Here is a 55,928-nt window from a genome sequence, read left to right as displayed (position 1 = left end):
CTCATCGACCGCGAGGCCGACGACTTCGCGGTGTTCGAGTCGGGCGCGTGCCTGATCTACCTGGCCGAGAAGACCGGGCAGCTCATGCCCACCGACGCGAAGGGCCGCTCGCGCGTGCTGCAGTGGCTGATGTTCCAGATGGGCGGCATCGGCCCGATGATGGGCCAGGCCAACGTGTTCTTCCGCTACTTCCCCGAGAAGATCCCGGCCGCCATCGACCGCTACCAGGGCGAGTGCAGGCGCCTCTTTCGCGTGCTCGACGGGCACCTGCAGCACCACGAATACCTGGCGGGTGACTACTCCATCGCCGACATCGCCAACTGGGCCTGGGTGCGAACGCACCGGTGGTCGGGCGTGGAGATCGACGACCTGCCGCACCTCAAGCGCTGGCGCGATGCGATCCGCCAGCGCCCGGCGGTGCAGCGCGGCATCGAACAGCCGCCGTCGAAGGTGGACCTGACGCGAGACGGCGACGAGGCCGCGAAACGGTTTTCCGAGGAAGCCCGCACCATGGTGGAAACCGGTCGGGGTGCGGCATGAAGCTGTACGTGGCGCCGCGAGCACCCAACCCTCGCCGCGTGCAGATGTTCCTCGCCGAGAAGGGCATTCAGCACATCGAACAGGTCAACGTCGACCTCAACGCCAACGAGCACAAGGCCGCCGAATTCCGCCACAAGAGCGCGCTGGCGCGCGTGCCGGTGCTCGAACTCGACGACGGCCGCATGCTGAGCGAAACCCGCGCCATCTGCACCTGGCTGGAAGGCCATGTCTCCACGCCCAACCTGATGGGTGTGGACGCCGACGAGCGCGCCTTCATCGAAATGGCCGATCGCCGCGTGGAGTGGTACTTCATGCTGCCGTTGGCCAACGCGATCCGCCACACGCACCCGGGCCTCGCACCGCTGGAACAGCCGCAGATCGCGGCGTACGGCGAGTCGCAACTGCCCAAGGCGCTGGAGACCGCCGCCTGGCTCGATGCCGAACTGCAGCGCCATGAATGGGTGGCGGGCGACCGTTTCACCATCGCCGACATCACCGCTTTCTGCACCGTGGAGTTCGCACGCCTGCTGCGCGTCAAACCATCCGATTCGGGACTGCATGCGCTGCAGGCCTGGCGCGATCGCGTGGCCACCCGGGCGAGCGCTCAGATCTGACCCCCGAGGCCTCAGTGCCAGGGTGTGGAAGTCTGCTCCAGCGCCTCTTCCATCGCCGGCAGAGCCTGCAGCCCGGTGTCCAGCCGCTGTTGCAGACCCTCCTGCAGACGGGCCACGATGGCCGGTGCCAGTGTGGCTGGCGCCTGCGCCAGCAGGCCTTGCGCGGTACTCAGGTCGTTGAGGCCACCGAGCAGCGCCTGCGCATCCGCCAGGGCCGCCGCACTGCGGGCGAGCCGCTTGGGCGGGAGAAGGCTGCCCAGGAATTCCTGCGAATAGCGCAGCTTCTTGAGCGCGATGCGCAGTTCGTGCCGACCTTCGGGCCCCAGTCGGCGCGCCTTGCGGGCCTCGCGCCGCAAACCCGCATGGCCCTGGCGCAAGGTGTCGTGCGCCCAACGCGCCAGCCCCACGTCGGGCCAGGGTGTGCCTGGCGGCGGATCGGCCGGTGGCAGGCTCAGCACCGCGCGGGTGAAGGCCAGCAGGCGCAGCGCGTGCGCGCTGTCGCCAAGCGCCGTGGCGGCACGCTCGCCGGCCGCATGGCGTTCGCTTTTCACCCACCCCAGCAGGGCATCCATCTGGTGGGTGGATGCGGGATCGGGCGACAGTTCCGCCAGCAGGCCGGGCAGCCATTCGGTGGCAAACACGTCCCAGTTGCGCGCGTCGCCCAGCTCGTTGGCCAGTTGCTTCCACTCGCTGGCCCAGTGGCGGGCGAAGCGCCGGGGCAGGTGCGGCTGGAACAGGCGCAAGCCGGTGCGCAGGCGACGCAGCGCCACACGCGCCTGGTGCACGAACTCGGGATCCGGCGGTGAACCGTCTGCGCCCGGCTGGCACACCCCGTCTTCATTGGCCTGCAGGTGCGAGAGGCAACCGAGCGCGGCGGCACGAAAGGCCTGCACCGGGTGCATGCGGGGGTCGAGTTGCAGCGGCGCGGCCTTCTGCGGCTGCGCCCGCTCGCCCATGAAGAGCGCGTAGCCGCGTTCGGCCTTGCTGCGGTTGGCCGGCAGCAACCGCAGGCCTTCGGCTGCCTGCCCCTTGCGCCCCAGAGCCAGCGTATGGGCCAGGTCCAGCAGCGCATCGACCGGGCCGGCCAGCAGTTCCAGCTCCAGCTCCAGAATGGGCTGGCGCCGGCTGCCGGTGGCGATGAAACCCTGGTCCAGCGCCAGCTCGACCTGCCCCGACCCGTGCGCGATCAGCCAGGTGCGGCGCGTGAAGTCGGTGCGGAACACGGGCACCAGTTGCCACGCCACGCGAATGAGTTGTTGGGCCAGTGCTTCGTCGTCGACCAGCGCGGCGAAATCGAACGCGCCTGGCCGCGTGGTGGCCTCCCATTCGCCACGCCTTGAGAGTCCGCCCACCGAAGTGCCTGCGGTCTTCACGGTGAGCAACGTGCGCCGACCCACGCGGCGCTCGCGCACCGCCATGCGCTGCGCGCGCAAGTTCAGCGTGGAGGTGTCGAAGTAGGTGTTGAGCAGACGCTCGCGCCGGGGCGGTTGCGCCATGAGCAGCGGATGGGCCAGCAGACGCGGCAGGTCCTGCGGGTGCAGTTCGAGCTTGAGTTCGGTTTCCAGGGACATGGACGGACGGGGTCGATCGGACGAAGCGAAGCGGGGAGTCTGCCAGCATGCCCCGGATCGCACCACCTTGGCGCCATGACAACACGCCATTACAGGCTGTAACCGGAGTTTTCAGCGCGGCGTTCGACAATCCATCGCCAGGCCAACGAGCCCGGTTTACCCCACGAGAACCTCACATGAATTCCTTCATACCCACCCGAATGCACGTGCTTGTCCTTGGTCTGACCCTGGCGCTCGGCTCCACTGCGGTGCTGGCCGAAAAACCCGATGGGGCCGGCAAACCCGGAAAGGGCGAGAAGCACCAGAAGGAGCATCGAAAAGACCACCGCGAAGCGGGCCGCGACCGCGATCGCGGCTCATCCACCCACGTGGCGATCAATGTCCAGATCGGTGGCTACTTCGGCGAACCCCAGCGGGTGGCGGCACGCGAGTATTACGCGCCGCGCTTCAAGGCTGGAAAGTGCCCACCGGGACTGGCCAAGAAAAACAACGGCTGCCTGCCACCCGGTCAGGCGAAGAAGTGGCATCTGGGCCACCCCCTGCCGCACGACGTGGTGTATTACCCGGTGCCGCATGGCATTTCGGTGCAGCTGGGTGTGCCACCTTCGGGCCACAAGTACGTGCGCGTGGCCGCCGACATCCTGCTGATCGCCATCGGCACGGGCCTGGTGGTCGACGCGATCGAAGACCTCGGCCGTTTGTGACAGCCCGCATGCGCGCCATCCTGCTGGGCGGCCTGCTGCCCCTGGCTGCCATGGCCCAGCAGTCACCACCGCCCGAGCCGGTGGCGCTGGAGGCCAGCCGCGACTACCTTCTCGGCGTTGCGCTGGTGTCGTCCGCGCCGCAACTGGGCAGCGACACCAGCCAGCGCACGCGCGCCAGCCCCATCTGGGCATTCCAGCTCGGCCGTTTCCGGTTTGCCAGTTCCGGCGCCAGCGCGCTGCTCACGCAGGGTCGCCAGACCGTGGACACGGGCGTGAGCACGGTGGTGGCCGGCAGCGATCGCTGGTCGCTCAGCACCTCGCTGCGCATCGACGAAGGCCGTTCCTGGGACGATGACGCCCGCTTCAGGGGCCTGCCCGATGTGCGCGGCACGCTGCGCGGACGCGTCACCGCCAACGTCGCACTCGGCAAACGCTGGACCGCCTCGGTGCGCGGCTCGCAGGACCTGCTGGGGCGCGATGGCGGCCTGCGCATCGACAGCGGTCTGGGCTACCGCTACCCCATCTCTTCTCAAACGCACTGGGACCTGTCACTGGGCGCCGGCTGGGCCAACGGCACGTACGCCAGGACCCACTACGGCATCGCGCCCGACTCCGCTGTAGCCACCGGCCTGCCCGCCTACCGCCTGGGCTCGGGATGGGACGGTGTCTCCGCCGGATGGCGCCTGACCTCGGCCCTGAACCGCAACTGGGTCATGTACGGCGGTGTGGGCGCTTCGCAGTTGCAGGGCGCTGCCGCACGCAGTCCACTGGTGGGGCGCAGGACGGTCTACAGCGCGACGGTGGGATTGGCGTACCGGAACAACTGACCACCACGGGTCAATTGGGGGTGGTGCGCTCCAGCAAGCGCCGCAGGTAGTGCCCCGTGTGGCTGTCGGCGTTGGCCGCCACGTCTTCCGGCGTGCCTTGCGCCACCACCGTGCCACCACCCGCACCGCCTTCAGGCCCCATGTCGATGACCCAGTCGGCGGTCTTGATGACGTCGAGGTTGTGCTCGATCACCACGATGGTGTTGCCGGCATCGCGCAACTGGTGCAGCACCTTGAGCAGCAGTTCGATGTCCGCGAAGTGCAGGCCGGTGGTGGGCTCGTCGAGGATGTAGAGCGTGCGGCCGGTGTCGCGCTTGGAGAGCTCGAGCGCGAGCTTCACGCGCTGCGCCTCGCCACCCGACAGCGTGGTGGCGCTCTGACCCAGCTGGATGTAGGACAGGCCCACGTCCAGCAGGGTTTGCAGCTTGCGGTGCAGCGTGGGCACGGCGTTGAAGAAGGCGTGCGCCTGCTCCACGGTCATGTCCAGGATCTGCGCGATGTTGCGGCCCTTGTATTGCACGTCCAGCGTCTCGCGGTTGTAGCGCTGGCCGTGGCAGACCTCGCATGGCACGTAGACATCGGGCAGGAAGTGCATCTCCACTTTCACCACGCCGTCGCCCTGGCAGGCCTCGCAGCGACCACCGGCCACGTTGAAGCTGAAGCGGCCCGGGCCGTAGCCGCGCTCGCGTGCGGTGGGCACCTCGGCCATGAGGTCGCGGATGCCGGTGAACAGTCCGGTGTAGGTGGCCGGGTTGCTGCGCGGTGTGCGGCCAATGGGCGACTGGTCGACGTTGATGACCTTGTCGAAATGTTCGATGCCTTCGATGGCTTCGTGCGCGGCAGGCTCTTCGTGCGAGCGGTACAGCGTGCGGGACACGGCCGCGTACAGCGTGTCGTTGACCAGGGTGGATTTGCCCGAACCCGACACACCGGTGACGCAGGTGAGCAGGCCCACCGGAAAGGCCGCGCTCACGCCCTTGAGGTTGTGGCCGGTGGCATTGACGACGCGGATTTCCTGCAGCTCGCCCAGCGTGGCCTGGTGCGCGGCTTCGCGCGCGGCGCGGCGTTCCGCCGCCGGGCTGGGCGCGAAGCGGGGTTTCGAGGAGGCTGCGGCGCTGGTCTTGCGAACCACCGGCAGCCAGGGCGTGCGCCGTTCGGGCACGGGGATGAGACGCGCACCGCTGAGGTACTGGCCGGTGAGCGAGTCGGGCGCGGCCATCACGTCGGCACAACTGCCCTGCGCCATCACGCGGCCACCGTGCACGCCGGCGCCCGGACCCATGTCGATCACGTGGTCGGCGGTGCGGATCATGTCCTCGTCGTGCTCGACCACCAGCACGGTGTTGCCCAGGTCGCGCAGGTGCTGCAGGGTGCCGATCAGGCGGTCGTTGTCGCGCTGGTGCAGGCCGATGCTGGGTTCGTCGAGCACGTACATCACACCGGTGAGTCCGCTGCCGATCTGGCTGGCCAGGCGGATGCGCTGGGCTTCGCCGCCCGAGAGCGTGTCGGCGCTGCGGTCCAGGCTGAGGTAGTTCAGCCCGACGTCGTTCAAGAACTTCAGGCGCTGGCGGATCTCGTTGATCACGCGCGCGGCAATGTCGGCCTTGGCTCCTTTCAGTTCCAGTTGCAGGAAATACGCCAGCGCCTCGCCGAGCGTGACGTGGCTGATCTTGTAGATGGGCTGCTTCTGCTCGCCTTCGCCCACGAACACGTGGCGCGCTTCGCGGCGCAGGCGCGAGCCGCCGCAGTCCGGGCAGGGCTGCACGGCGCGGTAGCGCGCCAGCTCTTCGCGCACCGCCACGCTGTCGGTCTCGCGGTAGCGGCGTTCGAAGTTGCGGATGATGCCTTCGAAAGGGTGCTTCTTGGTGATGCGTTTGCCTGCGCGCTCGCCCGATTCCAGCGCATAAGTGAACTTCACCTCCTCTTCGCCCGACCCGTAGAGCAGCACGTGCCGCACCGCGTCGGGCAGCGACTCCCAGGGCGCGTCGGTGTCGAACCTGTAGTGAGCCGCCAGGCTCTCGATCATGGCGAAGTAGTAACCGTTGCGTCGGTCCCATCCCTTGATGGCACCGCTGGCAAGGCTCAGGGTTGGGAAGCCCACCACGCGCGCCGGGTCGAAAAACTCGGTGTGGCCCAGACCATCGCAGGTGGGGCAGGCGCCCATGGGCGAGTTGAAGGAAAACAGGCGCGGCTCCAGCTCGCCCACGGTGTAGTGGCACAGCGGACAGGCAAATCGCGCGGAGAACACATGTTCGTGCGGGGCGGCCGTGTGGTCTTCCTCGCCGTTCATTTCCATGGCAATGGCCTTGCCGTCCGCCAGCCGCAGCGCGGCCTCGAAGCTTTCGGCCAGCCTTTGGCGCAGCGGATTGACGCCCTCATCCTCGCCGTCGGCGCGCACCTTGATGCGGTCGATCACCACGTCGATGTTGTGCTTCTCGGTCTTCTTCAAGGCCGGCAGCGCATCGAACTCGAGCACCGCGCCATCCACGCGGAAGCGCACGTAGCCCTGGGACTGCATGTCGGCGAACAGCTCGGCGAATTCGCCCTTCTTCTCGCGCGCCACGGGCGCCAGGATCATCAGGCGCGTGCCCTCGGGCAGGGCCAGCACGGTGTCGACCATCTGCGCCACGCTTTGCGAGGTGAGCGGCAGGTCGTGGTCGGGGCAATGCGGCGTGCCCGCGCGCGCGAACAGCAGGCGCAGGTAGTCGTGGATCTCGGTGACCGTGCCCACGGTGGAGCGCGGGTTGTGGCTGGTGGCCTTCTGCTCGATGGCGATGGCCGGTGAGAGGCCTTCGATCAGGTCCACATCGGGCTTGTCCATCAGCTGCAGGAACTGCCGCGCGTAGGCCGACAGGCTCTCCACGTAACGGCGCTGGCCCTCTGCGTACAGCGTGTCGAACGCCAGGCTGGACTTGCCCGAACCCGAGAGCCCGGTGATCACCACCAGCGAATGCTTGGGGATGTCGAGATCGATGTTCTTCAGGTTGTGCGTGCGCGCGCCGCGCACCGAGAGAAAGGCGCTGGCGTGGCGCAGCGCCGGGGCCAGATCGGTGAGGTTCAGGGCCGGGGGCAGGTTCTGGTTCAAGGCGCGCTCGGGGGGTGTTCAGGGCAACCCGACATGATAAGCCGCCGGGCAATAAATCCACCGTGCTTTGTTACGCCGTTTTTACAGAGCCGTTGCTTCAATTGGGGCTCACCCGCCCGCCCTGCCCCGACTGCCCCTTTCACCGCGTGAACAAACGCCCACCTCCGCCCATCGACATCGAAGTCCACCTGGACGTCGCAGTGACGGACACCACCTCGCTGTTCCGCTTCGTCGACAGCCTGGTCACCAACGGCCAGCGCATCGGCAAAGGCTGGGTGGAACAAAGCCTGTCGCGGCGCCAGTCCCGTGCCAGCACCGCGTTGGGACGCGGCGTTGCCCTGCCCCATGCCTCGGTGCGCAACCTGCGCCGCCCCAAACTGCTGTACACCCGGCTTCAGGAGCCCATTGCCATGGACGCCCCAGACGGCGAACCGGTGCTCGAAGCCATGACGCTGCTGGTACGCTATCCCGCATCGTCGATCGACCACGTTCTGCTCGATCGCCTTCGGGACCCTCACATGAACACACGGATACTGGAACTGTTTCGGCAGGGACGCAGCGCGGAAGTGGTGGCCCACCTGCTGACGCAGCCATGAAGCCCGGCATCCTGCTGGTCTGCGTGATGGCGGACGGGCAGGCGCTGGAACTCATTCGCCACGCCTGCGTCCTCAAGTCCGCCACGTCGCGGCCGTGGCGCGTGCTGCACCTGGATACCCTGGCGGCACGGTACGCCAGCCGGGCGGTGCTGGCGGATCTGGAACAGGCTTTGAAGCTCGCACAGGACGAAGGCGCCGAGACGGTGCTCGCCAGCCTGAGCTTCAACGGTGCAGCCCACCTGGTGCGCCAGATCGTGCAGCAAGCGCAGGCGGGCTCCTTGTCGGACGTGCTGATCGGCAGCCGCGCCACCGGCAACCTCTACTGGCCAGGCTTTGGCGAGCGCCTGAGCGATTTCGCCGAGGTGCTGGGCGAGAGCCTGCCCGGCACGCAGATCCACATGCTGGTCAGCAGCCAGCCGCGCGGACGGCGACCCAGCATGCCGACGGACGGTCACAGCGAACGGCTGACTGCGGCGTACTGGCGCGTGCCCCTGCTGGTGCTGGCCCTGTGCACCGCCTTGTGCGCCGCCATCGCCAGCCTGCTGCACCCCATCAACCTGATCCTGATCTACCTGGTGGGCGTGCTGTACGTGGCGCTTCACCGCGACCTGCTGGCCTCGGTGGTCACCATGGTGGGGGCGATCCTGATTTTCGACTGGATATTTGTCGCACCGCGCTGGTCGTTCAAACCCACCGATCCACAGTACTTCTTCACCTTCGCGATCGCGGTGTGCGTGGGCCTGGCGGTGAGCCGCCTGGCCTTGCAGGCGCGCGAGGCCGCGGTGCGCGCCACCGCGCTGGCCGATCGGGCCCAGTCGCTGAGCCTGATGGCGCAGAACCTGACCAGGGCGCACACGCCCCAGGACATCGCTCGCACCCTGCAGCAATCCGTGGAGCGCGGCGTGGGAGCACGGGCCGAACTGATCCTGGGCGACACGGCACCTCCCGCCTCCCTGGCCCAGGCGGGTGCCGCGCACCGGTTCGAGCTGGGCACCGCCGGCGGCACGCTGGGTGTGCTCACGGTGCGCGACCTGCCGCCCGCTCGGCAAACCGCCGAGGACCTGCACCTGCTGCAGGCGCTGGCCAACCAGGCCGCGCTGGCGCTGGAAAAAGCCCAGGCCGATGAGCGCAGCCGTCAGGCCGCCGTCGAGGCCGAGGCCGAGCGGGTGCGCAACACCCTGCTCGCGGGCATCTCGCACGACTTTCGCACGCCACTGACCACCATCATCGGCGTGGCCACCACCCTGCAGAGCCAGGCACATCAGATCACGCCCGCGCAGCAGGACGCCTTGCTGCAGAACCTGCTCGATCAGGCACAGCGGCTGCAATGGCTCACCAGCGACCTGCTCGATCTGGCACGGCTTCAGGAAGGCGCGATCCAGCCGGTGTGCGAATGGTGTCCGTTGGGCGAGCTGGTGCGCGATGCACTGGCCCTGACCGAGAGCGCGGTGGGCCATGTGCAGGTGGACTTGCGCTTCGACGAGGACGACACGGTGTGGTGCGATTCGAGGTTGCTCACCCAGGCGCTGTCCAACCTGTTGCTCAATGCCGCCCAGCACTCGCCCGAAAACGGCACCCTCACCGTCTCGGCGCAACTGGGCGAATCCGGCTGGATGCTCTCGGTGCGCGATCAGGGGCCTGGCATCACGCCGGGCCGGGAGACCGAGGTGTTTCGCAAGTTCCACCGCGAACAGGCCAGCCAGACCACCTCGGGCACGGGCCTGGGGCTCGCGATCTGCGAGGCGGTGACCAGCCTGCATGGGGGCAGCGTGACCGCGCGCAACGACAGCGGCGCGGTGTTCGAGATGCGCTTCCCCTGGCCTGCCGGCGTTGCTCATCCACAGGACCTGAGCGAATGAGCCCGTCGCCCGCCCTGCAGGTGCTGGTCGTCGACGACGAGCCCGCCATCCGGAATCTGCTGCGCACCACGCTGAGCGCCGAGGGTTACCACGTGATCGAGGCGGGCAGCGCGCGCGAAGGAGCCACCCTGGCAGGCAACCGCCGCATCGACCTCTTCCTGATCGACCTGGGCCTGCCCGACGGCGACGGCGTAACGCTGATCCGCGAGATCCGGGGCTGGACCCAGCGCCCCATCCTGGTGTTGTCCGCGCGCACGCAGGAGATGCAGAAGGTGCAGGCACTCGACGCGGGCGCCGACGACTTCGTGAGCAAGCCCTTTGGCGTGGCGGAGCTCCATGCCCGGATCCGCGTGGCGCTGCGGCATGCCGGACTGCCGGCCCTGGAAGGTTCGGTCCTGATGCTGGGCAACGTGTCGATCGACCTGCTGGCGCGCAACGTCACCCGTGACGGCCAGCCGGTCAAGCTCACCGCCACGCAATGGCGGCTGCTGGAGGTGCTGGCGCGCCACGCGGGGCGCGTGGTCACGGGCCATCAATTGCTCCGCGAGGTGTGGGGACCCGGTCATGGCGAACAGGGGCATTACCTGCGCATCTACGTGCGGCAGTTGCGCCAGAAGCTGGAAGCCGACCCCACAAACCCCCGTTTCCTGCAGACGGAACTCGGTGTGGGCTACCGGCTGCTGCCCTCCGGCGAAGGCGTCTGACGGATCGCTGACGCGACGCCTGCGACCTCCGGCGTTTTTACGCGGCATTTACGCCCCGCCCCGTAGCCTCCCCGGTCACGACCGACCGAGGAGACCCGACATGAAGCGACTGCTGGCCCTGGCCAGGGGGATCGACGCCATCACCGACTGTTTCGCCGTGCTGGCGAAATGGGCCATCCTGGCGGCCTGCGCCATCAGCACCACCAACGCGGTGATCCGCTACTCGTTCGACATCAGCTCCAACGCGTTCCTGGAAGTCCAGTGGTACCTGTTTGCGGCCTGCGTCATGTTCGGTGCGGCCCAGGTGCTGCGCGTCAACGAACACGTGCGTGTCGACATCTTCTATGGCATGTACCCCACGCGCGCCAAGGTGCTGGTGGATCTCGCTGGCCTGGTGCTGTTCCTGCTGCCCATGACGCTGTTCATCGCTTACTCGTCGCTGCCAGTGTTCGTGCGCATGTTCGTCAGCCAGGAGATGTCGAGCAACTCGGGCGGGCTGATCCGCTGGCCGGCGATGCTCACCATCCCGCTGGGTCTGTCGCTGGTGGCACTGCAGGGTGTCTCCGAGATCATCAAGCGCGCGGGCTGGCTGATGCATGTGCATGAGATGGACACGCACTACGAAAGGCCGCTGCAATGAGCATGGAGAACTTCGCTCCGCTCATGTTTGCGGGGCTGATCGTGGTGATGCTGATCGGGTTTCCGGTCGCCTTCTCGTTGGGCACCCTGGGTCTGGCTTGCGGTTTCTACGCCATCCACATGGGCTGGTTTCCGGCCACCTTCATGGGCAACCTGCCGCTCAACCTGTTCGGCATCCTGTCCAACGACCTGCTGCTGGCCATTCCCTTCTTCACGCTGATGGGCGCCATCCTGGAAAAGTGCGGCCTGGCCGAGGACCTGCTGGAATCCATGAGCCAGCTCTTTGGCCCGACGCGCGGTGGCCTGGGCTATTCGGTCATCGTGGTCGGCTTCATCCTGGGGGCCATCACCGGCACGGTGGCCGGACAGGTGATCGCCATGGCCATGATCGCGCTGCCCATCATGATGCGGCACGGCTACGACATGCGCTACGCCACCGGGGTGCTCGCGGCCTCGGGCACCATCACGCAACTGGTGCCACCCTCGCTGGTGCTGGTGGTTATGGCCGACCAGCTCGGCCGCTCGGTCGGTGACATGTACAAGGGCGCCTGGGGCCCTTCGGTGCTGCAGATCCTGATCTTCCTGACCTACACCTTCGTGCTCACGCGCCTGCGCCCGAACGCGCTGCCCGGCATCCCGCTGGAGGCGCGCACCGCCAGCGGCTGGGCGCTGTGGAAGCAATGCCTGCGCGGCATCATCCCCTCGGCCCTGCTGATTTTTGCGGTGCTTGGCAGCATGGGCGGCCTGCCCGGCATCACCACCGCGATCTGCACGCCCACCGAAGCTGGCGCCATGGGCGCGGCCGGTGCCTTCCTGCTTGCCGCGATCCACCGGCGCCTCACCTGGCCGCTGGTGCGCGACGCCATGGCCGGCACCATGCGGATCACCGCCATGGTGGTGTTCATCCTGATTGGCTCGCGCGTGTTCTCCATGGTGTTCCAGGGCGTTGACGGTGGCATCTGGATCGAGCACCTGCTCAGCGGCCTGCCAGGGGGCCAGACGGGCTTCCTGCTGGTGGTCAATGCCTTCATCTTCGTGCTTGCCTTCTTCCTCGACTTTTTCGAGATCGCCTTCATCATCCTGCCGTTGCTGGGGCCCGTGGCCGACAAGATGGGGATCGACCTGATCTGGTTCGGCGTGCTGCTGTGCGTGAACATGCAGACCAGCTTCATGCACCCTCCCTTCGGCTTCGCGCTGTTCTACCTGCGTGGCGTCTCCGACTCCCTCTTCAAGAACGGCGTGCTGCCGCGCAAGGTGGAATCGCGCGACATCTACCTGGGCGCCATCCCCTTCGTGATCCTGCAACTCCTGCTGGTGCTGGTGGTGATCTTCGTGCCGCAGACCGTGACGGTCTTTCTCGACGAGAAGGTGGTGGTGGATCTGGACAAGGTGGAGATGCCGGCTGTGGACAACACGCTGGAGACGGAGGAAGAGGAAGCCTCGGACACCGAAAACCTGCTCAAGGACATGGCGCCGCCAGCCGAGTCCGAACCAGCACCAGCTGCCGAGGCCACGAAATGATCCCGATGGACGGCACCGCCTTCGTCGAAGGCACTTCCTACCCGCGGGCCATCAAGGCGCTGGCCACACTGACACTGGGCGGCCTGCTCGGCACCGCCTGGATGGCCCGGGATGCCTTGCTCGCCACGCCCTGGCCGGCGGATCTGCGGCTGCTGGCAGGCCTGGCTGTGGCCACGGTGCTCTGGCAGTACATGACGATTCTCTTGAGCACCACCCGAATGAGCACCGATGCCATCTCGCAGGGCTGGCTGTGGCGCACCAGCGTGCCGCTGGCCGACGTGGCCCAGGTGCGCCTGCTGCGCGTGAAGGCCTTCGACGCCTGGTTCACGCCGCGTCTGGAAGTCCGTGCCCGGGGGCGCGGCAAGTTCACCTTCCAGGCCGCATCGCCGACCGTGCTGGCCGCCATGGACCTGCTCGTCCACGGGGAACCCATGACCCGGTAGTCCTGTCGGGTGGCGGTGGGCCCAGGCCTTTCGCTGACAATACCGGTCTTTCCCGCACCCGCCAGCCGCCTTGTCGCTTCCCCTGTCCTCCCTCTCCTCTCACCCGGCCACCGAAGCGAACACCGCCGTTCGCATGACGCCCACCGAGCGCCGCGCCAGCGGGGCTCTGGCCTCCATCTACGCGCTGCGCATGCTGGGCCTGTTCCTGGTGTTGCCGGTGTTCGCCCTGCAAGCCCGCCACTATCCCGGCGGTGACGACCCCGCCCTGGTGGGCCTGGCCATGGGCATTTATGGCCTTACGCAGGCCCTGCTGCAGGTGCCACTGGGCATGGCGTCGGACCGGTTGGGCCGCAAGCCGGTGATCCTGGCAGGGCTCACCGTGTTCGCCCTGGGCAGCCTGCTGGCGGCCTGGGCGCCCACGCTGCCCTGGCTCGTGGCCGGCCGCGCACTGCAGGGCGCGGGCGCCATCTCGGCGGCGGTCACCGCCTTGCTGGCCGATCTCACGCGCGACCAGGTGCGCACCAAATCGATGGCGCTGGTGGGCATCAGCATCGCGCTCATGTTCGCGCTCTCGCTGGTGATGGCGCCGCTGCTCGTGCCCCACATCGGACTGGCGGGCCTGTTCGCCCTCACCGCCGTGCTCGCGTTCATCGGCATGGCGGTGGTGGCCTGGGTGGTGCCCCCCGAGCCCGCGCTGCCGCGAACCGGTGGCCGCGGTGGCCTGCGCGAGGTGCTGGCGAACGCCGAGCTGCTGCGCGTGGACCTGGGTGTGTTCTTGCTGCACGCGGTGCAGATCGCGATGTGGATGGCCGTGCCCGCGCTGTTGATGGAAACCGGCGTGCCCACGGCAGAGCACTGGAAGATCTACCTGCCCGCGGTGCTGGCTTCGCTGCTCATCATGGGCGGCCTGCTGTTCCGCCTGGAGCGCATGGGCCATTTCAAGGCCGTTTACATGGGCTCCATCGCCCTCATTGCTCTGGTGCAACTGGGTTTCCTTCTCAGCCTGCAGGCGCCTTCGCTGTGGCCGGCGGCGCTGCTGCTGTGCCTGTATTTCGTCGGCTTCAATACGCAGGAGGCCAGCCAGCCCAGCCTGGTCTCGCGCCTGGCCGAACCGCGCCAGCGTGGCGCAGCGCTGGGCGTCTACAACACGCTCATGTCGCTCGGCATCTTTGCCGGCGGCAGCCTGGGCGGCGTGGTGGTCAAAGCCTGGGGCAGCGCCGGCATCTTCACGGTCAGCGCGGTGCTCATGCTGGTCTGGCTTGTCGTCGCGTGGCCGATGAAGCCCCCCGTCTCTTCAACGCAGCGTTGACGGGTCGGTCGCGGGCGGCAGGCCGGTGGCGTCCAGCGGCCGGGGTTCGCGCAGTGAACGCATCATGAGCAAGGACATGGTGCTGTAGAGGGGGCGGCTGATCATGCGAGAAACCACGCTGGCCACCAGCGCGCAGGCCATGAGGCTGAGCACCATGTTGTGGCCATCGGTCATCTCCATCACGATGATCATGGCGGTGATGGGCGTCTGCGTGACGGCGGCCAGGAAACCACACATGCCCAGCGCGATCAGCGCCACACCGTGCGGCGAAGAAAGCAGCCAGGCCACATCGGCCCCCAGGCCTGCGCCGATCGACAGGCTGGGCCCGAAGATGCCCCCCGGCACGCCGCTCCAGGCCGAGAGCCAGGAAGCCACAAATTTCAGGCCGGTGAACAGAAAAGGCTGGTGGCCGCCCTCGGCGTTCGCCGCCTGATCCAGCAACTCGCGCGTGTGCTCGTGGCCCACACCCACCGTGGCCCCGTTGCTGACCACCACGATCAGCGCCACCAGGAAGCCGCAGAACGCCGCGAAGGTCACGGGCCGCTTGCGGCGGTAGGCACAGAATCGGTCGGGCAGGCCGGTGAAAGACGCGAGCATGAGCCGCGAGAGCAAGCCACCCAGCAGGCCGCAACCGATCGCCACGACAGCGCCCGGCAACAGCAGGCTCCACCACGACAGGGCGTCGGCGCGCACGCGACCGAAATACGACAGGTTCCCGAAGGCCGACACAGCCACCAGACCGGCAATGACGATGGCCGCGAGCATCAGCCCGCTGCTGCGATCCAGCAGCCGGCGCGACAACTCCTCGATGGCGAACACAATGCCGCCCAAGGGTGTGTTGAACGCCGCCGCGATGCCCGCTGCGCCGCCGGCGACCAGCAGCTCACGGTCGCTGATGCCCGAGGAGGGGGAAAGCCAGCGCCGCGCATGCAGCATGATGCCGGCGGCCACCTGCACCGAGGGCCCCTGACGCCCGATGGAAAGACCCGCCAGCAAGCCCCCCGATACCGCCACGATCTTGGCAAGGCTCAGGCGCAGCGAGACGAAACGCGCGCGCTCCTTCAACGGCGTGGCAGGGTCCAGCGCGGTGAGCACCTGCGGCACGCCCGAGCCCGCCGCACCCGGCGCCCAACGGCGCACGGCCCACACCACCAACGCCGTGAGCGCGGGCGTCCACAAGAGGGGAGCCCACCACCAGCCACCACGCAACTGGCCATACAGCCCGACCGCCGCGTCCGCGAGCAAGGTGAACAACACCACCGCGAGACCGGTGAGCACCGCATACCCGATGACCACCACGCGGTCGAGCCACTGGCGCATGTCGCCCATCTCGGCGCGCAGGCTCTGCAGGAAGTCGGGTTCACCTTTCATCGCCAGTCAGTGTAAGGCTCGGCCGCACGGCGTCCCGGGCGCGAGACGGCAGTTGCGGCACAATGGCAAGTCGATTTGCGGCCGCGCCCACAAGGGCTGCCGCCCCCACCTCAGGACACACCATGGCATCTGTCAACAAAGTCATCCTCGTCGGCAACTGCGGCCGCGACCCCGAAATCCGCTACCTGCCCTCGGGCGGTGCCGTGGCGAACATCAGCATCGCCACCACCAGCCGCCGCAAGGACCGCAACTCCGGCGAGTTCATCGAAGAAACCCAGTGGCACCGCGTCACCTTCTTCGAACGCCTGGCCGAAATCGTGGGCGAGTATGTGAAAAAAGGCACCCCCATCTACGTCGAAGGCCGCCTGACCTACCGCAAGTACACCGACAAGGACGGCATCGAGAAAACCGCCACGGACATCATCGCCAGCGAAATGCAGTTGCTGGGTAGCCGTCAGGGCATGGGCGGCCCCAGTGGCGAAGAAGGCGGCGGCGGTGGCAGTGGCAGCTACTCGCGCCCCGCGGCGGCCCCGCGCGCGGCCGCGCCCACCGCGCCCCGTCAGGCCCCGGCAGCCGCACCGGCCCGCCAGTCCAGCGGCTTCGACGACATGGACGACGACATTCCATTCTGATCACCCGCCGTTCCCGCCAAAGCCCGTTGCCCTCCAGGCCGCGGGCTTTTTTCATTGTTGAGCGTAAGACAGGGGAAGCGCGGTGGTGAGTTTGAGCTCCTCCATGGCAAAGCTGGAGCTCACGTCGTGCAGGCTGGTGCCGGCGGTCAGGCGCTTGTAGACGCGGTCGTAGGCGGCGATGTCCGGCACCACCACGCGCAGCAGGTAATCCACGTCACCACTCATCCGGTAGAACTCGACCACCTCGGGAATCGCCTGCACGGTGGCGCGGAACTGCTCGAACCAGGCCTGGGTGTGGGTGCTCGTGCGCACCGAGACGAACACCGTGACGCCCACGTTGACCTTCTGCGGGTCCACCAGCGCCACCTGCCGTGTGATGACGCCCGCCGCCTTGAGCCGCTGGATGCGCCGCCAGCACGGTGTGGCAGAGAGTCCGACCTGCTCGGCAATCTGGGCCACCTGCTGCTCGGCATCGCGCTGCAGGATGTCCAGGATCCGGATGTCGATGGAATCCATTTTCATGAATTCGATATTAATTGGAATTGGATTCCAATTTCACTCCCATTCATCGAAAAGAAAGCACATGCATTGCACCCCACCGCCCGCAGAATTCCCGGCTACGCCTACGCCTTAACGATGGACATCTACCTCGACGCCAATGCCACCACCCCGGTCCTGCCTCAGGCCAGCGCCGCCGCACTGGCGGTAATGGAGGAGACCTTCGGCAACCCCAGCAGCATCCATGGCACGGGTCTGCGCGCCCGTGCGCTGCTGGACCGCGTGCGGGCCAGCGCGCGCCGCGTGCTGGCGGCGCCTACCGGACAGCTGCTGTTCACCAGCGGTGCGACCGAAGGCATCCAGACTGCGGTGCTGTCTGCCTTGGTCGAGCTGCGCTCGCGCCGCGACGCGGGCGGCAACGCGCCCACCCTGCTGCTGTACGGCGCCACGGAACACAAAGCGGTGCCGGCCGCCCTGAAGCACTGGAACCAGCTGCTTGGCCTGGGCTTTGAGATGCAGCCCATCCCGGTTGGACCCGACGGGCGCCACGACCTGGCTTGGCTCGCAGAAAACGCGCCACGCGCTGGCCTCGTTTGCACGATGGCGGCCAACAACGAGACCGGTGTGATCAGCGACCTCGACGGCATCGCGGCCGCCCTGTCCGGCAGCCCTGCGCTGTGGATGGTGGACAGCGTGCAGGCGCTGGGCAAGCTGCCCTTGAAGTTGATCGAACGGCGCATTGACTACGCACCGTTCTCCGGCCACAAGCTCTTCGCCCCCAAGGGCGTGGGCCTGCTCTACGTGCGCGAAGGCGCGCCCTTCACGCCCATGCTCACGGGCGGCGGCCAGGAAGGCGAACTGCGTGCCGGCACCGAGAACATGGCAGGCATTGCCGCGCTCGGCGCCGTGCTGGATGCGCTGGAAGACGGCCAGACCTTTCATGACGGCGCCACGCTGCATCGGCATCGCGCACAACTGGCCAGCGCGTTGCAGGAAAGCTTTCCGGCCCTGGTCTTCAACGCCCCTCCCGACTTGAGCCTGCCCACCACCTTGAATTTTTCGGTGCGGGGCATCGCCTCCCGGCAGCTGATGGACGCGTTCGATGCCGCCGGCCTTCACGTGAGCGGTGGTTCTGCCTGCGGTGCGGCCCAGGCACTGCCCAGCTTTGTGCTGGAGGCCATGGGCCTGCCGGCGTGGCAGGCCGCTGCGGCCATCCGCCTGTCGTTTGGCGCGACCCACGATAGCGCGCTCATCGACGAAGCCTGTGCCCGCATCCGCGCCTGCGGTGCCTCACTGCCCGCCAACGCGGGGCTGAACGCGGCCCGGTTGCTTGCGCTGATGCAGGCCCGGCCGACACCGCGACTGGTGGATGTGCGCGAACCCCACGAGCGGGGCGCGACTGGCGTTTCGCCCCTGGGTGTGGGGTGGGTGTGCGAGTCGGCACCGCTGTCCGGCTTGCCCCACCACCTGGCCCGCTGGCTTGAACTCCCTGCCGAAGTGCCGGTGGTCTTCTTTTGCCGCAGTGGTCAACGCAGCGCCCAGGCTGCGCGCGCGTTGCGCAACCTGGGCCGTGCGCAAGCCTGGAGCCTGGAAGGTGGACTGGAGATGTGGTCCGCTCCCGAAACGTCCACCCAGGCCTGACACCGCTCCTCAGGCCAGCAGGGCGCCCACCCGCTGGTGCAGCAGCTCGGGCGACACCGATGCCGGCGCTACCGGCTCACCCACGTTGAGACCCACGCGGTTGAAAAAGCCCCGACGGAACGGTCGCACCATGGCCACGCGCTCGCCGTCGCGCTCTTCCACGCGGCTGAAGAACGAACCCCAGAGGTTGGTGAGGCCCATGGGAATGACAGGCGGGTGCAGGCCTTCGCGCTCGGCGAGTTCCAGGATCTTCATCACGCCGCCCTTGAAGGGCTGCAACTGGCCGTCGCGCGTGATGCCGCCTTCGGGGAAGATGGCCAGCAGCTCGCCGTGGCGCAGCGCGGCGGTGGCGGCCTCGAACGCGGCCTCGTAGGCGGCTGGGTCGTCCTTCTGTGGTGCGATCGGTATCGCCTTGGCCAGGCGGAACAGCCAGCCCAGCACCGGCACCCTGAAGATGCGGTGGTCCATGAGGAAATGGATCGGGCGCGGGCTCGCGGCCATGAGCAGCACGGCGTCGACAAAGCTCACGTGGTTGCACACGATCACGGCCGCGCCTTCGGTGGGAATGTGCACGTCGCCCTCGACGCGGAAGCGGTACACGAGGCGCGAGGCGATCCAGGCCACGAAGCGCAGCAGGTATTCCGGCACCAGCATGAAGATGTAGAAGGCCACCACGGCGTTGGCCAGGCCCACCAGCAGGAACATCTGCGGAATGGTGAAGCCGGCCTTGAGCAGCGCACCGGCAATGACCGCGCTGGCGATCATGAACAGCGCGTTGAGGATGTTGTTGGCCGCGATGATGCGCGCGCGGTGCGTGGGCTGGCTGCGCATCTGGATCAGCGCGTACATGGGCACGCTGTACAGGCCGGCAAACAGGCTGAGCAGGGTCAGGTCGGCCAGCACGCGCCAGTGGGCCGGCACCGCCAGGAACTGCGCCACCCCCTGGCTGGCCACGGGCGGCAGGCCGCGCGAGGCGAAATACAGGTCGATCGAGAAGACGCTCATGCCGATGGCACCCAGCGGCACCAGGCCGATCTCCACGTGCCGGCGCGAGAGCACCTCGCACAGCAGCGAACCGGTGCCGATGCCGATGGAGAACACGATCAGCAGCAGCGAAGCGACCTGCTCGTTGCCGTGCAGCACTTCCTTGGCGAAGCTGGGGAACTGGCTCAGGAACACCGCGCCGAAAAACCACATCCAGCTGATGCCCAGCACCGATCGGAACACCACGGTGTTGCCATGCGCGAGCTTGAGGTTGCGCCAGGTTTCGGTGAACGGGTTCCAGTTGATCTTCAGACCGGGGTCGGTGGCCGGCGTGGCGGGCACGTACTGCGCCGTCAGGCGGCCCAGCAGGGCGAGTGCCACGCAGCTGAAGCCGACGTGGTGCGCGCCGATCTCGGGCACGGCGATGATGAGGCCTCCAGCGAGGTTGCCCAGCAGGATGGCGACGAAGGTGCCCATCTCCACCATGCCGTTGCCACCGGTGAGTTCGCGCTCGCCGAGGTGGTGCGGCAGGTAGGCGAACTTCACCGGACCGAACAGCGTGGAATGCAGGCCCATCAGGAAGGTGCAGGCCAGCAGCAGCGGGATGTTGGCCGAGAAGAACGACCAGGCCGCCAGCGCCATGATGAGGATCTCCAGCCGCTTGACGAAGACGATGAGCGTCTTCTTGTCGTACTTGTCGGCCAGTTGCCCGCTGGTGGCGGAGAACAGCAGGAAGGGCAGGATGAACAGCGCGCCGATCACGAGGCCGGCCAGCGACGGCGGCAACCACGCCACCTGCAACTGGTAGGTCACCATCACGGTGAAGGCGAACTTGAACAGGTTGTCGTTCGCCGCGCCCAGGAACTGGGTCCAGAAGAACGGTGCGAAGCGGCGCTGCCCGAGCAGGGCGAACTGGCCACCTTCGTGGGCGGATGCGGGTGCAGACATGGAAATCTCCTCCTGTCGGGCTGGGGTTGGGTTGTGATGGGTCTCAGCGCCGTGCCGCTGGATTCTGCCGCAGCGGCAGGCGTTTCAAGACAGAGAGCACCGGCCAGGCGGCCAGCGCAGCCACCACGTGCTTGAGGCTGTGGCCCGAGATCCATTCGCCCGTGGCGTGAAACACGGCGGCATCCCCCATCTCCAGCGCCTTGGCCAGCGCGTAGAGTGCGATGAGCGCGCCCAGGTGCACGCCGATCGCGCCCGCCACCTGGCGCTGGCATGCGGCCCAGACGATGAGCGCGACACCACCGAACTGCACCACCGCCCAGGGCAACACGTTATCGTGCGTGAGCGGCAGCGCGGCAGAGAGCAGCGCCGCCACCAGCGTGAGGCCCAGCACAGCAGCAACGGGCCTCGGTCCGACGCGCTCGGCGACCGCCAGCGACACGGCCCCGGCAAACGCCACCGCCATGCCCATGCGGTCCAGCACCAGGCTCTGCGCGCTGGGCCAGGCGTGGTACCACGCCGAGCCCAGGCTGGAGAGCAGAAAGCCCGCGAAGAGCACCCGCAACGCCCACCCGGTTTCCAGCGGAACGCGGCGCGAAGACAAGGCCCACAGACCCATAGCGCCCGCCACCGCCAGCGGCAGGTTGCTCAGCACATCCATGGCATTGGGAAGACCCCAGAGGGTACGGGCATCGGCGAAGGGATGCCCATGGGCATGCAGGTGGGCGTGACCATGCGGGTTGAGCGCGAGCCCCACTGCCGCCTGCAGCTGGGGGCCAAGCGTCAGGGCCAGCAGCCATAGGGTGAGCAAGAGCAGTCCCATGGCGTTGAGCCGATCGTGGGATGGGAAGCGAGAGTTCATGTGAAGAACCGGAGTTGAGGTGGCCGCAGTGTCTGGCGCTCCGCCGTCTGAAGAGCATCGATTTCCTATACAGTCGATTCCCTTTTCAGATTCAGTACCGATTAACAATACCGAACAGCATCGAGACCGCCATGAGCACCACCACCGATCTCGTCCTCGCCGTGAAGAAGGAACTCAAGTCTGCGCAGATGACCTATGCCGATCTGGCGCAAGCCATGGGCATGGCCGAATCGAGCGTGAAGCGCATGCTGGCCAAGGGCGACATGTCGCTCTCCAGGGTGGACGCCATCTGCCGCGCGCTCAAGCTGGATTTCGCCGATCTCGCGCGGCGCGTGGCCGATGCACAGCCGCTGCTGCGCGAGATGACGCAGGAACAGGAACGCGCGGTGGTAGCCGACAAGAAACTGCTGCTGGTGGCCATATGCGTGCTCAGCCAGTGGACCCTGGAGCAGATCACCACCGCTTACCGCATGACCGAAGCGGAGTGTGTGAGGTGCCTGGCGCAGCTCGACCGCATCGGCATCATCGAGTTGCGCCCGCTCAACCGTTACCGGCTCAAGCTGGCCAAGACCTTCCGCTGGCGGCCACATGGCCCGGTGATGAACTACTTCCGCGACCACGCCGTGCTCGACTATTTTTCCGGTGGCTTCGACGGCAGCGGTGAAGGCCTGATGCTGGTGCATGGCTCGGTCAGCCGCACGCTGGCGCCCATGTTTCTGGAGCGGTTGCAGCGCGTGGCGCAGGATTTCGCCCAGCAGCACCAGACCGATCAGAAACTGGCCGCGAAAGACCGCGAGGGCTACACGCTGGTGCTGGCCATGCGCAGTTGGGAGTTCGAGGCCTTCGGCCAGCTCAGGAGGTGAGGGGTTCACCCGGCATCCCGGCAGCGCCAACACTGGCATGATGACGGGCTTTCGTCCCAGGCTTCCATGAACGACCCCACCACCCGACCGGCTCCTGCGCCTGCCTCAGCGGCCCGCCGCCCCGATCGCCGTCGGCGCGCGAGCGCCGGACAACCCCCATCACAAGCTCGGCCACCTGCCCAGCGTCAGCACCCGGTGCTTGACCAGCTCGCGCAGCTCTACCCTGCACTGTTCGGCGAACAACTCAAACCGCTCAAGCGCGGCATCTTCCAGGATCTGCTCGACGCCCAGCCCGGCGTGCTGGAGGCCGAAAGCCTGAAAGCCGCGCTGGCGCTGCACACGCGTTCCAGCCGTTACCTGACGGTGGTGGCCTCGGGCCAGCCGCGCCACGACCTCGACGGCCAGCCCGTGGAAGCGCTCACGCCCGAGCAGGTTCACCACGCGCTGGTGGAGGTGTTCCGCCGCCGCCAGAGCCGCACGCCCGAAGACCTGGTGCCCAAGCTTCGCCAGCGCATCGCTCAGGCGTTCGAGGCCTCGGGCCTGGGCGAAGAGGCGTATGCGACGGCCACGCAAAGCCGCGACGAGGTGGTCAACGAGATCACGCGGCTGGCGCTGGCCGACGCCAGCGCTCGCCTGGCGCGCGACGCGGCCCTGCTGCGCGCCTTCGAGGCCAGCGGCCAGACCCTCGAGGCATTCGCCGACATGTACGGCATGCCGGGTCAGGAAGCGCAGCGCACCCTGGAGCGCGCGCGCGGCAGGCTTTCACCCCGGACCTGAGCCGCATGACTTCTGCACCCGCCGAAGCCGAATCGCCTTACGCGTGGTGGCGGCTGGCGGTGTCGCTCGCGCTCATGACGCTGGGCGGCGCGGGCATGTATTCGTTCACCGTGGTGCTGCCCCGCATCCAGGCCGACTTCGGCATCGACCGGGGTGCTGCTTCTTTTCCCTACACGCTGACCATGATCGGTTTCGGTGTGGGCGGCATTCTCATGGGCAGACTGTCGGACCGCTTCGGTGTGATGGTGCCGGTGCTGGGCGGCTCGGTGGGGCTGGGGTTGGGGTTCATCGCCGCGAGCGCGTCCAACAGCCTGTGGCAGTTCACTCTGATTCATGGCCTGTTGATCGGCCTGCTGGGAACCTCGGCCACCTTCGCGCCGCTGGTGGCCGACACCTCGCGCTGGTTCACGCGCCGACGCGGCATCGCGCTGGCCATCTGCATGAGCGGCAACTACGTCGCGGGTGCCCTCTGGCCACCCATGATTCAGCACTTCATCGAAAACGGTGGCTGGCGCCAGGCCTACTTCACCATCGGTGCGATCTGTCTCCTGGTCATGCTGCCGCTGGCGCTGGTGCTGCGGCGGCAACCACCGGCGCTGGCGGGAGCCGAGCCAGCACCGGTCCGGGCGACAGCGGTTTCGAGCCCTGTGAGCACGGAAGAGCGCCCTCTGGGCCTGTCACCCGGCACGTTGCAGGCCCTGCTGTGCGTGGCGGGCGTGTCGTGTTGCGTGGCAATGTCGATGCCGCAGGTGCACATCGTGGCCTATTGCACCGACCTGGGCTTTGGTGCGGCGCGGGGCGCCGAGATGCTCTCGATCATGCTGGGCATGGGCGTGGCAAGCCGACTCATTTCGGGCTGGATCTCCGACCGCATCGGTGGCCTGCGCACGCTGTTGCTGGGCTCGGTGCTGCAAGGCATTGCCCTGCTGATGTTCCTGCCGTTCGATGGCCTGGTGCCGCTGTACCTGATCTCCGGCATGTTCGGCCTGTTCCAGGGCGGCATCGTGCCGAGCTATGCGCTCATCATCCGCGAACATTTCTCGCCCGTGCAGGCCGGCGTGCGCACGGGCACCGTGCTCATGGCCACGCTGCTGGGCATGGCATTGGGAGGCTGGATGTCGGGGGTGATCTTCGACCTGACCGGGTCCTACCAGGCGGCCTTCGTCAACGGCATCGGCTTCAACCTGCTCAATGTGAGCATCGTGATCTTTCTCTTGCGACGCGCCCGCGCGCGCGGCGTGGGACTGGGCAGACTCAGCCCGTCTCCGACGACGGCATCGTGAACACCGTCAGCACGCCGGTGTAACCATACAGCCGGTGGTGGGCGATCTCGCCGCCGGCAAAGTAACCCACCAGCGGCACATCGCCCAGGGCACGGCGCACGGTCTGCAGCTCGGCACTGGGGCTGCCGAAATGCGGCCCCCCACGTCCCGCACAACTCACGTACACCGCACCGGCGATGCGGCGCGAGGGTTGGGGCAAGGCATCGGGATCGGCGCTGGCCAGAGCGCTCGCCGTGCTCATGCCGACCTCTTCGGGCTCAAGTTCCTCGCGCACCTCGGCACACACGCGGATGAGATCGGCGCGTGCGGCTTGCGCGTTGCGCTCGCAGAAGGCCAGACGCGTGCCCACCGGCACCACATCCGCGATGGCGATGCCGCGCCGACCCGGGTCCAGTCCGATCAGGTGGCGCACCATCACCTCGGTGCCGAACTGACCGCGCATGCGCGGGGTGTTGGCGACGGATGGCACGGCTTCGGACTCGGCGTGCGTCAAGCCCACCAGCGTGGCGCGCAGGCGCGGCATGGCCTGCTCGGGCTTGTCCAGCGAGATCACGCGCTCGCGCAGCAGCACGTCCAGCGCAGGCTCGCCATCGAGTTCGAGCACCAGGTTGCCATCGGCGGCGGTGACGGTGCGTTCGCGGTCGACCGGCTGCGCCCCCTGCGTGACGCGCGAGACCAGGCCCACGTCCTGGCCGAAGGCAACGCCGCTCAGGCCGCCAAAGTACACCCCGCTGGCCGCGCCCTGCCCGGTGAGGTTGCCCGCGCTGCCGAGCGAGAACTGCACGCTGGTGCCCCGGCTGCCGGCCAGACCACCGAACACGTAGCCGCTGCGCGTGCGATCGGCCACCTCGGTGATGAGCTCGGCCAGCTCGGGTGTGCGGGCATCGGCGTGCACCAGCGCGGTGTGCGCCTCGAAGCCTTGCGAGCCGGCTGCGCGCCCGCTGGCCAGCAACGGCGCCACGCCGCTGAACACGCGGTACCGATCCGGGCTCAGGTCGCACAGCATCACGCACAGCGCAGGCTCGTCGAAGTACTCCACGTTGTTGGCCGAAATGCCCACACCCACCGTGCCCGCCCAGTCGGTGACCTCGGGCATCTCGGCACTGAGGTGCTCCAGGATGGCCTGGGCTTCGTCGGCGTAGTGATCGGTGATGTAGAGGAGTGCCAGCGAAGGCGTGGCAGCGAAGTCGGGCAAGGCCATCTGCGCGCGCAGTTGTGCCAGCACCAGCGCGGCGGCCATGCGCCACTGCGGGTGCGTGGCGTGCGCGTAGGGAAAGAGTTTCATGGGCTCAGCGTTTGCGACTCGCGGGTTTTTTGGGCGCGGCCTTTTTTGCCGCCACCTTTCGCGCAGGCGCGGGCGTGGTGCGCGAACCACCCACGGCCTGTGCGGCGGCGCGACCCACGCCGGCGGCCATGCCGACATTGCGCGCCACGGTGTCGGTGAGGTTGCGCGTGACCTTGCCGGCCACGCCGGTGGCGGTCTTCATGGCTTGGCCGGTCAGCCCGCTGGCCACCTGGCGAGTGGTGTCGAGCGCTGACTGCTTGGCCGCGTCCTTCATGGCGTTGGTGGCGATCTGCTGGAACTGCTGCGACAACGCACCCCACCATTGCACCGGGTCCACCACGCCGCCGGTGGGCGCGCTGGCGGCAGCGGCCTTGGCGGTCTTGCTCGCGGGCCGGGCCTTGCGTTTGGCCGGTGCGCGCGGCGCCGGTGGTTCGGCTTCAGCTTCGGCCTGGCCCCCGGTCTTGCCATAGGTGCGCGGCGGAATCTCCAGCCCCGCGAACTGCGTGGGCGCGGGGGCCGCTGCGGAACCGGTGAGGCCGGCCAGCGTGTCGGCCGCCTTGATCTTCAGCGCGTTGGCCACGTCGCCCATGCTGAAGTTCATCGACTTGAGCGTGGACAAGGTCATCTTCTGCACTTCCAGCGCCTGGATGGTGGCACCCAGCGCCTTGGCATTCTGGTCGAGCCAGTAGTGCACCGCCTTGAGTTCCTCGATGCGTTTCTCCAGGTCTTCCACATTGAAGGTGGGCGCGACCCAGTGGCCGAGATTGGGCAATTGAGGAATGTTCTGGCTGATGCCTTGCGCCACCCCGCCGGCCGCCTGGCCCGCGAGGTTCTGCAGGAATTCGAAGCCGGGAACGAACTTGCCGAAACCGCTGCTGGGGGCGTCGCTCATGGAAGTCTCCTGTCCTGATCAGTCGTCCACACCGTAGCGGGGTGCCCGGCGCTCACGCAAGGATGCCACACCTTCGCGCACATCGGGGCCGGCGAAGCCCATGAATTCGAGCGCCAGCGAGGTGTCGAACGCGGGGCCGGCCTGACGCAGCCAGTTGTTGAGCGAATACTTGGTCCAGCGAATCGCGGTCTGGCTGCCACTGGCCAGGCGATCGGCCACCTCATAAGCCTTCTCCAGCAAGGCCGCATCGTCCACCGCAAGCGACACGAGCCCGATGCGCTCGGCCTCCTCACCGCTGATGGGATCGCACAGCATGAGGTAGTACTTGGCCTTGGCCAGGCCGCACAGCAAGGGCCAGACGATGGCCGCGTGGTCGCCTGCGGCCACGCCCAGGCGCGTGTGGCCATCGACGATTTTCGCGGACTTGGCCGCGATGGAAATGTCGGCCAGCAACCCGGCCACCAGGCCCGCACCCACGGCCGGGCCATGCATGGCGCTCACGATGGGTTTGTCGCAATTGATCACGTTGTAGACCAGGTCGCGCGCTTCTTTCCACACGCGGGTGCGCACCTCGAAGTCGGTCGCCATGTCCTGCACCAGCGCCAGGTCGCCGCCGCCCGAGAAGCCCATGCCGCTGCCGCGCAGCACGGCACAGCGCACGCTGTCGTCGCGGCCCACGTCGCGCCAGATCTCGCTGAGTTCCCAGTGGCCTTCATGGCCGGCGGTGGGCAGCTTGCCGTTGCCGCCCGGGCCATCGGCACGCATCTGGATGTCGAGCACGGACGGGACGCCGTCCACGCTGGGGCCGCGCCGGGTGATGGAAAGGGTCTGGTAGCGGCTGTAGTCCACGGGGGTCATGCGGGTCTCCTGGCTTTGTGATGTCGAGGACATTGTGCTCGACGGGCCACGAGCCTCTATGCTTGCGGACATGAGCGCCAACACCCCACTGCTGCAGACCCGCAGCCTGTTTCACTTCGCCTTCAACGTCACCAACCTCGACGAGGCCCGCCGCTTCTACGGCGGCGTGCTGGGCTGCGCGGAAGGTCGCAGCACCGACACCTGGGTGGACTTCGATTTCTTCAGCCACCAGATCTCGCTGCACCTGGGTGAGCCGTTCACGACCGCACGCACCGGCCACGTGGGCGAACACCTCGTGCCCATGCCGCACTTCGGCCTGGTGTTGCTGCTGCCGGAATGGAAGGCGCTGGCCGAACGCCTGCAGGCCGCCGGCACCGACTTCGTGCTGCCGCCGCAGGCGCGCTTCGAAGGCCAGCCCGGCGAGCAGTGGACGATGTTCTTCTGCGATCCCTTCGGCAACCCGATCGAGGTGAAAGGATATGCTTCGCTGGAGCAGGTCTACGCGACCTGAGCAGCGATCTTCTGGTCAATGGCGCCGAAGATCGACCGACCGTCCTTGCCCTTCATCTCGATGCGGATGGTGTCGCCGAACTTCATGAATTCGGTGGAAGGTTTGCCGTCGAGGATGGTCTCAATCGCGCGTTTCTCGGCGATGCAGCTGTAGCCCTTGGGCCATTCCTTGCGGCCGTCCACTTCCACGCCCTTGTTGCTCACCGTGCCGCTGCCCACGATGGAGCCGGCGCGCACGTTGCGCGTCTTGCCGATGTGGGCGATGAGCTGACCGAAGTGGAAGGTCATCTCCGGACCTGCATCGCACATGCCGACCTTGCGGCCATTCCAGGTCGACTGCAGCGTGAGGTGCACACGCCCGCCTTGCCATGCGTCGCCGAGTTCGTCGGGCGTGACGGCCACGGGACTGAACGCGGTGGCGGGCTTGCTCTGGAAGAAGCCGAAGCCCTTGGCCAGTTCGGCCGGAATCAGGTTGCGCAGCGACACGTCGTTGGCCAGCATCAGCAGACGGATGCCGTCGAGCGCCTGCTCGGGCGACACGCTCATGGGCACGTCGCCGGTGATCACGGCGATTTCGGCCTCGAAGTCAATGCCGAAATCCTCGCTGGGCACCACCACATCGTCTCGGGGGCCAATGAAATCGTCGCTGCCACCCTGGTACATGAGCGGGTCGATGTAGAAAGACTCGGGCACCTCGCTGCTGCGGGCGGCGCGCACCAGTTCCACGTGGTTGATGTAAGCCGATCCGTCGGCCCACTGGTAGGCGCGTGGCAACGGCGCCAGGCACTGCGCCGGATCGAACGGAAACGCATGGCGCGCCTTGCCCTGGTTCAGCGTGACATACAGGTCCTGCAATTGCGGGCTGATGAAGTTCCAGTCGTCCAGCGCCTGCTGCAGCTTGTGCGCAATGCCGGTCGCATAATGCGCCGTGCTCAGGTCGCGGGAGACCACCACCAGTTGTCCATCGCGCGAGCCATCTTTGTAAGTGGCGAGTTTCATGCAAGTCTCCTGCTGCCGGGTTGGGTTGGACGGGACGATTCTGCCCCTTGATGCGGGCGCCGGGCACCTCGATCATTACGGATAGTGAAATCAGTTAACCTATCCGTAAAACCAGGATTCTAAAGCATTGGAACCTGATGACCTGCCTGTCGTCCAACCTCTCGTGCTCAACCTGTCCATGCCCGCTGAACCCACCGTTTCCCCGATTGCCGATTTGCTGCCCTCTGACGCCGAGCCGGTGCGCGCAGGCATTCAATCGGTGGAAGTGGGGTTCGAGTTGCTCAATGCGCTCTCCGAGGCACCGGGCGCGTTGATGCTGCGCGACCTCGCCGCCGCCGCGGGCATGAGCGCAGCCAAGGCACACCGCTATCTGGTGAGCTTCCAGCGCATGGGCCTGGTGATTCAGGATCCGCTGAGCACCCGATACGACCTCGGTCCTGCGGCCCTGCGCCTGGGACTGGCCAGCCTCGCGCGCATCGACGCCGTGCGTCTGGCGCGCGAACGCATCGACGGCCTGTTGGGCGAGACAGGTCACACGCTGGCCATCGCTGTCTGGGGCAACCAGGGCCCCACCATGGTGCACTGGGTGGAAGCTCCCCAATCGGTACCGGTGACTTTGCGCCTGGGCGATGTGATGCCATTGCTCACTTCGGCGACAGGCCGCTGCTTTGCTGCCTTCATGGGCAACAAGGGGCGTGATGTCCAGCGCATCGACCCCATGGTCCGTGACGAGCTCGCCCATTTGAAGAACCTGCCACGCAGCGGTCTGCCCCTGGTGGACGTGCCGCGCAACCCGGCCGAGGTGCAGGCCGTCTTCGAAGAAACGCGTCGGCGCGGCCTGGCCCGGGTGGTCCACAGCCTGTTGCCCGGCGTGGGCGGTTTCTGCGCCCCGGTGTTCGATGCCCAGGGCCGCCTGGCGCTGGGCGTGGTGGTGCTGGGCTCGGTGGCCACACTCGACACCGACTGGGACGGCCCGCCCGCCACCGCCCTGCTGCGCTGCGCCCGCCAGCTCAGCGCCGACCTGGGCCATGCCTGACGTGACCGACGCCCACACCACACCGGGAACGCCGCGCTGGCACACGCTGCTTTTGATGGGCCTGGGCGTTCTGGCGATCCATCTGTGGCTGTTGACGGACGGACTATTACCGGACCTTGCGACCCCGGCGTCCACTCTGAAGACCGAAGCGCCGGCAGCACAACCAGCGCCGAATGAGGCCTCGCCTTCCTCGGTGCTCCCTGTACCGAGTGCACCGCTGCACATCAGCAAGGTGCGCTGGATCGTGCCGACACCTGACGCCGCACCCGCGACCGAGCCCGCGAGTCAAGTCATCCCACCTTCTCCTGCGCAAGCTCCAACGCGTGCCGTTGCCCGCAAGCCCCTGGCGCCTGTCGTTGAAACACCCGCGCCCGCGCCGGCCGCAGAGGCGTTGCCACCGCCAGACGAACCCGTCGCCGTTGCGGTGGCCGAGGAAGCCAGCACCGTTGTGGCCCAGGCGGCCCCCACACAGGCCGTGCACGAATCACCCGCACCACCCATCGGCAAAGCCCTGCCGCCCTCCCAGCCGCCGGCCAGCACGCGCCTGCAATACGAGGTCGCGGGGCGAATCAAAGGCTTTTCCTACAACGCCACGGGCACGCTCGACTGGGAACTGGATGGCGGTCGCTACAACGCGCGCATGGAAATGCGCATGCCCCTGCTCGGTGCGCGGGTACAGACCAGCACGGGCGGCGTTGGCTCCGAGGGCTTGATGCCCGAACGCTTCGCCGACAAGAGTCGCAGCGAACGTGCCGCGCATTTCGAGCGCGCGCAGCATCGCATCCGCTTCAGCGCCAACACACCGGAGGCCGAGTTGCTTCCCGGCGCCCAGGACCGGCTGAGCCTGTTCCTGCAGATCGCGGGCCTGCTGCAGGCCCGCCCACAGGCCTATGCCAGCGGGCAGGTGATCGACATGCAGGTGGCAGGCACCGGGGATGCGGAGATCTGGCGCTTCCAGGTGGGCGAGGAGAGCACCCTGACGCTTCCTGCCGGCGAACTGCGCGTGCGCCACCTGGTGCGCCAGCCGCGCAAGGAATTCGACAGCACCGTGGAGATGTGGCTCGCGCCCGAATTGCATTACCTGCCAGTGCGCCTGAAGGTGACGCAGGCCAACGGCGACATGGCCGATCAGCAACTCAGCCAGAAGCCCTGAGTGCACACACCGTCTGTCCGTAAAAACCGACAACCCTTGAAGTTGGCATGAACGTTGCCATGTAAACGGGACTCTTCCTACAAACCAGCATGCTTTTGCCGATATAAGGTCATCAGGAACGCAGGTTTTTCAATTCAAGGAATTTCAGTCATGCACATGCTTTACGACTCGGATGCCTTCGCTGTGGTCCACATCCTCGCCAACGCGCCGGCAGAGGGTGACAACGCGGTGGCCGATGGCCCGCAGATTCCCCGTCACGGTTTCGAGATCGTGGACAAGCGCTCGGGCAAAGAGGTCTACCTCGATGGCTCCTGGGCCGAGATGTTCCAGCTTCAGATCACAGCCTGGCAACAAAGCACCCCTTCACAGGAAGAAGTGGAAGACACGCTGGAAGGCTATGCCACGCTGGCTCAGATGCCCGTGATCATGCATTGAGTGCCCGCGCCGCGCCTGCGGTGCGCACTCCCAGAAGCAGCATCTGCGGCCCGGCAAAGCCGGCGCCTGCCTTGATGCCTCCTCCCTTTTCCATTTTTCCCCTGGCGACCGATTGTTATTTTTATAACATGTCAGCATGTACAATCTATCTGCATGTTGATCGAAAAACGCGTTCGCACCCATAACCCGACCACGTCCCGACGGTCGGCGGCGAAAGCCGAAGGCCAGTCCCTGAGGGTGCTTGCTTACGAGAAATTCCGCCAGCAGATCCTGGACGGTCGGCTGCATGCCGGCCAGTTCGTCTCGCAGCGGGAGCTGACCGAGTTGCTCGAAATGCCCCTGGGCGCCATCCGCGAGATGATTCCTCGACTCGAGGCGGTGCGGCTTATCCATACGGTGCCCAAGCGCGGACTGCAGGTGGCGCGCGTTGATCTGCGCCTGATCCGCAATGCCTTCCAGGTGCGCGCCCTGATCGAGCGGGAGGCCATCCAGCATTTCGCCGGCGTGGCGAGCGACGCCGAGCTGGACGAGCTGGCACAACAGCATCGCGACATCCTGACGCGCGCCGAGTCGGGCAACCCCGATCCGGCGCTCGACAACGACGCAGAGACCGTCGACTGGGGACTTCACGATCGCATGGTGGACGCGATGGACAACGACATCCTGTCCGAGATCTACCGCGTCAACAGCCTGCACGTGCGGCTGATCCGGCTGGACAGCCAGCTCGTGCGGCCAATGCGCGTCATTCCGGGCATGGTGGAGCATCTGCGCTTCATCAAGGCACTGCAGGAGCACGATGGTGAACGGGCAGTGGAAATGCTGTTGAGCCATATCGACAGTTCACGACAACGCATCCTGCACCGGGCAACGACCTCGGCGTCATCGCCAGACGGCTCCGCGTCGACGGAGACGCACTGATGCCGGCCATCGCGCCGACGCGGCTGCCCACAGCGCCATACCTCGCTGTAAAGGGTGGCCCACCCCCCGATGGGCGCAGGCCGGTGGCGACATCAAGCCAGGTGCGGCTGCCGCCGCTCTCCAACATCCGGGCGTTCGAAGCCGCGCTGCGACTGGGTTCGTTCGAGCGCGCCAGCGAAGAGTTGTCGCTCACGGCCAGCGCCGTCGGCAAGCGCGTGGCGACTCTGGAATCTCTGCTCGGCGAGAAGCTGCTGGTGCGACGGGGCCGCGGCGTGTCCGGAACCGTCGCCGGGATCGAGTATGCGCGCCAGGTGCAAGCCGCCCTGGGCCTGCTGTCTTCGGTGGCGCTGCATCAACGCGGCACCATACGTCCCCAGCGGTTGCACGTGAGTGCGCCATCGGCCTTCGTCAGGGGCCTGCTGCTACCGAATCTGGCGGCATTCCAGGACGCACATCCGCACGTGGAGATTGAGCTTTCGCTGTCCACTTCTCGCGGCGCCGATGAAGCAAAGGCCGATCTCCAGGTGGGCTTCATCTCGCGCGCCTCACACACCGGGCTCGATCTGCTGGACGAACCCCTCATCGTCGTCGGTACGCCTGGCTACGCGCGCGAAGCCGGCCTGCGACACCCGGCAGACCTGCGGCACGCCAAGCTCATCCGCTGCGCCTTCGAGCCCTGGCAGCCTTGGTTTGCGCAGGCTGGCCTGGACTGGCCGGAACCGTGCGCCGGGTTACAAGTGGCCGACCCAGCACTGGCGCTGGAGGCAGCGGTCTGCGGCATGGGCGTGGCGCTGGCCCGGCCCAGCCTGGCACGTGAATGGCTGGACAACGGCACATTGCACCCCCTCTTCGGCATCGGCATCGTGCCTTCCACACGCTACACGCTGCTGCCGAGTGCTCGCGCAGAGGTGCTCGACGCGGCCGATGCGTTCTCGAACTGGCTGCGTGAGCTGTGCGCGCGCGTGTCTCGAGCCCGCTCAGCCGCGCCGGATCCGCTCCTGGTCGGAAAAGCATTCCGGGCACATACGGACTGTCATCCCTAGACTGCTGCTGCATCGAGCAACCACCACGGGAGACACATGGCGGGTCCTGAGGCAGAGCTGATCAGCCATCTACGACAAGCACTGGGCAACGAACACGTTCTGACACGTCAGGACGACATGGCGCCTCACGTTGTCGACTGGCGGGGACGCCACCACGGTCATGCCATCTGCGTGGTCCTGCCATCGAGCACGGCGGAAGTCGTGGCCATCGTGAACGCGTGCGCCGCGTCGGGCGTGCCGGTGGTGCCACAAGGGGGCAACACCGGTCTGGTGGCTGGTGCGATCCCACTCGGCGATGCAGTCCAACCACCGGTCGTGGTCGCCCTGCGCCGCATGAATCGCATCCTGGAGATCGATCCACTGGGCGACACGATGACGGTGCAGGCGGGCTGCATCCTGGCCGATGTCCGCCAGGCCGCTCAGGAGCGGGGCCGCTTGTATGGCGTGAGCTTCGGCGCCGAGGGTTCGTGCCAGATCGGTGGCACGATCGCCACCAACGCCGGCGGTACCGCCGTGCTCAGGTACGGCTCCACACGCGAGAACGTGCTGGGCCTGGAAGTGGTGCTGGCGAACGGGCATGTCTGGAACGGCCTGCGCGCACTGCGCAAGGACAACGCTGGTTACGCCATGCGCTCGCTGTTCGTGGGCGCCGAAGGCACGCTGGGCATCGTGACGGCAGCAACCTTGCGCCTGCACCCGCTGCCGCGAAGCTGGAGCACCGCCTGGCTAACTGTGGACAGCGTCGAACGCGCGCTGGACTGTCTCGGTGGTCTCAAGGAAGCCGCTGGTGATCGCATCACGGCCTTCGAACTGCTCAATCGCGCACAGATCGAGAACGTGCTGCGCCACCAGCCCGACCTGCGATCGCCACCCGACGCCCAGGCGCCCTTCTCCGTGCTCGCGGAACTCGCGGACACCGGGCCCTCCTCCGTGCTCGAGACCCTGATGGAGCAATCCCTGGCGGATTTCATGGAGCGGGGCTGGCTGCGCGACGCGGCCATTGCGCCCAGTGCCGCAACCCGAGAGGCCATGTGGAGGCTGCGCCACGGCACCGCCGAAGCCAACCGGCGCGAGGGCATGGGGCTGTCAGCAGACGTGGCTGTGCCACTAAGCGCGGTCCCCCGCTTCATCCGGGAGGCCAGCGAAGCCGTGCGGCAGGTCTACCCGCAGGCGGTCACGATGTTCGTCTCCCACCTGGGCGACGGCAACGTCCATTTCACACCGATGTTCCGGCATGCCGACTGGCAACGCTTGCCAGACCCGGCGAAGGTGGCGGACGAGGTGCGAACCCGGGTCCACGATGTCGCCCATGCCGTGAACGGAACATTCAGCGCCGAGCACGGCGTCGGCCGCACCCTGGTCGGCGAACTGCTGCGCTTGCGCTCACCGGAGGAGATCGATCTCATGCGCGCGGTGCGCCGGGCACTCGACCCATCCGGTCTCTTCAACCCCGGGGCGGTCTTCACTCACGCGCCTGCAAGGCAACCCGTCCCCCCACCCGCCTCTTGAGAGACCAACCATGCAATATCTGCCTCTGGGCCAAACCGGCCTGCAAGTCTCGCGCCTGTGTCTTGGCATGATGAGTTTCGGCTCGCCCACCTGGAGACCCTGGATTCTGGACGAGGAGATGGCACGGCCGATCGTGCGTCGGGCGTTCGAACTGGGGTTCAATTTTTTCGAGACCGCCGACATGTACTCGGCCGGCGTCTCGGAAGAGCTCACCGGAAAATTCGTGCGGGAGTTCGGGCGCAGGGAAGAAGTGGTCATCGCGACGAAGGTGTTCCATCCCGTGCAGATGGACCACAACCCCGCGCGCGCCAGCACCCACCAACCGCCTCGTCGACCCAACGACCGGGGCCTGTCGCGCAAACGCATCTTCCATGCCGTGGATGCCAGCCTCAAGCGCCTGGGTACCGACTACATCGACCTCTACCAGATCCACAGGCTCGACCCCGACACGCCGATGGAGGAGACGCTTGAGGCGCTGCACGACATCGTGAAGATGGGCAAGGTGCGCTACATCGGCGCATCGAGCATGTGGGCCTGGCAGTTCTCCAAGGCGCAATACCTCGCGCAACGACACGGCTGGACTCGCTTCGTGTCGATGCAGAACCACTACAACCTGGCCTATCGGGAAGAGGAACGGGAAATGATCCCGTTGTGCCGCGACCTCGGCGTGGGTCTGATCCCCTTCAGTCCGCTGGCACGCGGTTTCCTGGCCGGCACCCGCAGCCGGGACGATTTGCAGGCATCGCCGGGCGACACCTCGCGCGCGAAGACGGACGACATCGCCCAGCAACGCTTCTACCGGCCCGAGGACTTCGCGGTGGCACAGGCGGCCAGTCGCGTCGCGCAGGCGCGCGGCGTCTCGACCGCGCAGGTGGCCTATGCGTGGTTGCTGCAGCGCCCGGGAATCACGGCGCCGATCGCCGGGGTGAGCAAGGCCTGGCAACTCGAGGAAGCGCACGCCGCGATGGCCGTGAAGCTGGATGCGGCCGAGATCGAGGCAATCGAAGCCCCCTACCTGCCGCACCCGGTGCTGGGTCACAGCTGAAGTCTGCCGATGGGCAGCGACCGGAAAAATCGTCCGGGCACGCCTGCAGCTTGTTTCCTAACATGAGCCTGCATTCCAAAAACCCGGAGACATGCTCATGAAATCGATCGCCAGAATCCTCGCCCTCTGCCTTGGTGCAGCCCTCTCGATGGGGGCCTCCGCGCAGGACTATCCCAACAAGCCCATCACACTGATCATCCCGTTCGGGGCCGGCGGCAACAACGATGTCTCGGGCCGCATCATGGCCCAGAAGATCGGAGAGATCCTGGGCCAGCCTGTGGTGGTGGAGAACCGCACCGGAGCAGCGGGCGCGATCGGCGCCACCGCCGTGGCCCGGGCGCGACCCGACGGCTACACGCTGGGCTACCTGAGCAGCGGGCCGCTGGCCACCAACGTCCACCTTTACAAGTCCTTCCCCTACGATCCGATGAAGGACTTCGCGCCGATCGCCCGCGTGTCGATCAGCCCCGGCATGCTGGTCGTACAGCCATCATTCCCCGCCACGACGCTCAGGGACTTCATCGCCCATGCTCGTCAGAACCCGGGCAAGGTCAGCTATGCCCATGCAGGCAAAGGCTCATGGCCTCACATGGCCGGTGTGCTGTTCGAGTCCATGGCCAGTGTCGAGCTGCTCGGCGTGGCCTACCGCGGCGGCGCCCAGCAAGTGGGGGACATCCTCGGCGGCCAGGTGCTCGCCTCGTTCAACCCCACGCTCGAGGTGTTGCAGCACGTCCAGAGCGGCAAGCTGCGCGCGCTGGGCGTCTCTACCTCTGCGCGGCTTCCGATGTTTCCCGACGTGCCCGCCATCGCCGAAGTCTTGCCCGGCTACGAGATATCCACCTGGAACGGCGTGCTGGCACCGACGGGTACGCCGCCCGACATCATCCGGAAGGTCAACGCCGCCACGCGGCAGGCGCTGGCCGATCCCGTCGTGCAGCAGAAGCTGAGCCAGCTCGGCCTGGAGTCCGCCGGCTCCACACCGGAGGAGTTCGGTCAGTACATCCGAACCCAGATCGATTTCTTCGGCCGCCTGGTCAAGATCGCCGGCATCCAGCCGGAATGAACCCGGCCTTCGCATTCACTTCAACAGGACTTCCATGACCGTCAATTTCACGCCCTCCCAGATCCAGGGCATCATTCCGCCGCTGGTGACACCGTTCAACGCTCAAGGCGGCATCGACGACGCGGCCCTGCGAGAGACCGCCCGTTTCATGATCGGTCAGGGCGTGCACGGCCTGGTGGTCGGTGGCAGCTCCGGCGAGGGCTACACACTCGAGACGGACGAACTGCAACGCTCGGTGGAGATCGCAATGGAGGAAGCCGCCGGGCGCATTCCCGTCATCGCCGGCGTCATCGCGAACAGCACGCGCGACGCCATCCGGCGCGTCGAGGCCGTCAAGGCCACCGGCATCTGCGCGCTCCAGGTCACACCTGTGCACTACATCTACAAGACCGACGAGGATTCGACACGCCGGCACTTCGAGGAAATCAGCGAAACGACGGACATTCCGATCCTGATCTACAACGTCATTCCCTGGAACTACCTGTCCCCGGCGCAACTGCTGCGCCTGATGCGGGATGTGCCGGGCGTCGTCGGCGTCAAACAGAGCGCAGGCGACCTCAAGGCACTGGCCGATCTGATGATAGGTGCACGACCAGAAGACCGTATCTACGCGGCGGTGGATTCACTGCTGTACCCCTGCGTCGCTCTTGGCGCACACGGATTGATCTCGATGCTCACGTCGGCGGTGCCCGCCGCCTGCGTGCGACTGTGGGATGCCGTGCACACAGGTGACCATGGCTACGCGCTGGCGCTGCACAACCGTCTGCTGGCCCTGTGGAACGCCATATACGCAGACAACCGCGTGGCCTTGTGCAAATACACCCTGGCCCTGCAAGGCGTGCCCACCGGCCACACACTGCGACCCACGCCGGAGGCATCGCCCTCACAGCAGGCCGCGATCAAGGCAGCGCTGGCGCCCGTGCTTGAGTTCGCCGCCGGCCGCTGAGGAAGATCGGTCGCCATGCCGCGCTTTGCAGCGAACCTCAGCATGCTCTTCGGTGAGCTCCCTTTCCTCGATCGCTTCGAGGCGGCCGCGCGCGCGGGCTTCCGCGGCGTGGAGTACCTCTTCCCCTACGACTTCGATGCGCGCGAACTCGCTGCGAGGCTGTCTGATCATGGACTGGAGCAGGTCCTGCATAACCTGCCCGCAGGTGACTGGGCAGCGGGTGAGCGCGGTGTGGCCTGCATTCCGGGGCGAGAGGCCGAATTCCGGACCGGCGTGGACGCTGCGCTGCGCTACGCGCAGGCCCTGGGCTGCCGGCAACTCAACTGCCTGGCGGGCATCGCCCCAACCGGTGTGCCAGACGACGAAGTGCGCGCCACGCTGCGGTCCAACCTGCGCCACGCTGCGCGCGAGTTTGCCGCCTCGGGCATCCGCCTGCTGGTGGAAGCCATCAATACGCGCGACATCCCAGGCTTCTACGTGAACCGCACCACGCAGGCGCGCGCACTCATCGAAGACATCGACAACGCCTGGCTTCAATACGACATCTACCACATGCAGATCATGGAAGGCGACCTGGCCCGCACACTGGAAACGCATCTCGACCGCATCGCCCATGTGCAGTTGGCCGACAACCCGGGGCGGCACGAACCAGGCAGCGGGGAAATCAACTACCCGTTCCTGTTTCGCCATCTCGACACCATCGGCTACGACGGGTGGGTCGGTTGCGAGTACAAGCCCTCCGGCACCACGACGCAGGGCCTGGGTTGGCTCGCTGCATCCAAGGAGGCCGCATGAAACTCGGTTTCATCGGTCTGGGCGTCATGGGCCGTCCGATGGCGCAGCACCTGCTCGCGGCGGGCCACCGGTTGTTCGCGCACAGCCGCAGTGGTGTGCCCGAAGACCTGCAGGCAGCGGGTGCCGTGACCTGCGGCTCGCCCCGCGACGTTGCCGCACAGGCCGAAGTGATTTTCCTGATGCTGCCCGACACCCCGGATGTGGAGGGCGTGCTGCATGGGTCGCAGGGCATTGGCGAGGCGTTGGTGGCCGACCAGGTGGTGGTGGACATGAGCTCTATATCGCCCATCGCCACGCGCGAATTCGCGCTCCATGCCGCGCAAAAGGGCGTCATCTGGATGGACGCTCCGGTATCAGGCGGTGAGGTGGGGGCGAAGAGCGCCAGCCTGACCATCATGGTGGGTGGCGACGAGATCGTCTTCGAGCGCATCCGACCCCTGCTGGCCTTGATGGGACGCAACATCAACCGCATCGGACCAGTGGGCGCGGGCCAGATCGCCAAGGTGGCCAACCAGATGATTGTCGCGATCAACATCCAGGGCGTGAGCGAGGCGCTGCTGTTCGCAGCGCGGGCAGGGGCAGACCCGGCCAGCGTCCGCGCGGCGCTGATGGGGGGCTTCGCGGCATCCCGTGTGCTGGAAGTCCATGGGCAACGCATGCTGCAGCGCCGCTTCGAGCCGGGGTTCCGCATCGCGCTGCACCAGAAGGATCTTGGTCTCGCGCTCGAAAGCGCCAGGCACCTGGGCCTTGGCCTGCCCGCCACGGCCCTTGCGCAACAGATGTTCAGCAGCGCCACGGCCCAGGGCGCCGCCGCGCTCGACCATTCGGCCATGGTGCAGGCTCTGGAAGCCATGGCGGCACACACCGTCGATGCGGCGGCACCATGAAACCAGGCTCCTCATCCGGTGCGGATCCACCGCCCGTGTTCCTGCTGCACCCCGAGGACAACGTCCTGGTCGCCCGAACCGAACTGCCTGCCGGTGCCGTGGTCACACGCAAGCCCATCCCGGCAGGTCACAAGCTGGCGCGGCGCGATCTGCAACACGGCGAACCGATCGTGAAGTGCCTTGCCACCATCGGCTTCACGGCCAGCGACATCCCTGCCGGCACACTGCTCTCCGGGACGAACATCGAGTTCCGTGAATTCGAGCGCCCGCACGACATCGGCACTGAATACCGACCCATCGATCTGGTGCCGGAAACCGCACGGCGCACCTTCCTGTGACTGCGGCGCGAAGACGGCCGGGTCGGCACGCGCAACTACCTGGCCGTGGTGTCGACGGTCAACTGCTCCGCGACCGTCGCCCATGCCATCGCCGACGCCTTCACAGCCGAGAGGCTGGCCGACTTTCCTCAAGTGGACGGCGTTGCCGTGTTCACGCATGCCAGCGGGTGCGACATGGAGATGACAGGAGAACCGATGCAGGTGCTGCGCCGCACGCTCGGAGGCTATCTGCGCCACCCCAACGTGGCCGGTGCACTGGTGGTCGGGCGGCACCCGGCGCAGCATCGAGGAAGGCATCGCCAGAATCCAGGCCATGCTGCCGCAAGCCAATCGCGTCAGGCGCGAGCGCATGTCGGCGGCCCACCTCACAGCAGGGCTGCAATGCGGGGGCTCGGACGCGTTCTCATCCCTCTCGGCCAACCCTGCGCTTGGCGTGGCGGCCTGGGCGACCTCATGCGGTATCACCCTCCCGCCTGCGCAGGCTTGAATCCTTAGCAGAGGCGCACGCCTCTGCCGCAACCTTCCCGATGCGATCCTGCGGGGGCTTTTTTCAGCGGCGCTGCCGCCCGTCCCACCAGCGGTAGACCGGCTCGGCCAGGATGAGCACCGCCACCAGCCGGCACACCTGGAACGCGGTGACCACAGGCACGCCGAGCTGCAGCACCTTGGCAGTGATGGCCATTTCGGCGATGCCGCCCGGCGCCGCGCCCAGCACCAGCGTGGCCGGGTGCAGGCCGGTCAGGGCCGACAGCACCCACGCAAAGCCAGCACACAGAACCATCATGACCACGGTGGCAAAGACGATCGAAGCCAGCCAGCGCGGCGCGGTGTGCACGAACGCGGGCGTGAAGCGCACACCCAGGCTCACGCCGATCACCAACTGCGCCGCGTTGGACAAGGCTTGCGGGATGGCCGAAAGCGTGAAGCCGCACAGCGTGACACCCATGGTGACCACCAGCGCCCCCATGAACCAGGGATTGGCACGGCCCAGACGCTGCATCAGCAGCGCACCGGTCAGCGTGAGCGCGGCCAGTCCGAGCAGGCCCAAGGGCTGCACCTCGCGAATGCTCGGCGGCAGGGTGTCCAGCCCGCTCAAGCCCCAGAACTGCATGGCGAAGGGAATCGTCAAGGTCACCAGCAGCACGCGCAGGCTGTGCGAAGCGGCCACCAGGTCCGTGCGCGCGCCCTGGCGCTCGGCGATCAGCGTCATCTCGGACGCGCCGCCGATGGCACCAGCGAAGTAGGTGGTGCTGCGAAGCTGCGCGGGCGAGAGCGCAGTCAGGTGCCCCGCATGCCATCGGGCCAGGCAGGCACCGAACCCCAGGCCCAGCAGGAGTGCCCACACAATGCCCAGGGCAATGGCCCACCAGAGGCTGGCCACCAGCGCCCCCACTTCCGGCGTGAAGTACAAACCCAGCGCGACACCGATGACCCACTGGCCCGCATTGCGCAGCGGCGCCCAGCTCTCGGTGCGTGCGCCCAGCATGGTCACCATCGAGGTGACCACCAGCGGACCGATCATCCAGGGAATCGGCGTGTTCAGCCACTGGCACAAGCACGCAGCGGCCAGGGCGAGCAGAAGGGTGAACAGAACGCGCGGCCACGAACCCGGGCCGAAGGCAGAAAGGAAGGACACGCGGGAGCAGGCAGAGGCGGCACAAGGGACAAGTGAGCCCGTAGTATCCACGCATGATCTGCCGAGCCGCTTTCCTCATCACCCTCACCGTCTCACTGCTGACGGCCTGCGCGAGCCAGCCCCCCGCGTCCGTGCCCGCCCTGCTGGATCGTGTGCTGCCCTCACAGGCCCTGCTGATCGGCGAACAGCACGACGCGGCGGAACACCAGGCGCTGCAACGCGACGTGGTGCTGGCGCTGGCCACAAGAGGTCAGTTGGGTGGCGTGGTGATGGAGATGGTCGAACAAGGGCGCGACACCTTGGGCCTGCCCACCGATGCCGGCGAAGACCAGGCGCGCGAAGCCCTGGGCTGGAAGTCCGATGGCGGCTGGCCCTGGGCCGTCTACGCCCCGGTGGTCATGGCCGCGGTGCGCGCGGGTGCGCCGGTGGTGGGCGGCAACCTGCCACGCGCCCGCACGCGTGAGGCCATGGGCGAAGCAGCGCTGGACGACCTCATCCGCCCCGAGGTGCTGCAAGCGCAGCGCGAGGCGATCCGCGAAGGCCATTGCGGCCTGTTGGCGGAAGGACAGATCGCGCCCATGACGCGCATCCAGCTGGCACGCGACCGGGCCATGGCGCAGACGCTGGTGAATGCCGTTGAGCGCGCGGGGCCGGGGAAGACGGTGGTGCTGGTGGCCGGCAACGGCCATGTGCGGCGCGATCTGGGTGTGCCGCTGTACCTGCCTGTCACACTGAGCCACCGGGTGCTGATGGCGCAGGCGGGTTCAGCGAAAGATGAAGATCGGTCCGCCGATGCGATCTGGCTTACGCCAGCCACGCCCCCGCGCGACCACTGCGCGGAGCTGCGCCAGCGCATGGCCCCTCGCTGATCCGCGTCCTCAGGCCACTCTTTTGATGGCGTCGGCCAGCGTGCCGACCATCATTTCGATGTGAGAGCGCTCCACGATGAAAGGCGGCGCAAACACCAGGTTGTCGCCCGCGTTGCGCACCAGCACGCCGTGGTGGTAGCAGTCCATGAACACGTCGAAGGCGCGCTTGCCGGGCATGCCTGCCAGCGGCGCCAGTTCCACCGCGGCGGCCAGGCCGTAGCTGCGGATGCCGATCACGTTGGGCAACCCCTTGAGCGCGCTGTGCATGGCATCGCCCAGCACCGGGCCCATCTCGCCGGCGCGTTCGAACAGCTTCTCTTCACGGAACAGGTCCAGCGTGGCGATGGCCGCCGCGCACGCCACCGGGTGGCCGGAGTACGTGTAGCCGTGGAAAAACTCGATCGCGTGGTCGGGCGCACTGCCGTGTGCGCCCATCATGGCGTTGTAGATCCGGTCGGTGCAGACCACGCCGCCAAGCGGGATGACGCCGTTGGTGACGGCCTTGGCAAAGTTCAGCATGTCGGGCTGTACGCCGTAGTGGTCGGACGCGAACGCGGAACCCAGGCGACCGAAGCCGGTGATGACCTCGTCGAAGATCAGCAGGATGCCGTGCTTGTCACAGATCTCGCGCAGCCGCTTCAGGTAGCCCTGTGGCGGCACGTACCAGCCCGCGCTGCCGGCCACCGGTTCGACGATCACGGCCGCCACGTTGCTGGGGTCGTGCAGCGGCAGGATGCGGTTCTCCAGTTCCAGCAACAGGTCCTCGTCCCACACCGGCTCGGCGTTGTGCACATAGGCGTGCTTCACCGGATCGTGGATGAAACGCAGGTGGTCCACGCGTGGCAGCAGGCTGGTGCCGTACACCTTGCGGTTGGCGGGAATGCCTCCCACGCTCATGCCGCCAAAGCCCACGCCGTGGTAACCCCGCTCGCGGCCGATGAAGAGGTTGCGGTGGCCTTCCCCCCGCGCGCGGTGGTAGGCCAGCGCCACCTTCATCGAGGTGTCGGCCGCCTCCGAACCGGAGTTGCAGAACAGGACCTTGTTCAGGTCGCCCGGCGCCATGGCGGCGATCATTTCAGCCGCGCGGAAGGCCTTGTCGTTGCTCACGCTGAAGGCGGTGGCGTAGTCCAGCGTGTCGAGCTGCTTCTTGATCGCCTCGTTGATCGGCTTGCGGTTGTGGCCGGCGCCCACGCACCACAGGCTGGATATGCCGTCGATCACCTGGCGCCCGTCGTGCGTGGTGAAGTGCATGCCCTCGGCCGCCACGAAGATGCGGGGATCCTTCTGGAACGCGCGGTTGGGGGTGAAGGGCAACCACTGGTTGTCCATGCGAAGCTCGTTGTAGGCCATGGGCGGGTCTCCTCAAACAAAAGTGTTCAACGCCCGGATTGTGTCACCGCCCAGGCGCCCTGCATGGCGCCACTGCAGGCCTTGAGGGCAGGCCCACCGGGTGCTGCTGCGACAATGCGAGGGCCATGCAACACACCTACGTCCTCACCCTGTCCTGCCCGGACCGTCCGGGCATCGTGCACGCCGTCTCCGGCTTTCTGTTCGAACACGGCGGCAACATCGAGGAAGCCGCGCAGTACAACGACCACGACACCGGCCTGTTCTTCATGCGCGTGCAGTTCGCCTGTGCGCAGCTCACGCAGGACGATCTGCGCGTGCACCTGCGCGTGTTTGCCGACACGTTCGCCATGCAATGGAGCCTGCATCCGCTGGCCGAGCCGGTGCGCACGGTGATCTTCGTGAGCAAGGAAGGCCACTGCCTCAACGACCTGATGTTCCGCTGGAAGAGCGGCCTGCTGCCGCTGGACATCCGCGCCATCGTGAGCAACCACCGCGACTTCTACCAGCTCGCGGCCAGCTACAACGTGCCCTTTCATCACATCCCCGTGACCGCCGCCACGCGCGCGCAGGCCGAGGCGAAACAGCTGGAAATCATCCGGGGCGAAGGTGTAGAACTGGTGGTGCTGGCGCGCTACATGCAGATCCTGAGCAACGAGCTGTGCGGCGAGCTCTCTGGCAAGGCGATCAACATCCACCACAGCTTCCTGCCGAGCTTCAAGGGTGCGAAGCCTTACTACCAGGCACACGACCGTGGCGTGAAGCTGATCGGTGCCACCGCCCACTACGTCACGGCCGATCTGGACGAGGGTCCGATCATCGAGCAGGACGTGGCCCGCGTGGACCACACCGACACGGTGGAAGACCTCACCGCCCTGGGCCGCGACACCGAGAGCCAGGTGCTGGCCCGTGCGGTGAAGTGGCACAGCGAGCACCGGGTGCTCCTCAATGGTCACAAGACAGTTGTCTTCAAGTGACCATCCGGATTCCTCCCATCCAGTGCCTCCTCACCTTCGAGGCCCTGGCGCGGTTGCGCAGCGTCACCCAGACGGGGGAGGAACTCAACGTCACGCCCAGCGCGGTCAGTCACCGGGTGCGTCAGCTCGAGCAGATCCTGGGCACCAAACTGTTCGGCCGGGCCGACTTTTCGCTCACCACCGAGGGCAGCGAGTACCTGGCCCACGTGCGGGAAGGCCTGGCCTCGCTGCAACGCTTTCCCAGCCAGAATGCCGCGCCCGGGCGGCGCAAGCTGCGCGTGGCGGTCACGCCCACGTTCGCGCGGTCCATCCTGCTGCCGCGCCTCAAACAGTTCATCGAAAGCTATCCCGAGATCGACCTCACGCTGCAGGTCAGCATCCCGCTGCTGGACGTGGTGGCCGAAGACGCCGATCTGATGGTGCGTTTCGGCACCGGCCGCTATGCGGATGTGGAGCACGTGTGCCTGATGAAGGACGAGATCACACCGCTGGCCTCGCCGTCGTTCGCGCGCGAACACGGTCCCTTCGACACCGCGCGAGACCTGGAGGGGGTGCCGCTGCTGCGCAGTCCGCTGGATCCCTGGCGCACCTGGTTCGCCGCGCATGAGCTGGACTGGCCCGAGCCCACCGAGGGCTCACAGTTCAACGACATCGGCCTCATGTGCGACGCGGCGGCAGCCGGCATGGGCGTGGCCCTCGTGCGCCTGAAACTGGCAGCGCCCTGGCTGGAGCAGGGCACGCTGGTGCCGCTCTACGAGCGCCACGTGCCCAGCCCGCACGCCCACCACCTGTGCTGGCGCACCGGCACGATGGACCGCTGGGAATGCGCGGCTTTCGCGCAATGGTTACGCCACAGCGTGGGGTGAATCCAACAGGCCCGACACCGCGCTGACACACCAAAACGTAACCGAAGTGTTACATTCTTCCTCGCTCCATACCGAGGGGGAGATGAGCATGTTTCGAGGTTTTCGATGGCTGCTGCTGGCAGCTGTGGTGGTGTTGACGGGCTGTGCGGCCACAGGCCCGCGCTACGCAGAGGTCGAGTCGAATTTTCCCAACCTGCGGCCTGGGTATGGCCGCGTGCTGGTCTACCGTCTCGGCGGCGCGGGCGCCGCGGTTCAGCCCGAAATCAAGCTCAACGAAGAGTTGATCGGCAAGGCCCAGCCCGAAGGCTTCTTCTTCGTCGACCGCGCCGCTGGCCGCTACACCCTCACCTCCAGCACCGAGGTCCGCACCACGGCCGAACTGGAGCTGACGGAGGGCGCCACGGTGTACGTTCAGTTCGGCATTTCCCTGGGGCTGTTCGTCGGCCACCCCCGGCTGACGATTCAGTCGCCCGCGACCGCCGTACCGCAACTGGGCGGGCTGGCCTATACGGGCGCAGTGCCCCTGGTCGCAGGGCAGGCGCGCTCGCGCCAGGCCGATGCCGCCCTTCCCTCAGGTCCTGCGCCCGGACGCGCCTCACCGCCCGGCCAGGTGACGCTGGACGATCTGAGCGGCCTGCTCCCCGCTCGCTGAAAGGAAGACCCATGTCACGCCGCACCCTGCTGGCCACCAGCCTGATGCTCACCACCGCCTGGGCCCAGGCTCAGCCCTCCACCGCCCTGGCGCCGGAGGTGCTTTTCGAACGCGTCGCGCCCAGCGTGTGGGTGGTGAACGCACACGACGATTCCGACCGGCTCATGGCCAAGGGGAGCGCAGTGGTGATTGGTGCGGGCTCGCTCATCACCAATTGCCATGTGCTGACGCGCGCCAAGCGCGTGACAGTCTCGCGCGAGAACGTCACGTACGGCGCCACGCTGGAACATCCCGATACCGAGCGCGACCTGTGCCAGCTCAAGGTGGCGAACTTCAATGCGCCGGCCGTCACCATGGCGTCGGCCGACAGCCTGCGCGTGGGCTCCCGGGTCTACGCCATCGGCAACCCGCGTGGCCTGGAAACCACCATCAGCGATGGATTGCTGTCGGGCATTCGACGCAGCGACACCAACGACTTCACGGCACTGCAGATCACGGTGCCCATATCGGCCGGCTCCAGCGGGGGTGGCCTGTTCGACGCACAAGGCCGCCTGATCGGCATCACCACCTTCTACATCAAGGAAGGCCAGAACCTGAACTTCGCGCTGCCGGCCACCTGGATTGCGGAGGTGCCCGCCCGCGCGCAGGCCGCACTGACTGCACGCCAGGAGCGAACCAAGGCCACGACCATGGCCAACGCCACCGCCGCAGCGGTAGCGCCCACCGGCGACCGTGTGTTCGAGTACAAATTGCGTGATCGAAGCACTGGCAACACGCAGACGGTGGTCTACAAGCTCGACCGGACCGAAGGCGACACCCGCATCTTCAATCAGGGCAACCGCGTGGAGCGCAACAACGGTGAGGTGATCACGCGCGGCAACCCGATCGGTGGCGAGTACGACTTCGCCATGCCGCCCGGCGGCTGGGTCAGCAAGACACCCCAGCGCGGCGCCACGTGGCAGTTGAACTACAAGGTGCCCGCACTGGACCGGTTTACGGAGATGGACCTGACGGCCCAAGCGGCCGAAGAGTCCACCGTGCGAATAGGTGAGCGTGAACTGACCATCGTGCGCGTGACCTTCAAAGGCTTCACTCGCAGGGGATTCAGCACGATGGCATCGTCGGCCCCCTACGAAGCCAACGCGTGGTACGCGCCCGAAATCGGGCGCGTGGTGCGTTTCGATGCGCTCTCACGTGGTGGCGTTGGCTTTACTTCGTTTTTTGTCAACGAGGTTTTAGAGCTCACCAGCATCCGCGCCGAGTGAACCGCTTCACTCGATCGTGAGGCGCTGGCTGGCTGACGCCGATTTCTTCGGCAGTGTGAGTTGCAGCACCCCGTTCTCGTACTTCGCGCGCGCACCCGCGTTGTCGATGTCCTGAGGCAACTGGAAGCTGCGTGTGACCGCGCCGTAGAAGCGCTCGCTGCGCAGCACCTTCTCGCCCTCGGTCTGCCGGTCCTGCTGCTTCACCTCGGCGCGCAGCGTGACCACGCCACCGTCCACAGTGACCTGGATGTCTTCACGCGCAACGCCTGGCACTTCAGCTTCCACCGCGTAGGCTTCGGGCGTTTCCTTCACGTCGATGCGGATCTGCGTGGGCAGCGCATCACCATGCAGGGGTTTGACGTAGAAGCCGGGGCCGACATCGCGGAAGAAATCGTCGAGGAAACCACGGCGTGCAATCAGACTGTTCATGACAAGACTCCTGAAAATGGGTTGGACAGGCACCGGGCGCAAGCGGCGCCTGGCGTGAACGGAAATTGATGTCGGGGTCACCGGATTTCAAGACCCCGGCCGTCGCCGGCGTTCACACAACCGTGCAAGTTTCTTCAACCCGCGCGCGACCCCCTGGCATAAACTGGTCCGGACCTTTCTCACGCCCCAGACCATGAACGTACCCACCCTTGCCCCCGAAATCAGCCACGTGCAGCGCGCCGCGCGCCAGGCCGAGGTGGTGCACGCGCTGCAGGCCGTGCTGCCGGCACACGCGCTGCTCTGGCAGGCTGAAGACACCGTACCCTACGAATGCGATGGCCTCACCGCCTACCGCGCACGGCCCCTCGTGGTCGCCCTCCCGGAAACGGAAGACGAGGTGGCTGCGGTGCTCAAGGCCTGCCACCGCCTTGAGGTGCCCGTGGTGGCACGTGGCGCCGGCACGGGCCTCTCTGGTGGCGCCATGCCGCACACCGAAGGCGTCACGCTCTCGCTGGCCAAGTTCAACCGCATCCTGCGCATCGACCCGCGCGCCCGCACGGCCGTGGTGCAGGCCGGTGTGCGCAACCTCGCCATCTCGGAAGCGGCCGCGCCGCATGGCCTTTACTACGCGCCCGACCCCAGCAGTCAGATCGCCTGCACCATCGGCGGCAACGTGGCCGAGAACTCCGGCGGCGTGCACTGCCTCAAGTACGGCCTGACGCTGCACAACGTGCTGGCGGTGCGCGGTTTCACCGTTGAAGGCGATCCCGTCACCTTCGGCGGCGAGGCGCTCGATGTGCCCGGCCTGGACCTGCTGCCGCTGGTGATCGGCAGCGAAGGCATGCTGGCCGTGACCACCGAAGTCACCGTCAAGCTGGTGCCCAGGCCCCTGCTGGCCCGCTGCATCATGGCCAGCTTCGACGACATCCGCAAGGCCGGCGACGCCGTGGCTTCGGTGATTGCCGCCGGCATCATCCCGGCCGGACTGGAGATGATGGACAAGCCCATGACCGCCGCGGTGGAAGACTTCGTGCATGCGGGCTACGACCTGGATGCCGAGGCCATCCTGCTGTGCGAGAGCGACGGCACACCCGAAGAGGTGGAAGAAGAGATCGGGCGCATGAGTGCGGTGCTGCGTGGCTGCGGTGCAACCGCGATCGCCGTGAGCCGCGACGAGGCCGAACGCCTGCGCTTCTGGAGTGGTCGCAAGAATGCCTTCCCCGCGAGCGGGCGCATCAGCCCCGACTACATGTGCATGGACTCGACCATTCCACGCAAACGGCTGGCAGACATCCTGCTCGCCATCGCCGACATGGAGAAAAAGTACGGCCTTCGCTGCGCCAACGTGTTCCATGCGGGCGATGGCAACCTGCATCCGTTGATCCTGTTCGATGCCAACGATGCCGACCAGTTGCGCCGCTGTGAACTCTTTGGCGCAGACATCCTTGAGACCAGTGTGGCCATGGGGGGAACCGTCACGGGCGAGCATGGCGTGGGTGTGGAAAAACTCAACAGCATGTGTGTTCAGTTCTCACCCGAGGAAAACGCGCAGATGTTTGCGGTGAAGCAAGCCTTTGATACCAAAGGGCTACTGAATCCCGGCAAGGTCATTCCCACCCTGCAACGTTGTGCTGAATACGGTCGCATGCTGGTGCGCGCGGGTGCGATTTCGCACCCCGAACTGCCCCGTTTCTGACTGTCAAATATCACGCTTGACAAATAGCCCCCTGGGGTACAGTTGCGCTCAATGAGCGCGCTCCTTCCCTCTCAAGACCGACGTCTTGACACGCATCGGCCTGAAAGAGCGGCCCAGGAGCGGGAGCGTGCGCTGCTGCTTGAGCTCGAGACCCTGCGAGCGGAAAACGAACACCTGCGCCGCAGCTATGCGCAGTTGCTTGCAAACCAGGGCGTGCCGCGCGATCACGCGGTACATGGGCTGCATGCGCCACTGCCCCTGGCGCTGGAATCCGCCCTCGAAATCCCCCCTGAACAGAATCCGCAGAGCGCGCAGCTCGAGTACGAGGCGCTGTTCGCTGCCTTGGCCAGCGTGTTTCCCATCGGGGTGTTTCGCACCGATCAGGCCGGCGTGCTCACCCATGTGGACGAGCAACTGCAAAACATCTTTGCCCTGGAGCGCAGGGACTTTCCCAACTTCGGCTGGCTCAGCCGCGTGCACCCCGAAGACCTGGAGCGCGTGCAGCAGCACTGGGTGCAGGCGGTCTCGCGCGGTGAGGGCCTCAGCGTTGAATTTCGCCTGGTGCGACCAGGCAACGACGTCATCCATGTGCTGGTGCGCAACGCACCGCTGCGCGACGCCAACGGTGCGATCACGAGCCAGTTGGGCTTCGTGCAGGACATCAGCCCCATGCGCACGCTCGAAGCCGATGCGCGCATCAAGGACGAACTCAACCGACAGATCATCGCCAGCAGCCCCGACTGCACCAAGGTGCTCGACCTGGATGGCCGTGTCGTGCAGATGACGGCCCAGGGCTGCCGCCTGGTCGAGGTCGACGACTTCGACCAGGTGCGGCTGAGCGACTGGTCCACCTGGTGGCCCGAAGACGGTGCATTGCTCGCGCGCGAAGCGATTGATGGCGCGCGCGAAGGCAAGAGCTCGCGCTTCGTGGCCTACGGCGCCACCTTCAAGGGCACGCCCAAGTGGTGGGACACCATGGTCACGCCCATCTGCGATTCGCAGGGCTCCGCCGTCATGCTGCTGGCGGTGTCGCGCGACATCACCTCGTTGCACGAACAGCAGGAGGAAATCCAGCGCTTCAACACGGTGCTGGAACAGCGCGTGCGCGAGCGCACCGATGAACTTGCCGAAGCCAAGGAGCGCATTGCACTCGCCTTGAGAGACGCGCAGACCATCTACAACCAGGCGCCTTGCGGCTACCACTCGGTGGACGCCAGCGGCGTTTTCGTGCTGATGAACCGCACCGAGCTCGACTGGCTGGGCTACGAGCGCGAAGAGGTGGTGGGCCGCCTCAGCTTCCGGGATGTCATCGTCGCATCCGACCTCGATGCGGCACAGGACCGTCTGCAAAGGCTCATGCGCGAAGGCAAGCTCGAATCCATCGAGGCCACCATCCGCCGGCGCGACGGCAGCACCTTCCTGGCCCTGCTCAACAGCACCGCCGTTTTTGACCGTCAGGGCCGATTCGTGCGCAGCAACAGCACGGTGATCGACATCACCGAGCGCAAGGCGGCTGAAAATGCGCTGGCCGCACAGCGCAACTTCCTGCAGGCCATCACCAACAGCGTGCCGGTTCAACTGGCCTTCTTCGATCGCGACCTGGTCTGCCGCTTCGCCAATGCCAGCTACGCTCGCTGGGTCAGTGGTGACACCAACAGACTGGTCGACCGGCATCTGAGCGAAATCGCTCGCCCACAGGATCTGGAATCGGCACAGGCGCACCTGAAGGCGGCGCTGGCGGGCGAGATCCAGCGCTTCGAGGGTGAACGCGCTTTCCCTGATGGCCATCGCTTCTACGCCAGCATTGAATACACACCCTACTGGCAGGATGGCCAGGTGCAGGGCATCATCATCCAGATGATCGACATCTCGGAACGCAAGGCGTCCGAAGACCGCGTCAATCAGGCCAACCTGCAGCTCAATGAAGCGCTGCAACAGGCAAAGGCGCTCATCACCCGTCGCGAGGCCGCAGAGAACGCGCTGCGCGACAGCCAGCGATTCCTCCAGACGATCACGGATCACGTACCAGGACTGATCGCCTACGTCGACGATCGCCTGGTGTTCCAGTTTGCCAATGCCGAACACTTGCGCGTCTTCGGCATGGACCCGCAGCAGCTCGTGGGACGGCATGTCAGCGATTGCATCCGACCTGAGGTGTGGGCCGAAACGGGTCCCCGGATGGCGGCTGCGCTGGCGGGCCAGCCACAGCAATTCGAGACTTGGCGGCCCACGGCAGACGGTGGTCAGCTCTTCGTCAGCGTGACCTACCTGCCCGATGACAACGAAGGGCGCATCAAGGGTCTGTTCGTGCAGATCATCGACATCACCGAACGCAAGCGCATCGAGGAGCGCGTGATCCACCTCAACGAGGAACTGGAACAGCGCATCAGCGAACGCTCGGCCGAGTTGCTGGAAAGCGAGCAGCGCTTCCGCCTGATGGTGGACAACCTGCGCGACTACTGCATCTTCTTCATGGATGCCGAGGGGATCATCACCGACTGGACCGACAGCGCGCAGCGCATGGACGGCTATTCGCCCACGCAGATGGTGGGGCGGCACTACGGCGTGCTGTTCGACCCGGCGAATCCCGAACACGGCAAGGTCAGCGCCAACCAGATGCTGCGCCTGGCCGCCTCACGGGGACAGCACGAACTGCACAACTGGCACGCGCGCAAGGACGGCTCGCAATACTGGTCGCACTCGGTGCTGATCGCCTTGCGCGACGACGGTGGCGAGCTGCGCGGCTTCGCCAAGATCAACCGCGACATGACCGACGCCAAGCGGCTCGACGACCTCATGCGCAACATCAACGACGAGCTGGAAAACCGGGTGGTGGAACGCACCGAGCAACTGCTGGCGGCCAACAAGGATCTGGAATCGTTCTCGTACTCGGTCTCCCACGACCTGCGTTCGCCGCTGCGCCACATCTCCAGCTTTGTGAGTCTGCTGGAGGAACACCTGGGCGGCCAATGCGACGAGGTGAGTGCCCGCTACCTGAGCACGATCGGCAATTCCGCGCGCCACATGAGCCAGCTCATTGATGGTCTGCTGGCGTTCTCACGCCTGGGCCGTTCTGCCGTCAACCTCACGCCGGTGGATTTCACCCTGCTGGTGGACGCGGTGGTGGGCCAGCTCGGCCACGACACCGAGGGCCGCGTGGTGGACTGGGTGGTCGCGCCCGACCTGCCGGTGGTGCAGGGCGATGCGCTGCTGCTGCGCGAAGTCTGGGCAAACCTGCTCGGCAATGCCTACAAATACACGCGCCCGCGCGAACGAACCCGCATCGAAGTGGGCTGGAGCGTGGACCCTGTGGTCGGATACACCTTCTTTGTCCGTGACAACGGCGTGGGTTTTGACACAAAATACGCCCAGAAACTGTTCGGCGTTTTCCAACGCCTGCACCGGGCCTCGGAATTCGAGGGCACTGGCATAGGTCTTGCACTCACCCGGCGCATCATCGAGCGCCATGGGGGTAGCATCTGGGCCGAAAGCCAGCTCGGTGAAGGCAGTACTTTCTACTTCTCGCTCCCATTTGAAGGCCCTCACGGGTTCGAGTCCCCCATGGACTCCATGCCAGCCGCTCTGGAATCATGACCAAAAATGCCGATGCCATCCTGCTCGTCGAGGACAACCCCGACGACGCCGAACTGACCAAGCTGGCGCTCGCGCGCCATGGGCTCGACGGACGTGTGACGCACGTTTCCGACGGCATGCAGGCGCTGGACTACCTTCACAGGCGCAATGGTTTCATGAACCGCTCTGGCAGCAACCCGATGCTGGTGCTGCTGGACCTGAAGATGCCCTTGCTCGACGGCATCGGCGTGCTCCGGGAAATCAAAGGCTCGGAAAACCTGCACCACATCCCTGTGGTGGTGCTGACCTCGTCCACGGAACCCAGCGACCTGCTGCGCGCCTACGATGCCGGCACCAATGCCTACATCGCCAAGCCCACCGAGTTCTCGCAGTTTCTCAGCGCCATGAAGCACGTCTGCGAATTCTGGATCAACATCAACCAGACCGCGCCGCAACTTCCCAGCGCGGGCGTGCGCACCACCGGCTTCGGCGACCTGATGTAAGGCCCGCGGGCCTCACCAGGGGTCGATGAAGCGCGCCGCGCCCGCCTCGGCCACCCTGGCGCCTGCCAGCCCCCTGGCCAGCCAGTCACGGGTCAGCGCAGGGTCGATCACTGCATCGATCTCCAGCGTGGCCGCCATCTGCACCGCTGCGCCGCTGGCGTATTGCCGGGCCAGCAGCTCTTCGAACAGCGCATCGCGCCGCGGTCCTTCGGGCTCGGCCTCCAGCTCCTTGCGGTAGCCCAGCCGCACCGCGCCTTCCAGCCCCATGGCGCCAAATTCGGCCGTGGGCCAGGCCACGGTGAACACCGGCGCGTGAAAGCCGCCCGCCGTGAGGCCCATGGCGCCCAGCCCGTAACCCTTGCGCAGCACCACGCTGAAAAATGGCACGCGCAGGCTGGCCGCAACCACGAAAAGGCGGCTCGCATGCCGGACCTGAGCCCGCGCTTCTGTGTCGGGACCGACCATGAAGCCCGGCGTGTCCACCAGACTGACGATGGGCAGTCCGTGGGCGTTGCACAGTTGCATGAAGCGCGCGGCTTTGTCGGCGGCATCGGCGTCGATGGCACCCCCCAGGTGCAACGGGTTGCTCGCCATCAGGCCAACAGGGCGGCCCTCGATGCGCGCCAGAGCGGTGTGGATGCCAACGCCAAAACCGTTGCGCAGCACCAGCAGACTGCCCTGGTCGACCAGGCCGCTCATGGCGGCGGTGCTGTCGTACACGCGCAGCCGGTTTTCGGGCACCACGTCGCGCAGGGCCAGCGCATCGGGCGCGACCCAACCATCCAGGCGACCCTGAAAAAACGAGAGGTAGTGACGGGCAGCGACCACGGCCTGCGCCTCGTCGTCCACCAGCACGTCGATCACGCCATTGCCATGCTGAACATCGCTTGGGCCGATTTCCTCGGGTTTGAAGCGCCCCAGCCCGCCACCCTCCACCATGGCTGGCCCGCCCATGCCGATGTTGCTGCCTCGGGTGGCAATGATCACGTCGCTGCAGCCCAGCAGCGCCGCGTTGCCGGCGAAGCAGCGCCCGCTGGCAATGCCCACCACCGCGACCTGACCGCTCAGGCGCGCGAAGGCGGCGAAGGTGCCCACGTGCAGACCCGCGACGATCGGCATGTCGGTATCACCAGGCCGCCCGCCACCGCCTTCGGCGAAGAGCACCACAGGCAGGCGCTGGTCGAGCGCGACGCCGAGCAACCGGTCGGTCTTCTGGTGGTTGCGCATGCCCTGGGTCCCTGCGAGCACCGTGGCGTCGTAGGCCATCACCACGGTGCGCTGGCCATCCACCGAACCGATGCCGGTGACCATGCCATCGGCCGGCGTGTTGGCGATCAGGTCTTCTTCGCTGCGACGGCTGCGTTGCGCAGCCACAGCAAGTGCGCCGTATTCGAGGAAGCTGCCTTCGTCGCACAGGTCGGCAATGTTCTCGCGCGCGGTGCGCTGGCCTTGTGCGTGGCGACGCGCCACCGCCTCGGGACGCGCAGCGTCCAGCGTGAAAGCCTGGCGCTTCACGAGCTGCTCCAGATCGGCACGCAGCGCCGCAGGTCCTGGAGCCGAAGGCCTGCGCCCCATCTGCGCAACCTCCGAGGTATCGCCCGGCGCGGGCTCTGCTCGCAAGAGCTCATCACCCACCTGCACCGCCTCACCCTCTGCGTAGAACAACTCCAGCACGCGCGCGCTCGCAGATGCACGCACTTCGTGCTCCATCTTCATCGCCTCCAGCACCACCAGCACATCGCCAGTGCGCACCAAGTCGCCGGGCGCGACCAGCCATTGCACGATCTGGGCAGCAAGAGGTGAGCGCAAGGAGTTCATGCGCAGATTCTGCGCGGCCGCCAGACACGCGCAGGTCAATCACGAGACAGGTTGCAGAGGGGGAGCGAATCGAGAGACACCGAGGGTCCGGCTCCGCCGGCCCCAGGTGTCGTCCCCCTTTCAGGGGGAAGGCGCCGAAGGCGACGCAGGGGGTGTCAATAGATATCCGAGTCGGCCCACTGCGAAGAGGGGCCCTCTTCCGCCGTCACCGGCATGTTCAGGTTGAGCACGAAAACCACTTCGCCGCCGAAGCGGCCGACGCCAAGGCTCTTCATGAGCACCTGCTCCTGCTCGGGCCGTTCCATGCGCAGGAAGCA

At 66.7% G+C, this 55,928-nt stretch carries 53 protein-coding genes and 1 pseudogene (2 of these 54 cut by a window edge); 39 read left to right on the top strand and 15 right to left on the bottom strand.

The annotated features are described in order from the left end of the window. Both ACTIF6_RS18690 and ACTIF6_RS18685 read left to right on the top strand, forming a co-directional pair. Window positions 1-540 carry the 3' portion of a glutathione S-transferase family protein gene (locus tag ACTIF6_RS18690; RefSeq protein WP_439589429.1) on the top strand. 162 nt of this gene lie to the left of the window's left edge, so the window shows 540 of its 702 coding nt (coding positions 163-702); the start codon falls outside the window, past its left edge; it ends in the stop codon at window positions 538-540. Continuing rightward, on the top strand, window positions 537-1,154 hold the full coding sequence (locus ACTIF6_RS18685; protein WP_439589428.1) for a glutathione S-transferase family protein: 618 nt from the start codon (window positions 537-539) through the stop codon (window positions 1,152-1,154). Before ACTIF6_RS18690 ends, ACTIF6_RS18685 begins: the two co-directional genes overlap by 4 nt. Before the next feature lie 11 nt (window positions 1,155-1,165). Here ACTIF6_RS18685 and ACTIF6_RS18680 read toward each other — a convergent pair whose 3' ends face one another. After that, window positions 1,166-2,725: a CYTH and CHAD domain-containing protein gene (locus ACTIF6_RS18680; RefSeq protein WP_439589427.1), complete on the bottom strand. Its 1,560-nt coding sequence runs from the start codon at window positions 2,723-2,725 to the stop codon at window positions 1,166-1,168. A 176-nt stretch (window positions 2,726-2,901) separates the two neighbouring features. Here ACTIF6_RS18680 and ACTIF6_RS18675 point away from each other — a divergent pair, with 176 nt between their 5' ends. Together ACTIF6_RS18675 and ACTIF6_RS18670 are read left to right on the top strand one after the other, a co-directional pair. Beyond that, complete coding sequence (locus ACTIF6_RS18675; protein WP_439589426.1) at window positions 2,902-3,429, top strand: hypothetical protein; 528 nt, start codon at window positions 2,902-2,904, stop codon at window positions 3,427-3,429. A gap of 8 nt (window positions 3,430-3,437) precedes the next feature. Continuing rightward, complete coding sequence (locus ACTIF6_RS18670; protein ID WP_439589425.1) at window positions 3,438-4,256, top strand: MipA/OmpV family protein; 819 nt, start codon at window positions 3,438-3,440, stop codon at window positions 4,254-4,256. A 10-nt stretch (window positions 4,257-4,266) separates the two neighbouring features. Here ACTIF6_RS18670 and uvrA read toward each other — a convergent pair whose 3' ends face one another. After that, on the bottom strand, window positions 4,267-7,317 hold the full coding sequence (uvrA, locus tag ACTIF6_RS18665) for an excinuclease ABC subunit UvrA (RefSeq protein ID WP_439589446.1): 3,051 nt from the start codon (window positions 7,315-7,317) through the stop codon (window positions 4,267-4,269). 170 nt (window positions 7,318-7,487) lie between these two features. On the opposite strand from uvrA, the gene ACTIF6_RS18660 reads away from it, so the two are divergent. The 7 genes from ACTIF6_RS18660 (at window position 7,488) to ACTIF6_RS18630 (ending at window position 14,412) form a co-directional block, all read left to right on the top strand. Then, on the top strand, window positions 7,488-7,937 hold the full coding sequence (locus tag ACTIF6_RS18660; RefSeq protein ID WP_439589424.1) for a PTS sugar transporter subunit IIA: 450 nt from the start codon (window positions 7,488-7,490) through the stop codon (window positions 7,935-7,937). Then, on the top strand, window positions 7,934-9,796 hold the full coding sequence (locus ACTIF6_RS18655; RefSeq protein WP_439589423.1) for an ATP-binding protein: 1,863 nt from the start codon (window positions 7,934-7,936) through the stop codon (window positions 9,794-9,796). Before ACTIF6_RS18660 ends, ACTIF6_RS18655 begins: the two co-directional genes overlap by 4 nt. Then, window positions 9,793-10,500 carry a response regulator gene (locus tag ACTIF6_RS18650; RefSeq protein ID WP_439589422.1) on the top strand — a complete coding sequence of 236 codons (708 nt, stop codon included), beginning with the start codon at window positions 9,793-9,795 and terminating at the stop codon, window positions 10,498-10,500. The genes ACTIF6_RS18655 and ACTIF6_RS18650 overlap by 4 nt, the downstream gene beginning before the upstream one ends. A 100-nt stretch (window positions 10,501-10,600) precedes the next feature. Further along, window positions 10,601-11,140 carry a TRAP transporter small permease subunit gene (locus ACTIF6_RS18645; protein ID WP_439589421.1) on the top strand — a complete coding sequence of 180 codons (540 nt, stop codon included), beginning with the start codon at window positions 10,601-10,603 and terminating at the stop codon, window positions 11,138-11,140. Beyond that, window positions 11,137-12,660, top strand: a complete 1,524-nt coding sequence (locus ACTIF6_RS18640; protein WP_439589420.1) for a TRAP transporter large permease — start codon at window positions 11,137-11,139, stop codon at window positions 12,658-12,660. Before ACTIF6_RS18645 ends, ACTIF6_RS18640 begins: the two co-directional genes overlap by 4 nt. A gap of 5 nt (window positions 12,661-12,665) precedes the next feature. Beyond that, a complete protein-coding gene (locus tag ACTIF6_RS18635) occupies window positions 12,666-13,103 on the top strand; it encodes a hypothetical protein (RefSeq protein ID WP_439589419.1) in 438 nt (145 codons plus the stop codon). Between the two features lie 133 nt (window positions 13,104-13,236). Beyond that, on the top strand, window positions 13,237-14,412 hold the full coding sequence (locus tag ACTIF6_RS18630) for an MFS transporter (RefSeq protein ID WP_439589418.1): 1,176 nt from the start codon (window positions 13,237-13,239) through the stop codon (window positions 14,410-14,412). Here ACTIF6_RS18630 and ACTIF6_RS18625 read toward each other — a convergent pair. Beyond that, on the bottom strand, window positions 14,398-15,783 hold the full coding sequence (locus tag ACTIF6_RS18625; protein WP_439589417.1) for a chloride channel protein: 1,386 nt from the start codon (window positions 15,781-15,783) through the stop codon (window positions 14,398-14,400). The genes ACTIF6_RS18630 and ACTIF6_RS18625 overlap by 15 nt on opposite strands. 122 nt (window positions 15,784-15,905) lie before the next feature. Between ACTIF6_RS18625 and ssb the strand changes: the two genes are divergently transcribed. Then, the gene (gene ssb / locus ACTIF6_RS18620; RefSeq protein ID WP_439589416.1) at window positions 15,906-16,415 is read left to right on the top strand and encodes a single-stranded DNA-binding protein; all 510 of its coding nucleotides are present in this window, start codon (window positions 15,906-15,908) and stop codon (window positions 16,413-16,415) included. Between the two features lie 51 nt (window positions 16,416-16,466). Here the strand turns inward: ssb and ACTIF6_RS18615 are convergent, their stop codons facing one another. Next, window positions 16,467-16,931 (bottom strand): Lrp/AsnC family transcriptional regulator, encoded by a 465-nt coding sequence (locus tag ACTIF6_RS18615; protein WP_439589445.1) that lies wholly within the window; start codon window positions 16,929-16,931, stop codon window positions 16,467-16,469. Between the two features lie 120 nt (window positions 16,932-17,051). Between ACTIF6_RS18615 and ACTIF6_RS18610 the strand changes: the two genes are divergently transcribed. Further along, entirely contained in the window at window positions 17,052-18,554 is a 1,503-nt protein-coding gene (locus ACTIF6_RS18610; RefSeq protein WP_439589444.1) for an aminotransferase class V-fold PLP-dependent enzyme, read from the top strand. Window positions 18,555-18,563: 9 nt separating this feature from the next. On the opposite strand, the gene ACTIF6_RS18605 is transcribed toward ACTIF6_RS18610, so the two are convergent. Both ACTIF6_RS18605 and ACTIF6_RS18600 read right to left on the bottom strand, forming a co-directional pair. Continuing rightward, on the bottom strand, window positions 18,564-20,486 hold the full coding sequence (locus tag ACTIF6_RS18605; protein ID WP_439589415.1) for an MFS transporter: 1,923 nt from the start codon (window positions 20,484-20,486) through the stop codon (window positions 18,564-18,566). Window positions 20,487-20,529: 43 nt separating this feature from the next. Continuing rightward, window positions 20,530-21,345 (bottom strand): hypothetical protein, encoded by an 816-nt coding sequence (locus tag ACTIF6_RS18600; RefSeq protein ID WP_439589414.1) that lies wholly within the window; start codon window positions 21,343-21,345, stop codon window positions 20,530-20,532. 131 nt (window positions 21,346-21,476) lie between these two features. Between ACTIF6_RS18600 and ACTIF6_RS18595 the strand changes: the two genes are divergently transcribed. From ACTIF6_RS18595 to ACTIF6_RS18585, 3 genes are all read left to right on the top strand, one after another. Further along, entirely contained in the window at window positions 21,477-22,208 is a 732-nt protein-coding gene (locus ACTIF6_RS18595) for a helix-turn-helix domain-containing protein (RefSeq protein ID WP_439589413.1), read from the top strand. A 66-nt stretch (window positions 22,209-22,274) separates the two neighbouring features. Beyond that, window positions 22,275-22,985: a ProQ/FinO family protein gene (locus ACTIF6_RS18590; protein WP_439589412.1), complete on the top strand. Its 711-nt coding sequence runs from the start codon at window positions 22,275-22,277 to the stop codon at window positions 22,983-22,985. A 5-nt stretch (window positions 22,986-22,990) separates the two neighbouring features. Further along, the gene (locus tag ACTIF6_RS18585; RefSeq protein ID WP_439589411.1) at window positions 22,991-24,268 is read left to right on the top strand and encodes an MFS transporter; all 1,278 of its coding nucleotides are present in this window, start codon (window positions 22,991-22,993) and stop codon (window positions 24,266-24,268) included. On the opposite strand, the gene ACTIF6_RS18580 is transcribed toward ACTIF6_RS18585, so the two are convergent. The 3 genes from ACTIF6_RS18580 to ACTIF6_RS18570 are packed head-to-tail and all read right to left on the bottom strand — an operon-like array spanning window position 24,240 to window position 27,294. After that, window positions 24,240-25,553: an FIST signal transduction protein gene (locus ACTIF6_RS18580; RefSeq protein WP_439589410.1), complete on the bottom strand. Its 1,314-nt coding sequence runs from the start codon at window positions 25,551-25,553 to the stop codon at window positions 24,240-24,242. The two genes, ACTIF6_RS18585 and ACTIF6_RS18580, sit on opposite strands and share 29 nt — an antisense overlap. Before the next feature lie 4 nt (window positions 25,554-25,557). After that, complete coding sequence (locus ACTIF6_RS18575; protein ID WP_439589409.1) at window positions 25,558-26,445, bottom strand: PhaM family polyhydroxyalkanoate granule multifunctional regulatory protein; 888 nt, start codon at window positions 26,443-26,445, stop codon at window positions 25,558-25,560. Between the two features lie 18 nt (window positions 26,446-26,463). After that, window positions 26,464-27,294: an enoyl-CoA hydratase/isomerase family protein gene (locus ACTIF6_RS18570; RefSeq protein WP_439589443.1), complete on the bottom strand. Its 831-nt coding sequence runs from the start codon at window positions 27,292-27,294 to the stop codon at window positions 26,464-26,466. A gap of 79 nt (window positions 27,295-27,373) precedes the next feature. Here ACTIF6_RS18570 and ACTIF6_RS18565 point away from each other — a divergent pair, with 79 nt between their 5' ends. Beyond that, window positions 27,374-27,814: a VOC family protein gene (locus ACTIF6_RS18565; RefSeq protein WP_439589408.1), complete on the top strand. Its 441-nt coding sequence runs from the start codon at window positions 27,374-27,376 to the stop codon at window positions 27,812-27,814. Here ACTIF6_RS18565 and ACTIF6_RS18560 read toward each other — a convergent pair. After that, window positions 27,802-28,812, bottom strand: coding sequence for a fumarylacetoacetate hydrolase family protein (locus ACTIF6_RS18560; RefSeq protein WP_439589407.1), 1,011 nt, complete (start codon window positions 28,810-28,812; stop codon window positions 27,802-27,804). The two genes, ACTIF6_RS18565 and ACTIF6_RS18560, sit on opposite strands and share 13 nt — an antisense overlap. A gap of 178 nt (window positions 28,813-28,990) precedes the next feature. On the opposite strand from ACTIF6_RS18560, the gene ACTIF6_RS18555 reads away from it, so the two are divergent. The 14 genes and pseudogenes from ACTIF6_RS18555 (at window position 28,991) to ACTIF6_RS18490 (ending at window position 40,467) form a co-directional block, all read left to right on the top strand. Continuing rightward, the gene (locus ACTIF6_RS18555; RefSeq protein ID WP_439589406.1) at window positions 28,991-29,848 is read left to right on the top strand and encodes an IclR family transcriptional regulator; all 858 of its coding nucleotides are present in this window, start codon (window positions 28,991-28,993) and stop codon (window positions 29,846-29,848) included. Further along, a complete protein-coding gene (locus ACTIF6_RS18550; protein ID WP_439589405.1) occupies window positions 29,841-31,001 on the top strand; it encodes a DUF3108 domain-containing protein in 1,161 nt (386 codons plus the stop codon). Before ACTIF6_RS18555 ends, ACTIF6_RS18550 begins: the two co-directional genes overlap by 8 nt. A gap of 150 nt (window positions 31,002-31,151) precedes the next feature. After that, a complete protein-coding gene (locus ACTIF6_RS18545) occupies window positions 31,152-31,436 on the top strand; it encodes a BTH_I0359 family protein (protein ID WP_439589404.1) in 285 nt (94 codons plus the stop codon). A gap of 153 nt (window positions 31,437-31,589) precedes the next feature. After that, the gene (locus ACTIF6_RS18540; protein ID WP_439589403.1) at window positions 31,590-32,354 is read left to right on the top strand and encodes a GntR family transcriptional regulator; all 765 of its coding nucleotides are present in this window, start codon (window positions 31,590-31,592) and stop codon (window positions 32,352-32,354) included. Further along, complete coding sequence (locus tag ACTIF6_RS18535) at window positions 32,354-33,397, top strand: LysR substrate-binding domain-containing protein (protein ID WP_439589402.1); 1,044 nt, start codon at window positions 32,354-32,356, stop codon at window positions 33,395-33,397. The genes ACTIF6_RS18540 and ACTIF6_RS18535 overlap by 1 nt, the downstream gene beginning before the upstream one ends. Before the next feature lie 36 nt (window positions 33,398-33,433). Continuing rightward, complete coding sequence (locus ACTIF6_RS18530; RefSeq protein ID WP_439589401.1) at window positions 33,434-34,906, top strand: FAD-binding oxidoreductase; 1,473 nt, start codon at window positions 33,434-33,436, stop codon at window positions 34,904-34,906. Between the two features lie 10 nt (window positions 34,907-34,916). Next, entirely contained in the window at window positions 34,917-35,951 is a 1,035-nt protein-coding gene (locus tag ACTIF6_RS18525; protein ID WP_439589400.1) for an aldo/keto reductase, read from the top strand. A gap of 97 nt (window positions 35,952-36,048) precedes the next feature. Beyond that, window positions 36,049-37,014, top strand: coding sequence for a Bug family tripartite tricarboxylate transporter substrate binding protein (locus ACTIF6_RS18520; RefSeq protein ID WP_439589399.1), 966 nt, complete (start codon window positions 36,049-36,051; stop codon window positions 37,012-37,014). Window positions 37,015-37,048: 34 nt separating this feature from the next. After that, on the top strand, window positions 37,049-37,960 hold the full coding sequence (locus ACTIF6_RS18515) for a dihydrodipicolinate synthase family protein (protein ID WP_439589398.1): 912 nt from the start codon (window positions 37,049-37,051) through the stop codon (window positions 37,958-37,960). 15 nt (window positions 37,961-37,975) lie between these two features. Next, a complete protein-coding gene (hyi, locus tag ACTIF6_RS18510; RefSeq protein ID WP_439589397.1) occupies window positions 37,976-38,755 on the top strand; it encodes a hydroxypyruvate isomerase in 780 nt (259 codons plus the stop codon). Next, window positions 38,752-39,642, top strand: coding sequence for a 2-hydroxy-3-oxopropionate reductase (locus ACTIF6_RS18505; protein ID WP_439589396.1), 891 nt, complete (start codon window positions 38,752-38,754; stop codon window positions 39,640-39,642). Before hyi ends, ACTIF6_RS18505 begins: the two co-directional genes overlap by 4 nt. Then, window positions 39,639-39,980 (top strand): hypothetical protein, encoded by a 342-nt coding sequence (locus ACTIF6_RS18500; protein ID WP_439589395.1) that lies wholly within the window; start codon window positions 39,639-39,641, stop codon window positions 39,978-39,980. Before ACTIF6_RS18505 ends, ACTIF6_RS18500 begins: the two co-directional genes overlap by 4 nt. A 45-nt stretch (window positions 39,981-40,025) precedes the next feature. Further along, a pseudogene (locus tag ACTIF6_RS18495) lies at window positions 40,026-40,187 on the top strand (UxaA family hydrolase); the annotation flags it as partial. 106 nt (window positions 40,188-40,293) lie between these two features. Beyond that, a complete protein-coding gene (locus ACTIF6_RS18490; protein ID WP_439589442.1) occupies window positions 40,294-40,467 on the top strand; it encodes a hypothetical protein in 174 nt (57 codons plus the stop codon). Between the two features lie 63 nt (window positions 40,468-40,530). Here the strand turns inward: ACTIF6_RS18490 and ACTIF6_RS18485 are convergent, their stop codons facing one another. After that, window positions 40,531-41,616: an AbrB family transcriptional regulator gene (locus tag ACTIF6_RS18485; protein WP_439589394.1), complete on the bottom strand. Its 1,086-nt coding sequence runs from the start codon at window positions 41,614-41,616 to the stop codon at window positions 40,531-40,533. A 53-nt stretch (window positions 41,617-41,669) separates the two neighbouring features. Between ACTIF6_RS18485 and ACTIF6_RS18480 the strand changes: the two genes are divergently transcribed. Next, window positions 41,670-42,485, top strand: coding sequence for a ChaN family lipoprotein (locus ACTIF6_RS18480; protein ID WP_439589393.1), 816 nt, complete (start codon window positions 41,670-41,672; stop codon window positions 42,483-42,485). Between the two features lie 9 nt (window positions 42,486-42,494). On the opposite strand, the gene ACTIF6_RS18475 is transcribed toward ACTIF6_RS18480, so the two are convergent. Next, window positions 42,495-43,835: an aspartate aminotransferase family protein gene (locus tag ACTIF6_RS18475; protein ID WP_439589392.1), complete on the bottom strand. Its 1,341-nt coding sequence runs from the start codon at window positions 43,833-43,835 to the stop codon at window positions 42,495-42,497. Between the two features lie 125 nt (window positions 43,836-43,960). Between ACTIF6_RS18475 and purU the strand changes: the two genes are divergently transcribed. The 4 genes from purU (at window position 43,961) to ACTIF6_RS18455 (ending at window position 47,592) form a co-directional block, all read left to right on the top strand. Beyond that, window positions 43,961-44,809 (top strand): formyltetrahydrofolate deformylase, encoded by an 849-nt coding sequence (gene purU / locus ACTIF6_RS18470; protein WP_439589391.1) that lies wholly within the window; start codon window positions 43,961-43,963, stop codon window positions 44,807-44,809. Beyond that, entirely contained in the window at window positions 44,806-45,675 is an 870-nt protein-coding gene (locus ACTIF6_RS18465) for a LysR substrate-binding domain-containing protein (RefSeq protein WP_439589390.1), read from the top strand. Before purU ends, ACTIF6_RS18465 begins: the two co-directional genes overlap by 4 nt. 82 nt (window positions 45,676-45,757) lie before the next feature. After that, entirely contained in the window at window positions 45,758-46,327 is a 570-nt protein-coding gene (locus ACTIF6_RS18460; RefSeq protein WP_439589389.1) for a DUF2846 domain-containing protein, read from the top strand. Between the two features lie 11 nt (window positions 46,328-46,338). Continuing rightward, window positions 46,339-47,592 carry a S1C family serine protease gene (locus ACTIF6_RS18455; RefSeq protein WP_439589388.1) on the top strand — a complete coding sequence of 418 codons (1,254 nt, stop codon included), beginning with the start codon at window positions 46,339-46,341 and terminating at the stop codon, window positions 47,590-47,592. A gap of 6 nt (window positions 47,593-47,598) precedes the next feature. On the opposite strand, the gene ACTIF6_RS18450 is transcribed toward ACTIF6_RS18455, so the two are convergent. Further along, window positions 47,599-48,021, bottom strand: coding sequence for an Hsp20/alpha crystallin family protein (locus ACTIF6_RS18450; protein WP_439589387.1), 423 nt, complete (start codon window positions 48,019-48,021; stop codon window positions 47,599-47,601). Window positions 48,022-48,214: 193 nt separating this feature from the next. On the opposite strand from ACTIF6_RS18450, the gene ACTIF6_RS18445 reads away from it, so the two are divergent. Genes ACTIF6_RS18445 through ACTIF6_RS18435 form a run of 3 tightly spaced genes read left to right on the top strand, consistent with a single transcriptional unit; the run spans window position 48,215 to window position 53,793 of the window. Further along, window positions 48,215-49,717, top strand: a complete 1,503-nt coding sequence (locus ACTIF6_RS18445) for an FAD-linked oxidase C-terminal domain-containing protein (RefSeq protein WP_439589386.1) — start codon at window positions 48,215-48,217, stop codon at window positions 49,715-49,717. A 51-nt stretch (window positions 49,718-49,768) separates the two neighbouring features. Beyond that, window positions 49,769-53,311, top strand: coding sequence for a PAS domain-containing sensor histidine kinase (locus ACTIF6_RS18440; RefSeq protein ID WP_439589385.1), 3,543 nt, complete (start codon window positions 49,769-49,771; stop codon window positions 53,309-53,311). Continuing rightward, window positions 53,308-53,793: a response regulator gene (locus ACTIF6_RS18435; protein ID WP_439589384.1), complete on the top strand. Its 486-nt coding sequence runs from the start codon at window positions 53,308-53,310 to the stop codon at window positions 53,791-53,793. Before ACTIF6_RS18440 ends, ACTIF6_RS18435 begins: the two co-directional genes overlap by 4 nt. A 12-nt stretch (window positions 53,794-53,805) precedes the next feature. Here ACTIF6_RS18435 and ACTIF6_RS18430 read toward each other — a convergent pair whose 3' ends face one another. Further along, window positions 53,806-55,602 (bottom strand): carboxyl transferase domain-containing protein, encoded by a 1,797-nt coding sequence (locus ACTIF6_RS18430; protein ID WP_439589441.1) that lies wholly within the window; start codon window positions 55,600-55,602, stop codon window positions 53,806-53,808. 164 nt (window positions 55,603-55,766) lie between these two features. Beyond that, window positions 55,767-55,928 carry the 3' portion of an RNA-binding protein gene (locus ACTIF6_RS18425; protein ID WP_086124740.1) on the bottom strand. 141 nt of this gene lie beyond the right edge of the window, so only the last 162 of its 303 coding nucleotides appear in the window; the start codon falls outside the window, past its right edge — the gene reads right to left on this strand; it ends in the stop codon at window positions 55,767-55,769.

It is taken from the genome of Hydrogenophaga sp. (genome assembly GCF_051860785.1).
Taxonomy (GTDB): Bacteria; Pseudomonadota; Gammaproteobacteria; order Burkholderiales; family Burkholderiaceae_C; genus Hydrogenophaga.
Note: the sequence above shows the minus strand (reverse complement) of the source record. Positions and strands in the feature narration are given on the sequence as shown.

Bases quoted from the DNA above. Each gene is read 5' to 3' on its own strand.
- ACTIF6_RS18685 (WP_439589428.1), top strand. From the start codon at position 537: ATGAAGCTGTACGTGGCGCCGCGAGCACCCAACCCTCGCCGCGTGCAG.
- ACTIF6_RS18680 (WP_439589427.1), bottom strand. From the start codon at position 2,725: ATGTCCCTGGAAACCGAACTCAAGCTCGAACTGCACCCGCAGGACCTG.
- ACTIF6_RS18675 (WP_439589426.1), top strand. From the start codon at position 2,902: ATGAATTCCTTCATACCCACCCGAATGCACGTGCTTGTCCTTGGTCTG.
- ACTIF6_RS18670 (WP_439589425.1), top strand. From the start codon at position 3,438: ATGCGCGCCATCCTGCTGGGCGGCCTGCTGCCCCTGGCTGCCATGGCC.
- ACTIF6_RS18655 (WP_439589423.1), top strand. From the start codon at position 7,934: ATGAAGCCCGGCATCCTGCTGGTCTGCGTGATGGCGGACGGGCAGGCG.
- ACTIF6_RS18650 (WP_439589422.1), top strand. From the start codon at position 9,793: ATGAGCCCGTCGCCCGCCCTGCAGGTGCTGGTCGTCGACGACGAGCCC.
- ACTIF6_RS18645 (WP_439589421.1), top strand. From the start codon at position 10,601: ATGAAGCGACTGCTGGCCCTGGCCAGGGGGATCGACGCCATCACCGAC.
- ACTIF6_RS18640 (WP_439589420.1), top strand. From the start codon at position 11,137: ATGAGCATGGAGAACTTCGCTCCGCTCATGTTTGCGGGGCTGATCGTG.
- ACTIF6_RS18635 (WP_439589419.1), top strand. From the start codon at position 12,666: ATGGACGGCACCGCCTTCGTCGAAGGCACTTCCTACCCGCGGGCCATC.
- ACTIF6_RS18630 (WP_439589418.1), top strand. From the start codon at position 13,237: ATGACGCCCACCGAGCGCCGCGCCAGCGGGGCTCTGGCCTCCATCTAC.
- ACTIF6_RS18625 (WP_439589417.1), bottom strand. From the start codon at position 15,783: ATGAAAGGTGAACCCGACTTCCTGCAGAGCCTGCGCGCCGAGATGGGC.
- ssb (WP_439589416.1), top strand. From the start codon at position 15,906: ATGGCATCTGTCAACAAAGTCATCCTCGTCGGCAACTGCGGCCGCGAC.
- ACTIF6_RS18615 (WP_439589445.1), bottom strand. From the start codon at position 16,931: ATGGATTCCATCGACATCCGGATCCTGGACATCCTGCAGCGCGATGCC.
- ACTIF6_RS18610 (WP_439589444.1), top strand. From the start codon at position 17,052: ATGGACATCTACCTCGACGCCAATGCCACCACCCCGGTCCTGCCTCAG.
- ACTIF6_RS18605 (WP_439589415.1), bottom strand. From the start codon at position 20,486: ATGTCTGCACCCGCATCCGCCCACGAAGGTGGCCAGTTCGCCCTGCTC.
- ACTIF6_RS18600 (WP_439589414.1), bottom strand. From the start codon at position 21,345: ATGAACTCTCGCTTCCCATCCCACGATCGGCTCAACGCCATGGGACTG.
- ACTIF6_RS18595 (WP_439589413.1), top strand. From the start codon at position 21,477: ATGAGCACCACCACCGATCTCGTCCTCGCCGTGAAGAAGGAACTCAAG.
- ACTIF6_RS18590 (WP_439589412.1), top strand. From the start codon at position 22,275: ATGAACGACCCCACCACCCGACCGGCTCCTGCGCCTGCCTCAGCGGCC.
- ACTIF6_RS18585 (WP_439589411.1), top strand. From the start codon at position 22,991: ATGACTTCTGCACCCGCCGAAGCCGAATCGCCTTACGCGTGGTGGCGG.
- ACTIF6_RS18580 (WP_439589410.1), bottom strand. From the start codon at position 25,553: ATGAAACTCTTTCCCTACGCGCACGCCACGCACCCGCAGTGGCGCATG.
- ACTIF6_RS18575 (WP_439589409.1), bottom strand. From the start codon at position 26,445: ATGAGCGACGCCCCCAGCAGCGGTTTCGGCAAGTTCGTTCCCGGCTTC.
- ACTIF6_RS18565 (WP_439589408.1), top strand. From the start codon at position 27,374: ATGAGCGCCAACACCCCACTGCTGCAGACCCGCAGCCTGTTTCACTTC.
- ACTIF6_RS18560 (WP_439589407.1), bottom strand. From the start codon at position 28,812: ATGAAACTCGCCACTTACAAAGATGGCTCGCGCGATGGACAACTGGTG.
- ACTIF6_RS18555 (WP_439589406.1), top strand. From the start codon at position 28,991: ATGCCCGCTGAACCCACCGTTTCCCCGATTGCCGATTTGCTGCCCTCT.
- ACTIF6_RS18550 (WP_439589405.1), top strand. From the start codon at position 29,841: ATGCCTGACGTGACCGACGCCCACACCACACCGGGAACGCCGCGCTGG.
- ACTIF6_RS18545 (WP_439589404.1), top strand. From the start codon at position 31,152: ATGCACATGCTTTACGACTCGGATGCCTTCGCTGTGGTCCACATCCTC.
- ACTIF6_RS18540 (WP_439589403.1), top strand. From the start codon at position 31,590: ATGTTGATCGAAAAACGCGTTCGCACCCATAACCCGACCACGTCCCGA.
- ACTIF6_RS18535 (WP_439589402.1), top strand. From the start codon at position 32,354: ATGCCGGCCATCGCGCCGACGCGGCTGCCCACAGCGCCATACCTCGCT.
- ACTIF6_RS18530 (WP_439589401.1), top strand. From the start codon at position 33,434: ATGGCGGGTCCTGAGGCAGAGCTGATCAGCCATCTACGACAAGCACTG.
- ACTIF6_RS18525 (WP_439589400.1), top strand. From the start codon at position 34,917: ATGCAATATCTGCCTCTGGGCCAAACCGGCCTGCAAGTCTCGCGCCTG.
- ACTIF6_RS18520 (WP_439589399.1), top strand. From the start codon at position 36,049: ATGAAATCGATCGCCAGAATCCTCGCCCTCTGCCTTGGTGCAGCCCTC.
- ACTIF6_RS18515 (WP_439589398.1), top strand. From the start codon at position 37,049: ATGACCGTCAATTTCACGCCCTCCCAGATCCAGGGCATCATTCCGCCG.
- hyi (WP_439589397.1), top strand. From the start codon at position 37,976: ATGCCGCGCTTTGCAGCGAACCTCAGCATGCTCTTCGGTGAGCTCCCT.
- ACTIF6_RS18505 (WP_439589396.1), top strand. From the start codon at position 38,752: ATGAAACTCGGTTTCATCGGTCTGGGCGTCATGGGCCGTCCGATGGCG.
- ACTIF6_RS18500 (WP_439589395.1), top strand. From the start codon at position 39,639: ATGAAACCAGGCTCCTCATCCGGTGCGGATCCACCGCCCGTGTTCCTG.
- ACTIF6_RS18490 (WP_439589442.1), top strand. From the start codon at position 40,294: ATGCTGCCGCAAGCCAATCGCGTCAGGCGCGAGCGCATGTCGGCGGCC.
- ACTIF6_RS18480 (WP_439589393.1), top strand. From the start codon at position 41,670: ATGATCTGCCGAGCCGCTTTCCTCATCACCCTCACCGTCTCACTGCTG.
- ACTIF6_RS18475 (WP_439589392.1), bottom strand. From the start codon at position 43,835: ATGGCCTACAACGAGCTTCGCATGGACAACCAGTGGTTGCCCTTCACC.
- purU (WP_439589391.1), top strand. From the start codon at position 43,961: ATGCAACACACCTACGTCCTCACCCTGTCCTGCCCGGACCGTCCGGGC.
- ACTIF6_RS18460 (WP_439589389.1), top strand. From the start codon at position 45,758: ATGAGCATGTTTCGAGGTTTTCGATGGCTGCTGCTGGCAGCTGTGGTG.
- ACTIF6_RS18455 (WP_439589388.1), top strand. From the start codon at position 46,339: ATGTCACGCCGCACCCTGCTGGCCACCAGCCTGATGCTCACCACCGCC.
- ACTIF6_RS18450 (WP_439589387.1), bottom strand. From the start codon at position 48,021: ATGAACAGTCTGATTGCACGCCGTGGTTTCCTCGACGATTTCTTCCGC.
- ACTIF6_RS18445 (WP_439589386.1), top strand. From the start codon at position 48,215: ATGAACGTACCCACCCTTGCCCCCGAAATCAGCCACGTGCAGCGCGCC.
- ACTIF6_RS18440 (WP_439589385.1), top strand. From the start codon at position 49,769: ATGAGCGCGCTCCTTCCCTCTCAAGACCGACGTCTTGACACGCATCGG.
- ACTIF6_RS18435 (WP_439589384.1), top strand. From the start codon at position 53,308: ATGACCAAAAATGCCGATGCCATCCTGCTCGTCGAGGACAACCCCGAC.